Here is a 52,961-nt window from a genome sequence, read left to right on the forward strand (position 1 = left end):
AACAAGCCTTGCGCAGTGCCGAAGCCAGAACTTGGGAGGCGCTCTTGGCGGCCATCGCCGCCGCCTTGGCCTCAGTCACCCCACAAGACGCCGCTTCCTGGTTCGCACATTGCGGCTACAACTTTATTTAAAACGCTCTAAGAATCTCATGTGCCTAGAGCACAGTAAGAACCCCAGTCCGACAGATATTCGTTCATCCGCGAAAACAAAAAAGCCCGCTCGTTAGAGCGGGCTTTTGAATTTCGTTTGGCTAGCGCTGATTAGGCGGCAGCTTCGGTCTTCTTCTTGGTGGCCTTCTTCTTCGGCTTGGCCTCAGCGGCAGGAGCCTCAGGCGTGGCCGGAGCGGCTTCTGTCTTGGCTTCAGTCGGAGCCGGAGCAGTGTTCACGCCCTCGACGAACTCGAGGATGACCATCTGCGTGGCGTCACCTTGGCGCTGCCCCATCTTGATGATGCGGGTGTAGCCGCCAGCGCGATCCTTCTGCGCCGGAGCGATCTCGGTGAAGAGAATCTTCACAGCGTCTTCCTGATGCAAACGGGAAGAGGCCAGACGGCGGGAGTGAAGGGTGCCCTTCTTGCCCAGCGTCACCATCTTCTCCGCCACAGACTTGGCGGCGCGGGCCTTGGCCAGCGTGGTGGTGATGCGTTTGTGGATGATCAGGCTGCAAACCATGTTTGTGAGCATCGCATTACGATGCTCGCCTGTGCGGCCCAACTTGGCCGTGCGTTTACGATGTCGCATACAGCAATTTTCTTTAAGCTAAAGTCTTGTCTTCCTTGGGCGCTTCCAGCAAGGACGCGTCCAGGTTCATTCCGAGCATGAGGCCGAGGGCCTGCAGCTTGTCCTTGATTTCGTTCAGGGACTTCTTGCCGAAGTTGCGGTACTTCAGCATCTCCGCCTCGGTCTTCATGGCCAACTGGCCGACCGTGGTGATATTCGCGTTGTTCAAGCAGTTCGCCGCACGGACGCTCAGCTCGATCTCGTTGACGCTCATGTTGAGAAGCTTGCGCATCTTAGTCTTCTCCTCGTCCTGCTTGTCCACCACTTCTTCGAATTCAACGGCATTCTTGTCGTAGCCGACGAACACGTCGAGGTGATGTTGCAAGATGGCGGAGGACTGCGTCAGCGCGTCATCCGGAGTCAAACGGCCGTCCGTGTTGATCTCAATGACCAAGCGGTCATAGTCCGTGCGCTGGCCGACACGGGCTGCTTCCACATTATAACGCACGCGCGTCACGGGGGAGAACAGCGAGTCGATCGCGATCACGCCAATGGCTTGATCAGGCTTCTTGTTCTCGTCACCAGGGCAGAAACCACGGCCCACTTTGACTTCGAACTCCATCGCGAACTTGCGCTTCTTGTCGAGCGTGCAGATGATCTGCTTCGGGTTCACCAGCTCAATGTTCTGGTTCAGCTCGATATCCTCAGCGAGAACGGCGCCTTCCTTGTTCACATTCAGGAGCAAGGTCTGCGGTTCGCGGCTGTGGGCCTTGAACAAAATCTTCTTCAGGTTCAGCACGATGTCAGTGACGTCTTCCATGACGCCTTCGACAGTGGTGAACTCATGCATCGCGCCGTCAATCTTGACAGACGTGATGGCCGCACCTTCCAGAGAGGAGAGCAACACGCGACGGAGCGAGTTGCCAATCGTGTGACCGAAACCGGTTTCAAACGGTTCCGCCACGAACTTGGCATAGGTGGGCGTCGAGGTTGACTCATCTTTGGTCAACCGCTTGGGCATTTCGAAACGGCCTAGACGTACTGGCATAGTATTATTGGGAGCAATTTTAATCTGGTCTCCGACAGTTTATTCCCGCACTGCCGGAGACCCGTATAATTGCTTTCAGGGTTGCGCCCCTTGCGGGGCATCAGGGATTAGCGGGAATAAAATTCGACGACGGCCTGTTCGTTGGCAATCGGCTGGATGTCATCCCGGCTCGGGATGCGCATGATCTTGCCTTGGAAGGCATCCTTGCTGAGCTGGAGCCAATCCGGCACCAAACGGCTCGTGGAGGATTCCAGACCACGGGTGGCGAGCTGGCGGGACACCGTGTTGTCCTTGATCTCGATCACGTCATTCACCTTTAGGGCGGCAGACGGAACCGTGAGCTTGCGACCGTTCACCTTCACGTGGCCATGGGCCACCATCTGGCGGGCAGCAGGACGGGTCGCGGCAAAACCAAGGCTGTAAATCACGCTGTCCAGACGTGTTTCGAGGATCTGGAGCATGGTCTCACCGGTCACACCACGACGGCTCAGCGCCTTCTCATACACACCGCGGAACTGGCGTTCCAGCAGGCCGTAGTAGTAACGCAGCTTTTGCTTCTCGATCAGGCCGAGGCCGTATTCGGTGAATTTCCGGCGGGCCTTCGGGCCGTGCATGCCGGGCGGAAAATTGCGGCGCTCCAAGTACTTCGACGGACCAAAGATGGGCGTCGCGAAGCGGCGGCTGATGCGGGTGCGGGGTCCAGTATAACGAGCCATATGCTAAATCTTTTCCTGAGTTTACACGCGGCGCTTCTTGCGCGGACGGCAGCCGTTGTGCGGCACCGGGGTCACATCCTTGATCGTGCTGATCTCCAATCCGATAGCCTGCAAGGCGCGGATGGCGGATTCACGACCGGAGCCAGGACCCTTGACCTTGATCTCCACTTCACGGAGACCATGGGCCATCGCCTGACGGGCGGCGTCCTGGGCGACCTGCTGGGCGGCGAACGCCGTGCTCTTGCGGGAGCCGCGAAAACCAACCTTGCCGGCGCTGGACCAGCCGATCACGTGACCTTGCATGTCCGTGATGCTGACGAGCGTGTTGTTGAAAGTGGCCAAAATATTGGCGACACCGACGGCGATATTCTTGGAGCCCTTCGCCTTGACGATCTTCTTGGCGTTGACATCTTCACCGAGCAATTCGGCGGCAGTCGGGGCGCTGACAGCAGCCTGGATGGCTGGCGCTTCACCTGCGGGCTTGGCAGCAGGAGCAGCAGCTTCGTCAGTCTTTTCAGTCTTCTTGGAAGCCTTCGCGGGCTTGGCTTCAGCAGCTGGAGCACCGGCCTGTTCGGCAGCGGGCTTCGCTTCCTTCTTGGAAGCCTTCGGAGTTTTCGTTTCTTCGGCCATACGGTTAAATCTTTATTGGTTACGCCTTGGCAGCCGCGGCACGCTGCACACCCACCGTGCGGCGCGGTCCCTTGCGGGTGCGGGAGTTCGTCTTCGTGCGCTGACCACGGACTGGGAGCCCGCGGATGTGGCGGATGCCACGGTAGCACTTGATGCCTTGCAGGCGCTTCAGGTTCATGCCCAATTCGCGGCGCAGGTCACCTTCGATGACATACTTGCCCTCCTGGATCGCGTGCACGATCTGGGACATCTGCTGCTCGTTCAAGTCTTTCGCGCGGATTGACGGATCAATGTTCGCTGCGGAAAGGACTTCTTTCGCGTTCACCGGACCGATGCCGTAGATGTAACGGAGCGCGATATCAATGCGCTTGTTGGCCGGAATATCAACACCAAGAATGCGTGGCATAAAGCTTAACCCTGTTTCTGTTTGTGGCGCGAGTTGGAGCAAATCACGCGGATGATTCCCTTCCGCTTCACGATTTTGCAGTGCTCGCAAAGTTTTTTAACTGACGCACGTACTTTCATATCAAATCTAGTTCTTACTTTTTACCCGCCCTTTCGACATGTCGAAAGGCGTCATTTCTACCGTCAACCGGTCACCCGGTCCCGCTTCCTGCACCTGCTCCAGCAGGCGCCGAGGCGTGTGGGCCAGAATCGTATGGCCGTTGGGCAGTTTCAGATGAAACAACCCAGCGGCCAATCGTTCGGTCACGATGCCTTCAATTTCGATGGCATCTTCTCCGGCCACGTCAAAATTTCTGGTTCGCCGTCCGTCACCAACACCGTGTGCTCAAAATGAGCGGATGGCATTCCGTCTTGGGTGATTACTGTCCAACCGTCATTCAAACGTTTGGTCTTCGCCACACCGGCATTGACCATCGGCTCAATCGCCAACGTCATGCCCTTCTTCAATTTCACGTCACCAGCCCGGTCCACATAGTTCGGAATCTGCGGTTCTTCATGCAGCTTCCGCCCTACCCCATGGCCGACATATTCGCGGACGATGCTAAACCCGTTCGATTCGACATGCGTCTGAATCGCACGAGATATATCCACCACCCGGTTGCCCAGAATGGCGCGCGAAATTCCTTCATACAGGGCTTGCTCAGTGACATCAATCAATTTCTGTGACAAAATATCACAGCCCCCCACCGGCACGGTGCGGGCATTGTCACCAATATATCCCTCGTAAACGACACCGACATCCAGACTGATGATGTCACCGAACTGCACCCGGCGATCTCCTGCAATCCCGTGAACCACTTCTTCGTTCACCGAGATGCAAATTTGGCACGGATACCGTTGATAACCCAAAAAGGCACTTTTACCGCCGTAATGGAGGATTCGATTGCCAGCAAATTCATCGATTTGCCTGGTCGTCATCCCAGGGGCTATGAACCCCGCCACTTCGCTCAGGACCTGCGCTGCGACGCCGCCTGCGGCCCGCATGCCTGCCAGATCTTTTTCGCTGGTGGCTATCATCTTACTTTCAATCAGCGTTCCAAAGAACAACTGCGTCCCGCAACCGGGCCACGCAAACAAAAACTAGAACCGTCCACGGATACGGCCACCCTTTTTCAGAAAGCCATCGTAATGACGCATCAACAGATGCGATTCCACCTGCCGCATCGTGTCCAGCATCACGCCGACCAAGATGAGCATACCCGTGCCGCCAAAGAAGTTCGCCACTTCATGCGGCATGTTCATGAACTTGTTCATCAACAACGGAATGACCGCGATCGCCGTCAGGAACACGGCTCCCGCCAGCGTGATACGGCTCATCGTGTTATGCAAAAACTCAGTGGTCTTCGGCCCCGGACGCACACCCGGAATATAGCCGCCATTCTTCTTCAAATCGTCCGAGATCTGGATCTCGTTGAACTGGGTAGCCACCCAGAAGTAGGAGAAAAACAAAATCATCAGACCGAAGATGAACATGTAGCTGAAGGACATCGGATCGAACAAACGCGCCAAATCCATCCAGAACTTGGAATCAAACCGCTGGCCGATTTGCTGGAAAATCGTACCCGGAAACATCAAGATCGCCTGGGCGAAGATAACCGGCATCACCCCTGCGTAGTTGACACGCAACGGCATGAACGAACTCTGTCCAGCATACACTTTCCGGCCAACCGCACGTTGGGCATATTGGACCGGAATCTTCCGTTGAGCCTGCGTCACCGCGATGATACCCGCAACGACCAACAACAACACCAAGATCAACGCGATGGCACTGAAAATACCGAAACGGGCCGGGTCCTCGCCCACTGGGCTGAACATGAGCTGCAAATCCCGCACCGCCACTGGCAGACGCGCCAAGATTCCGATAGTGATCACCAATGAAACACCATTGCCGATGCCCCGCTCGGTAATCTGCTCACCGAACCACATCAACATCAGCGTACCGACCGTCAGCACCAATGTTGTCTGGACGCGGTACCACCAAAGATTCTCATAAAGCACCAAGCTCCCCTGAAAATTCGGAAGCACCTTTTCCGCGTTTTCCCAGCCCAAAGTCATGAAGATACCCTGCCCCAAACACAACAGCACAGTCAGATATCGGCCATACTGTACCACCTTGGCCCGGCCACCCTCTTCCCGCGCCAGCTTGCTGAGCTGCGGAATCACTGCCGTCAGGAGTTGAATGATGATCGTAGCGCTGATGTAGGGCATGATGCCCAGCGAACCGATGGCGCACTTCTCCAGTGCGCCACCCGTGAACATGCTATACATGCCCAAAAGACCACCACCAGCGTTCTGATTCTCGCTCATGTACTTCGTCAAGGCAGAACCATCAAGACCCGGGATGGGAATCATGGCCACCAAGCGGCACACAAGCAGCACCAGCAGCGTGAAAAAGATGCGGGATTTTAGCTCCGGCACCTTGAAGCTGTTGGCGAAGGTGTTGATGATGTTCTTCAGCATGAACGGCAGGCTGGCTTGGAATTATTACTTCTGAGCAGCCTTCTTGGCCACCACTTCGCAAGAGCCGCCCTTGGCCTCGATTTGAGCCTTGGCCGTCGCGCTGAAAGCACTCACACTGACCGTAAGTTTCTTGGTCAGCTCGCCGCGACCAAGAATCTTGATGCCAGCACTCTTGCCATTCGCAAGACCGGCAGCCTTGATGGCCTGCTCGTCGACGCGCGCACCGTCTTCAAACTGGTTCAAATCATCCAAGTTCACGCCAGCATAGCTGACCTTGAACGCCGCGTTGTTGAAGCCACGCTTCGGCAGACGGCGGATCAACGGCATCTGACCGCCTTCAAATCCAGGACGGATCGAGCTGCCGGAACGGGCCGACTGGCCTTTGCCACCGCGACCAGAGGTTTTGCCGTGACCGGAGGACTCACCCTGACCAAGACGCTTGCGGCGGTGCTTGGCTCCGGGACGGGGTTTCAAATCATGCAAACGCATAGTATCGTCAAAGAAAAAGATTAAACAGCTGCAGTTGTGGCCGCCTTCGCCTCACGGCCGCGGGAACGGTAGATCTCCTCGCGCAGACGGAGCTGGCGCAAGGCGGAGAGAGTGGCCTTCGCCACGTTCGCTGCGTTCTTGGATCCCAGCGACTTGCTGAGGATGTCCTTGATGCCAGCGGATTCCAGCACCGCACGCACCGTCTTACCCGCGATGATGCCGGTACCGGGAGAGGCCGGACGCAGCAACACTTTCGCGCCACCGAACGCCGAAAAAACCTCGTGCGGGATGGTCGTGCCATTAAGCGAGACACCTACCATCGCACCGCGGGAAACTTCCCCGCCCTTGCGGATGGCATCGGCAACCTCACCGGCCTTGCCCAACCCCAAGCCCACCTTGCCCTGCTTGTCACCCGTGACAACCAGTGCACTGAAGCTGAAGCGGCGACCGCCCTTCACGACTTTGGATGAGCGGTTGATGAAAATCACCTTCTCGCTCAATTCATTGGCGGGCTTCCCATCGATGATGGTGCCTTCGGCCGGCTGATCGGAATTCGGACGGGCACGGCGTGGACCGCGAGGTCCACGACCACCACCACCGCCACCGGGGCCCCTGTTATTACCTGGACGATTGAATTGTTCTGCCACAATAAAAATCAGTTAGACGTTAGAATTGCAGACCGGCTTCACGCGCGGCATCCGCCAGCGCCTTCACCTTGCCATGATACTGGGCACCGCTGCGGTCGAACACGACCGCCTTGATGCCTTTGGCGATGGCCGCTTCCGCAGCCAGCTTGCCGATGACCTTGGCGCTCTCCGTGTTGGCCGCGAGCTTCTCGCGGTCCGCCACACTCTTCGACATGGTCGTGACGGCAGCCAAGGTGTTGCCCACGCTGTCATCAATGAACTGGACGTGGATGTTCCGGCCCGTGAACCGCACGCTCATGCGCGGGCGCTCCGTCGTTCCGACCACTTTTTTACGAGTGCGCCAGCGGCGCAACTGCTCCAGCTTAAACTTCTTATCTGTCCTCATGTTTATTTTCCGGCCACGGTATTTGCCGTAACCATTTATTCACTTAACGAAATTATTGGACTGTCTTGCCTTCCTTGCGGATGACCTTCTCGTCCGAGTAACGGACACCCTTGCCCTTATACGGCTCCGGCGGGTAGAAGCTGCGCAGCTCGGCGGCCACGCGACCAACTGCGGCTTTGTCCGGCCCTTCGATCGTCAGCTTCGTGTTCTCCTCCACCGTCACCTTGATCTGGTCAGGGATGGAGTAGTTGATCGGGTGTGAATAGCCCAAGCTCATGTTAACGACCTTGCCTTGGACAGCGGCTTTGAAACCGACACCTTGGATCTCCAGCTTCTTCACGAAACCGGTGGCCACGCCCTGCAACATGTTGTTGACAAGGGAACGGCTCAGGCCATGCAGTGCCTTCGACTCGGCGGTGTCATCCTTGCGGCTGACCACGATCGTCTTTTCCTTGATGGCGGCGGAGGTGCGTTTCGGCAACTCCAAAGAGAGCTTGCCTTTCGGGCCTTCCGCAGAAATCTGTTGTCCCTTCACCTCGACCTTGACCTTGTCGGGGATGGAGACGGGTAGTTTGCCAATACGTGACATATCAGGGATATCGGTTAAGGTTACCAGATGAAGCAGAGCAGCTCGCCGCCCAAGTTTTGCTTCCGGGCTTCGCCGCCCGTCATCACGCCTTGCGACGTGGAGACGATGGCCACACCCATTCCGCCCAGCACGCGGGGAATCTCGCTGGAGCCGACATAGCGGCGCAAACCAGGCTTGCTCACACGCTGCAGGCCGACAATCACAGCCTTGCGGCCCTGGAACTTCAGCTTCAGCTTGAGGCGCTTCACCTTGTCGCCTTCCACGGTGCAATCCGTGATATAACCCTCGCGCTTCAAGATCTGCGCAATGTTCTCCTTCACCTTCGAGTGCGACAAATCCACGGAGGGCAGCAACGCCTGGTTGGCGTTGCGGATTTGCGTCAGCATGTCTGCAATTGGATCGCTCATGTTATACTCTCTCTCTTACCAGGAAGCTTTCGTCACGCCCGGGATCAGGCCGTTCAGCGCCGCTTCACGGAACGTGAGGCGGGAGCAGCGGAACTTGCGGATATATGCATGACGGCGTCCGCTCATTTCGCACCGGTTGACCAGACGCACAGGACTGGCGTTTTTCGGCAGCTTCTGCAGGCCGGCATAATCATGCTTCGCCTTCAGTTCTGCGCGCAGTGCGGCATACTTCTTAACGGCTGCCGCCTTTTTCTTATTACGTTCGAGCCAAGATGTCTTTGCCATATTAACGTCCTTCAGAGAACGGCATTCCCATCATTTTCAGCAGGTCCAGCGCTTCCTCGTCCGTCTTGGCCGTGGTCACGATGGTGATGTCCATGCCCTGCGTGCGTTTGATCTTGTCCATTTCGATCTCCGGGAAGATCGTCTGGTCCGCCACGCCCAGAGAATAGTTGCCGCGGCCGTCGAACTTGCGCGGAGAAATGCCGCGGAAGTCACGGATACGGGGCAGTGCAGCCGCCACCAGGCGGTCCAAAAACTCATACATCACTTCACGGCGCAGCGTCACACGGCAGCCGATCTGCTGGCCCTCGCGCAACTTGAAGTTCGCAATGCTCTTCTTGGCCTTGTTGATCACCGGCTTGCGGCCCGTGATCTGCGTCAAATCCTTCACAGCGTCTTCCACGGCGCCCTTTTCCAAGGATGCGCTCACGCCCATGTTGATGACGATCTTCTCGATGCGCGGAATCTGATGCACGTTCGCATACTTCCGCTTCTCAAGCAGCGCCGGCTTCACCGTCGCGTGATATTTCTCAAACAATCTCGGCTTCATGACTTCAAATGGGCTTAGGCTTTCGCGGCGCCTTTGCGGGCGTCATACGCTTCGGCTTTCACCACGTTGGACACGTGGATGGAACCTTCGATCTCAAGGATGGCACCCTGCGGATTCTGCTGGCTCTTGCGCAGGTGCTTCTTGACCATGTTAACACCTTCCACCACCACGCGGTTCTTCGTCTTCAAGATCGACTTGATCTTGCCGCGCTTGGTGCGGTGCGCACCGGCGATGACCACCACTTCATCACCCTTTTTAACGTGAAACTTGGACATAACTCAAATCACTTCAGGAGCGAGGGAGATGATCTTCATGAACTTCTTGTCACGGAGCTCACGGGCTACCGGACCGAAGATGCGCGTCCCACGCGGGTTGTTTTCTTTGTCGATGATGACAATCGCATTACTGTCAAAACGCAGGTAGGAACCGTCGTTGCGGCGCACCGCCTTGCGGGTGCGGACCACTACCGCGTTCACGACTTCGCCCTTTTTCACCGTGCCATCCGGGGCGGCTTCCTTGATGTGGGCCTTGATCACGTCACCCACGCGGGCGTAACGCTGGTTCTTGCCCAACACGCCGATCGTCGCGGCGCGCTTGGCACCGGTGTTGTCGGCCACATCTAAAATGGATCTTACTTGTAACATGCGTCAGGCTTTCACTTAGGCTGCCACCGGAGCGTCAGCGTTGCGTTCCACCACTTCCACCAGGCGCCAGCGCTTGGTCTTCGAGAGCGGACGGGTTTCTTCGATGCGGACGCGGTCACCCACCTTCGCCTCGGACTTCTCATCATGCGCCACAAACTTCTTGTAGCTCGTCACGACCTTCTTGAACTGAGGGTGCCGGAAACGGCGCTCCACACGGACAATGATCGTCTTGGTCATCTTGTCAGAGATGACTTCGCCAGTGCGCTCTTTGCGCTGGGTGCGGGCAGTGTTCTGTTCAGACATAGCAAATAATTCTTAGGCGGCCTTGTTGCGGCGGACCGAGAGCTGCGTCTCGATCCGGGCGATGTCGCGGCGCAGCGTCCGGATGCGCGAGGGCTTCTCCAGCTGGCTGCTCGCCTGCTGCAGGCGCAGGTTGAAAATCTCCTGGCGCAGTTCGCGGCCCTTTGCCGTCAGCTCCGCCACACTCAAATCTTTCAGTTCAGTCATCTTCATGTCGCCTCTAATCGTTAAGCAATCTTGTGACGGGAGATGAACCGCGTGCGAATCGGCAGCTTGGCTGCAGCCAGACGGAACGATTCACGCGCCACTGCCTCCGGCACACCATCCACCTCGAACAGAATCGCCGCCGGCTTGATCACCGCCACCCAGCCTTCGACACCTGCCTTACCGTGGCCCATTCGGGTTTCCAACGGCTTCTTGGTGAAGGACTTGTCCGGGAAAATCCGGATCCAGACCTTGCCACGGCGCTTCATGAAACGCGTGATCGCCACACGGCAGGCTTCAATCTGTTTTGCGTCCATCCAGCACCGCTCCATTGCCTGGAGGCCGTACTCACCGAACGCCACGGAAGCGCCGCGCGTCGCGAGACCCTTGCGGGATCCGCGCTGCATCTTGCGGTACTTCACTCTTGCGGGCATCATTGCCATATCAAAATCCTTCGCTAAAAATTACGTTATTCCTTCGCGGCAACCACTGGCGTCGGAGCGGCCTTTTCCTTCTTCAGCTCGCCCTTGCAAATCCAGCACTTGACACCCAGCTTGCCGTAAACCGTTTTGGCCTCGGCAAACCCATAATCGATGTTCGCACGGAGCGTGTGCAGTGGCACACTACCCTCGTGATATTTCTCAACGCGGGCGAGTTCCGCGCCGCCCAAACGGCCGGCGCAGCGGATCTTGATGCCGGAGGCACCGAAATCCATGGCAGTCTGGACCGCCTTCTTCATCGCACGGCGGAAGGAAACACGGCGCTCGAGCTGCAGGGCCACATTCTCGGCCACGAGCTGTGCATCAATCTCCGGGCTCTTCACTTCCTGGATGTCCACGTAGATTTCCTTGCCGGTCATCTTGCTCAGTTCTTCCTTGAGCTTGTCGATCTCCGAACCCTTGCGTCCGATCACCACACCCGGACGGGCGGTGAAGATCGTGATGCGGCAGCGGGTCGCGGCGCGCTCGATCTGGATTTTCGGCACGGAGGCTGATTCCAGACGCTTCTTCAAAAGATCACGGATGCTCCGGTCTTCGTTCAGCAGCTTGCCGAAATCTTTCTTGTCGGCATACCACTTCGAGCGCCAGTCACGGGTGAGCGGCAGACGCAGGCCGATAGGATTAGCTTTTTGGCCCATAACTATTTCTCGTCAGAAACTACAATCTTTACGTGGCAGCTCCGCTTCAGGGTCGGTCCGGCCGAACCGCGGGCTTTCGGGGTGAAACGCTTCAGCGTGCTGGCCGTCTGGGCCACTGCTTCGCGCACCATCAAATTTTCCGGCTTCGCGCCGTTGTTGTTCTCCGCGTTTGCGATCGCGGACTTCAAGGTCTTGGCCACCACACGGGCGGACTTGCGCGGCACCACCGCGAGCACAGCCTGCGCTTGCAAGGCGGGCAACCCTTGGATCTGGCGCACCACCTCACGCATCTTCTGCGCGGACATGCGGATATTCTTTGTAATCGCGTGGACTTGCATACTATTTCTCCGCTTTCGCCGTGTGAGCACCGTGCTTCTTGAACGTGCGGGTCGGCGAAAACTCGCCCAAACGATGACCCACCATGTTCTCCGTCACGAAGACAGGATTGAACACCTTGCCATTGTGAACATTGAATGTCAGCCCCACAAAATCAGGGGTGATCATGGAACGCCGCGACCAAGTCTTGATCGGCGCCTTCGATTTCGTTTCCTTCGCCTTCTGAATCTTCTTCAGAACATGCAGATCGACGAACGGACCCTTTTTAATTGAACGTCCCATATGCTAATTACTTGTTCTTCATCGGACGGCCATCCCGACGGACGAGAATGAACCGGTTGGACAGTTTGTACTTCTTGCGCGTGCGCTTGCCCTTTGCGAGCAGGCCCCAAGGCGACATCAGATGCTGGCGACCGCCACCACCCTTCGATTTACCCTGACCACCACCGTTCGGGTGATCATGCGGGTTACGGGCCATACCGCGGCTCATCGGGCGTTGGCCCAAGTGGCGGTTGCGACCGGCTTTGCCCAAGATGATGTTCTCATGCTCAGTGTTGCCGACCTGGCCGATCGTCGCATAGCAATCTTGATGAAAACGGCGGATTTCGCCGGAAGGCAGCTTGACTTGGGCATAGCCCTCATCAACCGCCATCACCACCGCACCAACACCGGCGGAACGCACCATCTGGGCACCCTTACCCGGGACGATCTCCAAGTTATGAATCGTCGTGGCCGGAGGGATGTTCTTCAACGGAAGCGCGTTGCCGATGTCCGGAGCCGCCATCGTGCCGCTCAGGAGCTTGGCACCGACTTGCAGACCGTTCGGAGCGAGGATGTAACTCTTCTCGCCATCCTTGTATTCCACCAAGGCGATACGGGCCGTGCGAATCGGATCATACTCAATCGCGACCACCGTGGCCGGCACACCATGACGGTTGCGACGGAAATCCACCTGGCGAATCTTCTGCTTATGACCACCGCCGCGGGCGCGGGCGGTCACACGGCCATACATGTTACGGCCACCGGTCTTCTTGCGGATCTTGACCAGGCTCTTTTCAGGCGTGGTCTTCGTGATCTCGTCAAACGACGCAATCGTCACGTAGCGTGAAGAAGGCGTCAACGGTCTAAAACTCTTTACTGCCATATGCTTCAGTCCTTATTAGGTGAGGCTGATCTTGTCGCCCTCTTTCAAGGTGACCAAGGCCTTCTTCCAGTCCGAGGTTTGGCCGGCTTGCTTGGTCGACTTGCGACGCGCTTTGCCGTTGACGTTCAGCGTGTTCACGTTGGTCACCTTGACCTTGAACAGCTCTTGCACCGCCTGACGGATCTGGACCTTGTTGGCCCGGCGATCAGCCACCACAGTGTACTGGTTCGCCTTCTCCGCCTGGATCGCGCCCTTTTCTGTCAGGCGCACACTCTTGATAACTTGAAATGCGTTCATGTTTCAGCCCTTTGCTTATTAGCCGAGACGCGCGGTGAACTTATCGAGCGCGCTCTTGGTGAACAGCACCTTGTCATTGCGCAGGAGCTGATACGTGTTCAACGTCGTTCCATCCGTCAGTTCCGCGTGCGGAACATTGCGGGTGGCCAGCGTCAGATTCTTGTCGATGTCGGAAACGACGAGCACCGTGCCGTCAATCTTCAACGTCGCGAGAACCGCGAGGAATTCCTTCGTCTTCGCCGAGGCGAGCTTCAGGTCATCCACCACCACGACGTCCTCTGCCTTCAAGCGTTCGCTGAACGCTTTGCGGAGCGCGAGAGCCTTCGTGCTGCGGGAGATCTTCTTGCGGAAGTCACGCGGCTTCGGGCCGAACACCACACCACCGCCGACCCACAGAGGGCTGGCGAAGGAACCGGCGCGGGCGCGACCTGTGCCCTTTTGGCGCCAAGGCTTCTTGCCGGTACCAGCCACCTCACCCATCGTCTTGGTGCAGGCAGTGCCGCTGCGTTGTGCGGCACGGAACGCGACCACCGCGTCGTGAACCGCTTGCGTTCCCCGACCGTCTTCGACGAGGGCAACGTTCACCTCGACTTCACCGAGGCTCTTACCTTTGATATCGTTAAGCGTAAGCTTCATGGATCAGGCTCCTGTTACTTCGCTGCCTTGGCAGCTGCCTTGCGTTTCTTCTTGGCTTCGCGGATGACGACGTAGTCGCCCTTCGATCCGGGAATCGCGCCACTGATGAGGAGCACACTGTCCTCTTCCAATACTTGAACCACTTTCAGGTTCTGAGTCGTCCGTTGCACCTGACCCATGTGACCAGGCATCTTCATCCCGCGCATAACAGTACCGGGGAAGAGACGCTGACCGATGGCGCCGCTGCGGCGCTTCCAGCCCTTGCAACCGTGGGTCATGTCACCGCCACGGAAACCATGGCGCTTCACGACACCTTCAAAACCGCGGCCTTTTGTGATGCCGATGGCATCAACAGCGTCACCGACGGCGAAAACTTTAGCACCCACCACGTCACCCGGCTTCACATCGAGCGGGAAATCGCGGAATTCGCGGAGCACTTTGACCGGTTGGGCCTTGTGCTTGCTGAAATGGCCAAGAGCAGGCTTGCTCACACGGCTTTCCTTCTGGTCTTCCATGCCCAGCTGGACTGCCTTGTAGCCATCCGTCTCCACCGTCTTGCACTGCACCACGCGGTTGCTACCGACGAGGACAACGGTGACGGCGACTGCATTGCCAGCGGCGTCATAGACGCGGGTCTGGCCCAATTTTTTACCAAGGATTCCGAGTGGCATACGCGTTATATCTTGATGGTGATGTCCACACCGGCAGGGAGGTTGAGCTTCTTCAGCTCGTCCACCGTCTTGGCGGTCGGTTCAATGATGTCCAGCAGGCGCTTGTGGGTGCGCTGCTCAAAAGTTTCTTGCGACTTCTTATCCACGTGCGGCGAGCGCTGCACTGTGAAGCGTTCAACGCGAGTCGGCAGCGGAATCGGTCCAGCTACCCGTGCGCCCGTGCGCTTCACCGTTTCCACGATGTCATGCGCCGACTGATCGATCACCCGGTGATCGTAGGCTTTCAGCCTTATGCGAATACGTTGTCCAGCCATACAAAGAACAATAGTTACAAGTTGTTTAACTGCGAGCAGCCGGCCGCTTGGCCGACGATTCCAAAATTTGTGTCGCCACCGAGTTCGGCACCTGTTCGAAAGCCAGCGGCTCCATGGAGTAGGAGGCACGGCCCTTCGAGAGGGACCGGATCGCGGTTGCATAACCGAACATTTCCGCCAGCGGCACGTGTGCGTTCAGCACCGTTTGACCGTTCTTGGCGTCCACGCCCTGAATCACGCCACGACGGCGGTTGATATCACCCAAAAGATCACCCTGATACTCATCAGGTGTCGTCACTTCAACCTTCATCAAAGGCTCAAGCAGGATCGGATTCGCGCGCTTGAAGGCGTCCTTCAAGGCGAAAATGCCAGCCATCTTAAACGCCAATTCGTTGGAGTCAACATCATGGAAGGATCCGTCAACAATATCCACCTTGATATCGATGACCTGATAGCCGGCGTAAACACCACTACGGATCGCTTCTTCGATACCCGCGATGACTGGCGGGATGAATTCCTTCGGAATGGCACCACCGACAATCTTGTTATTGATTTCGATGCCCTTGCCCTTCTCGTTCGGCTCCAGCTTGATGCAAGCATGACCATACTGACCACGACCACCGGACTGGCGGATGAACTTGCCTTCACCTTCAGCAGGTGCAGTGACAGTTTCACGATAAGCGATTTGCGGAGCGCCGGAATTCGCCTCGACCTTGAATTCGCGCTTCAATCGGTCGATGATGATTTCCAAGTGCAACTCACCCATGCCCGCGATGATGAGTTGGCTCGTCTCTTCGTTCGTGAAGCAGCGGAATGTCGGATCTTCTTCCGCCAGACGTTGCAGACCTTCCGCCATCTTGTCGCGGTCAGCCTTCGTCTTCGGCTCCACCGCCATGCTGATCACCGGTTCAGGGAATGTCGGCGGTTCGAGCATGATGTCGAAGTCTTCATTGCACAGCGTATCACCCGTGGTGATGTTGCGCAGACCCACGAGCGCCGCGATGTCACCGGAATACACCGATTCCACATCCTTACGCTCGCTGCCTTGAATGACCATCAGGCGGCTCACGCGCTCACGCTTGCGCGTGCGCGGGTTATAAATCGTATCACCCTTCTTCAGACTGCCGGAATAAACACGGAAGAATACCAGCTTGCCCGCGTAAGGATCCGTCCACAGTTTGAACGCCAAAGAGCAGAACTTGCCGTTATCATCGGAGATGATGTCAATCGGAGCTTCCACACCAGGCTCATGGCCCGTGGCCGGAGGAATGTCCAACGGGGACGGGAGGTAATCAATGACCGTATCGATCAGGAACTGCACGCCCTTTTTCTTGAAGGCAGAACCGCACAGCACCGGGATCAGCTCGATTTTGCAAGTCAGACGGCGGATGGCCGCTTTCAAGATGTCAGGCGTGATCGGCTTCTCTTCCAAGACCAATTCAGCGATCGCATCATCCTTGTTGGATACTGCGTCAATCAAGTCAGCCAGACCCGCTTTCGCCCGCTCCTGATGCTCAGCTGGAATCTCAGAAATTTCGTACTTTAGACCTTCCGTGGTGACATCACCTTCACCCCAGTTAATCATCTTCTGATTCACCAGATCAATGATACCAGCAAAAGTCTCACCCGCACCGATCGGCAGAGCGATCGGGAATGCATACGCCTTCAGCTTCGTGCGCATGTCATTCAAGGCATTCTCAAAGTTCGCGCCCGTACGGTCCATCTTGTTGACGAACGCGATACGCGGAACTTTATACTTCGTCGCCTGGCGCCAAACCGTTTCCGATTGCGGCTGCACACCAGCCACACCACAGAACACAGCCACCGCACCATCCAGCACCCGCATCGAACGCTCAACCTCAGCCGTGAAGTCCACGTGACCCGGAGTGTCGATGATATTGACGCGATGAGGAACCGCTTCAAAAGCCTTGTACAGACCCGTTTCTTTCTTCTGAGTCCAGAAGCACGTCACAGCAGCGGAGGTAATCGTGATACCACGCTCCTTTTCCTGCTCCATCCAGTCCGTCACGGTATTACCATCATCCACGTCACCGATCTTATGGATAAGACCCGTGTAGAACAGGATACGCTCCGTCGTCGTCGTCTTGCCCGCATCGATGTGCGCCGCAATACCGATATTGCGGGTGCGCTGCATCGTATACTCGCGGTTCGGCGAGTTCAGATTTTTTGCTTCGGCTGTCATCGGTTTTTTAGAGACTAAAACGCCCCGAATCATATCGGCTCGGGGCGTCATTTAAATTGTGACTATGTCTACCAGCGGAAATGTGCAAAGGCCTTGTTGGCCTGCGCCATCTTATGCACCTCGTCCCGCTTACGGATCGCATTACCCTGGCCCTGATAGGCTTCCAAGATTTCCACAGCCAGCGCCTTGCGCATCGGCAAACCCTTGCGGCCATCCGCAAAAGTCACCAACCAGCGCATCGCGAGAGCCGCCTGACGGTCAGCCGGAACTTCCAGCGGAACCTGATAGGTAGCACCACCAACACGGCGGGCCTTCACTTCCAAGCGAGGTTTGGCGTTATCCACTGCGCGCTGGAGAACTTCCAACGGCGAGATCTCCACCTGCTTCTCAGCCAGCTCATCAAAGGCACCGTAAACGATCTTCTGAGCGGTGCTCTTGTTACCACCACGCATGACCGTGTTCACCAGACGGGACACAAGAGCACTCTTGTATTTGCCATCCAGGCTCAACGGACGCTTAACTGCACGACGACGACGTGACATACAAAAATTCCTTAATTACTTGGCCGCAGGCTTCGCCGCCTTCGGACGTTTGACACCATACTTGGAACGGCTCACGCGGCGCTTCTCGACGCCAGCGGCGTCCAGCGTACCACGCACAATGTGATAGCGCACACCCGGCAAGTCCTTCACACGGCCACCACGCACCAGCACGATCGAGTGCTCTTGCAAGTTATGACCCTCATCCGGAATGTAGGCGATCACTTCATAACCGTTCGTCAGGCGGACTTTGGCCACCTTCCGCATCGCCGAGTTCGGCTTCTTGGGCGTGCGGGTCATCACCTGCAGGCAGACACCACGCCGAAACGGCGAGTTTTCCAAAGCCGGTGACTTCGACTTATACTTCAGCTTATTGCGTCCTTTACGGACCAGTTGGTTGATCGTCGGCATTCCGTTAGATCCTATCTATTGCATTTACCGTCACCTTTTGGGAAACGGAGTGCGGAGGTTAGCAAAACAGTTTTCGGTTGCAACTAGTATTTGAAAAATTTTTGAAGATTTTTCACTAATTTTAAATTTGAAGGGAAATCCCGGCCAAATACCGGGATTCCCCCTCCCATATTCTTAGCTCGCCAGAGGCTGTTCCTCTTCGATTGGAGCTTCTTCCATCGGAGGAAGTTCCACCAGCGGCGTCAATTTCACCTTGCGATGCAGGTCAAAGCCTGAACCAGCCGGGATGATGTGACCCATGATCACGTTTTCCTTGAAGCCACGCAGCGTGTCCTTCTTGCCCATCGTCGCAGCCTCAGTGAGGACACGCGTGGTGTCTTGGAAGGATGCAGCGCTCAGGAATGATTCCGTCTCCAGAGACGCCTTGGTGATGCCCAGCAGCACCGGCTGCGCCTCAGAGGGCTTGCCACCCATCTTCTCGACGCGCTCGTTCTCGGCTTCAAAGGCCAGACGGTCGATCTGTTCACCCCACAGGAACTGGGTATCACCCGGTTCCGTGATGCGGACCTTGCGCAACATCTGGCGCACGATGATCTCGATGTGCTTGTCGTTGATCGTCACACCTTGCAGACGATAAACTTCCTGCACTTCGCTCACCAAGTGCTCCTGCAGCTCCTGAGGTCCGCAGACCTCGAGAATTTCGTGCGGCACCACCGGACCTTCGGTCAATTGTTGACCCTTCTTCACGAAGTCGCCCTTGAACACGATGACGTGCTTGCCGATCGGGATGAGGTGTTCCTCTTCCAATGCGGTGACCGGGTCCTTGATCACGATGCAGCGTTTGCCGCGCACGCTCGGACCGAAGTCCACGATACCGTCGATCTTCGAGATCTCCGCAGCGTCCTTCGGGCGGCGTGCTTCGAAGAGTTCGGCCACACGCGGCAGACCGCCCGTGATGTCCTTCGTCTTCGAGGTCTTGCGCGGCGTCTTGGCGAGCAACGTACCGGCGACAATCGTGTCGCCTTCCGTGATCGCGATGTGCGCGCCGGACGGAATCGCGTATTGCGCGATCGGCTCGCCCTTCGTGTCCACCACGATGACTTGCGGGTGCAGGTCTTCCTTGTGATCGATGATCACCATGGATTCCTGGCCGGTCGTCTCGTCGACTTCCTGCTTCATCGTCACGCCCTCGATGATGTCGTGGAACTTCACAGCACCGGCCTTCTCCGAGAGAATCGGCACGTTGTGCGGGTCCCATTGCGCCAGCGTATCGCCCTTCTTGATCTGTTCGCCGTTCGCGAAGGAGATCACCGCACCGATCACGATGTTGTGGCTTTCCAGCTCACGGCCGTCTTCGGCCAAGATGGCCACGGAACCGTTCTTGTTCAGCACGATGTTGCTGCCATCCTCGAGCTGCACCGAACGGATGTCCTGATACTTCACCAGACCGTCATACTTGACCTTGATGATCGGCTGCTTGAACTGACCGGCAGCCACACCACCCGTATGGAACGTGCGCATCGTGAGCTGCGTACCGGGCTCACCGATGGATTGCGCAGCAACGATGCCGACTGCCTCGCCCAGCTTCACGAGCTGGCCGGTGGACAGGTTGCGGCCGTAGCAGTTGGCGCAGATGCCATGCTTCGCTTCGCAGGTCAGCACGGAGCGCACCTTGATGCGGTCCAGACCGGAGTTATCCAAAGCCTTCGCCTTGACCTCGTCGATTTCGTCGTTCGCCTTGACGAGGAACGTCTTCGGAGCCGAAGGATCGTTCACGTCTTCAGCGCTCACACGGCCCACGATACGGTCGCTCAGCTTCACGACGGTTTCTTCACCTTCGTAGACAGCCTGCACCCAGATACCGTTGGTCGTGCCGCAATCGATCTGCTGGATGATGACGTCCTGCGCCACATCCACCAGCTTGCGGGTCATGTAACCGGAGTCAGCGGTCTTCAGCGCCGTATCCGCCAGACCCTTACGGGCACCGTGCGTGGAAATGAAGTATTCCAACACCGACAGACCTTCGCGGAAGTTCGACAAAATCGGCTTCTCGATGATGTCACCGGAGGGCTTGGCCATAAGACCACGCACACCAGCGAGCTGACGCACCTGCGCCTTGTTACCACGAGCACCGGAGTCCACCATCAGGAACACAGGATTGTATTCCCGCTTGCCCTGGTTCTGTTCCAAGGTGCGGAGCATCACGTTCGAGATCTGGTCCGTGCAATGCGTCCAGATGTCGACGATCTTGTTGTAGCGCTCGCCCGGAGTGATGACACCCTTGCGATACTGCTTCTCGACTTCGCTGATCTGCTTCTGCGCCTCGTCGATCTCCTTGTTCTTCTCCTTCGGGATGATCATGTCATCGATACCGATGGAGGTGCCGGATTTCGCAGCTTCGCGGAAGCCCAATTCCTTGAGCTTGTCGAGCATCACGACCGTCTTGTCGTGGCCGCAGTTCTTGTAGCATTGCCAGATCAGGTCACCGATCTTGGACTTGCCCACCGCGAAGTTGGCAAAGCCCAATTCAGCAGGCCAGATCTCGCTGAAGATCACGCGGCCCACCGTCGTTTCGATCAGCTTGGAAGTCGCATCGCCGTAAACGGTCTTGCGGCCCTTGTCCGGATTCAAGATCTGGATGCGCTCGTGCGTGCGCACGGCACCATCCGCATGGGCGAAGAGCACTTCGTCCTTGGAACCGAACAACATCGGCTTGCGCTTGTTGTTGTCCTTGTGGACGCGCGGTTCCGCGGTGAGGTAATACACACCGAGCGTGATGTCCTGCGTCGGCGTCATGATCGGCTTGCCGCTGGACGGGCTGAAGATGTTCAACGGAGCCATCATGAGCAGGCGCGCTTCCATCTGTGCTTCCACAGACAGAGGAACGTGCACGGCCATCTGGTCGCCGTCGAAGTCCGCGTTGTAAGCGGTGCAGACCAGCGGGTGAATGCGGATCGCTTCGCCTTCGATCAATGTCGGTTCGAACGCCTGGATGGACAGACGGTGCAATGTTGGGGCGCGGTTCAGGAGAACCGGGTGGCCCTTCGTCACTTCGTCCAGGATGTCCCACACTTCGGGCGTCTGGCGCTCGATCATCTTCTTGGCCGAGCGGACCGTGTGCACATAGCCACGTTCCTTCAGCTTGCGGATGATGAACGGCTCGAACAGCACGAGCGCCATCTTCTTCGGCAGACCGCACTGGTTGAGCTTCAGTTCCGGACCGATCACGATCACAGAACGGCCGGAGTAGTCCACGCGCTTACCGAGCAAGTTCTGACGGAAGCGGCCGGACTTGCCTTTCAGCATGTCCGAGAGGGACTTCAACGGGCGGTTGCCCGCGCCGGTCACCGCACGGCCATGACGGCCGTTGTCGAACAGCGCGTCCACAGCTTCCTGCAGCATGCGCTTCTCGTTGCGGATGATGACCTCAGGCGTCTTGAGCTGCAGCAACGTCTTGAGACGGTTGTTGCGGTTGATGACGCGGCGGTAGAGATCGTTCAAGTCGGACGTCGCAAAGCGGCCACCTTCCAGCGGTACGAGCGGGCGCAAGTCCGGTGGGATCACCGGCAGCACCGTGAGGATCATCCATTCCGGACGGCTCTTGGAGGTCAGGAAGCCTTGGAACAGCTTGATGCGCTTGGCGAGCTTCTTGCGGATCTGCTTCGACTTCGTTTCCGTCATCGATTGTTGCAGACCTTCGATGCTCTGGGCGAGATCCGTGCGGGCCAGTGCGTCACGCACGGCTTCGGCACCCATCTTCGCCACGAACGCATCGGCACCGTAGGTCTCGCGGGCTTCGCGATATTCGTTCTCCGTCAAGAGCTGGTGGCCCTTGAGCGGCGTCGAGCCGGGGTCGATCACGAGGTAGTCCTCGTAATAGATCACGCGCTCAAGATTGCGCGCCGTCATGTCCAGCATCAGGCCGATGCGGGACGGCATGCACTTGAAGAACCAGATGTGCGAGACGGGCACGGCCAATTCGATATGGCCCATGCGCTCACGACGCACGCGGGACAACGTCACTTCCACACCGCAACGGTCGCAAACGACGCCGCGATGCTTGATGCGTTTATACTTGCCGCAAGAGCACTCCCAGTCCTTCACGGGACCGAAGATACGTTCGCAGAACAAGCCACCTTTTTCAGGCTTGAAGGTCCGGTAATTGATCGTCTCCGGATTCTTCACCTCGCCCTTGGACCACGCACGCACGTTTTCCGGGGAGGCCACGCTGATGGACACGTAATCGACAAGGTTAACCTTCTCGAGGCCGAGCAACTCACGGGCGGATTCTTTCGGATTCATCATACGCTCAATTCTTCAGTCAGGTTACAGGGTTGCCAGGTTAGCCGTCTGTTCCGGCTGGTCAGCGGGGTTCGTGTAGCCCACTTTGACGTCCAGACCCAAGGATTGCATTTCCTTGACCAAGACGTTGAACGATTCCGGCACGCCGGCTTCCAGCGCATTGTCACCCTTGACGATGCTCTCGTAGATACGTGTGCGGCCCTGCACGTCGTCCGACTTCACAGTCAGCAACTCTTGCAGCGTGTAGGCGGCGCCATAGGCTTCCATCGCCCACACTTCCATTTCGCCGAAGCGCTGGCCACCGTACTGCGCCTTGCCACCCAGCGGCTGCTGTGTGACGAGCGAGTAAGGTCCAACGGCGCGGGCATGGATCTTGTCCGCCACCAAGTGACCCAGCTTCATCATGTAGATGTAGCCCACGACCACTTCCTGGTCATACGCCTCACCCGTGCGTCCGTCATACAACGTCGCCTTGCCGTTTTCACCGACAAGCTGGGCATGGTCGCCAGACTTCTTCTTCAGGTCGATCGCGTCTTCCAGATAACCGCGGATCTCCTTCTCCTTGATGCCGTCGAACACCGGCGTGGCGTACTTCAGCCCGAGCAGCTTCGCCGCCCAGCCCAAGTGCGTTTCCAACACCTGTCCGACGTTCATGCGTGAAGGCACGCCCAGCGGGTTCAGCACGATGTCCACCGGAGTACCGTCCGCGAGGAACGGAATGTCTTCTTCCGGCACGATCTTCGCCACGACACCCTTGTTACCGTGACGACCGGCCATCTTGTCACCCACCGACAGCTTGCGCTTGGAGGCGATATAGACCTTCACGGACTTGATGATGCCAGGATCGACGTCGTCACCGGCTTCCACACGTTCCATCTCTTCGTCGTACTGCATCTGCAGATCGTCGAATTTCTTCTTAAACGTGCCGATGATCTCGTTGATCTTGTTACGGATCGGGGACGGATCGATCTCAATGCGATCATAGACCTGTGCGAGCTTGCGCAGCAGCGTCTTGGTGATCTTGCGGTTCGCCGGGATGATGATCTCACCGGTCTCGCTGTTCACCACGTCGAGCGGGATCTTCTCACCGAGCAGGATGTTCGAGAGGGCTTCCGTGAGCTGCTCGCGCAGTTCATCCGTCTTGGCCTTGTAATCGTCTTCCACCTGCTTCTGGTGCTTCTTGGCTTCGTTGCCCGTCAGGCGGCTCGCCGAGGAGGAAGAAGCGACTTTGTCCGCTTCCTTCTTCGAGGAGACCTTGACGTCCATCACGATGCCATAAGTGCCAGAGGGCACGCGCAGCGACGTGTCTTTCACGTCTGCGGCCTTCTCACCGAAGATGGCGCGGAGCAAGCGCTCTTCCGGCGCCAGTTCCGTCTCGCTCTTCGGCGTGATCTTGCCGACCAAAATGTCACCGGGCTTCACTTCCGCACCGATGCGGATGACGCCGTCCGGCCCGAGGTTCTTCAACGCTTCATCGCCGAGGTTCGGGATATCGCGCGTGATCTCTTCAGGTCCCAGCTTCGTATCGCGGGCGCCCACTTCGAACTCGTCGATGTGGATGGACGTGAAGATGTCTTCTTTCACGATGCGCTCGCTGATGAGGATGGCGTCCTCGAAGTTGTAACCGTTCCAAGGCATGAACGCCACAAGCACGTTCCGGCCGAGGGCCAGCTCGCCGCCCTGTGTGCAAGGACCGTCCGCCAGGACCTGGCCCTTTTTCACATTGTCACCCTTGCCCACCAGAATCTTCTGGTTGATGCAGGTGGCCGCGTTCGAGCGCATGAACTTGCGCACGTTGTAAACGTAAACACCGTTCGCCGGGTCCGTCTTGATCTTCTTCTTGCCCTCGGGGACCTTCCCGTCCTTCGAGATGATGATCTGATTGCCCACCACGGAGGCCACCTTGCCCGCTTCTTCAGCGATCAAGACAGCGCATGAGTCACGGGCCACGCGATCTTCCAAGCCGGTCGCCACAAACGGCGCCTCGGTAATCAACAACGGCACAGCCTGGCGTTGCATGTTGGAACCCATCAATGCGCGGTTCGCGTCATCGTGCTCCAAGAACGGGATCAGACCGGCAGCCACGGAAACGAGCTGCTTCGGCGACACGTCCATGTAATCCACCTTCGGCGGTTCCACGTCGATAAAGTCCCCGCGGCAGCGGCAGGTCACGCGAGCGGTCTGGAAATGACCCTTCTCGTCGATGACGGCATTCGCCTGCGCCACGATGTAATTCTCTTCACGATCACCCGTGAGGTAGTCGATCTGGCTGGTCACCCGGCCATTCTCCACCTTGCGGTACGGCGTCTCGATGAAGCCGAAGTCGTTCACCCGGGCAAAGGTCGCCAAAGAGGCGATCAGACCGATGTTCGGACCTTCAGGCGTTTCAATCGGGCAGATACGACCGTAGTGAGACGGATGCACGTCACGAACTTCGAAGCCAGCACGGTCACGGGAGAGACCCCCGGGCCCAAGTGCCGACAAGCGGCGTTTGTGCGTCAATTCCGCCAACGGATTGATCTGATCCATGAACTGGCTCAGCTGGCTGCGGCCGAAGAAGTCGCGGATGACCGCAGACAGTGCCTTCGGATTGATCAGCTTCGCCGGGGTCATGGACTCGAGCTCTTGATCAAACAGCGTCATACGCTCCTTGACCAGACGCTCGGTACGGGCCAGGCCCACGCGGCACTGGTTGGCGAGCAACTCACCAACAGTACGCACACGGCGGCTGCCCAAGTGATCGATATCATCCAAGGAACCCTCACCCTTCTTGAGCTTCAAGAGGTAGCGAGTGGCTTCCACGAGATCCTGTTTCGTCAGGATGCGGACGTCATCGTTGCCCTTGAGACCCAGCTTCTGCTGGATCTTGTAGCGACCGACGCGGCCGAGATCATAACGCTTCGGATCAAAGAACAGGCGCTTGAGCAACGCTTTCGCGTTGGCTGCAGTCGGCGGATCCCCAGGACGCAGACGGCGGTAAATATCTTTCAGCGCTTCGTCTTCGTTCTTCGTCGGGTCTTTCTTAAGGCACTTGATGATGATGCCGTCGTCCACGGACGTATCCACAACGCGCACCTTGTTGATGCCCAGCTCGGCGATCTGCTTGATCGTCGCCTTGGAGAGCGGCTCGAACGCGCGGGCCACCACGATGCCCTTGTCCTCGTCCACCGCGTCTTCCACCAAGACCTTGTTCTGGATCTCTTCCAGCGCTTCAGCTTCCTTGATGCTCAAGGTCTCGACCTTGTAGAACAGCTCCAGGATTTCCGCGTCGGAACCCGTCTTCTTCTCGTCCTTGTTGCCATCGATATTCGCGAGGGCGCGGAAGAACGTCGTCGTCAGGAACTTGCGGCGGCGCTTCTTACGATCGAGGTAGACATAGAGCATGTCGCTCGTGTCGAACTGCGCCTCATACCAGGAACCGCGGTCCGGGATGATGCGGAAGCTATACAGCATCTTGCCGTTCGCGTGCTGGCTGGCTTCGAAGGCCAGACCGGGCGAGCGGTGCAGCTGGCTGACGATCACGCGCTCGGCACCATTGATCACGAACGTGCCTTGCGGGGTCATCAGGGGCAGTTCGCCCATGAACACCTTCTCTTCTTTCGTGCCGCGCTCTTCCTGCAGGAGGAAGGTCACGTGCAACGGCGCGCCGAAGGTCACGCCTTCGCGCAAGCACTCGAGCCAGTCGAGCTTGGGCTCGCCGATCTCGTAACTATGAAAATCTAAAACTGTTTTGCCATCATAACTCTCAATCGGGAACACTTCCTTGAAGACGGCTTGCAATCCGAGGTTCTTGCGCTTGGACGGCGCACTCTCAGCCTGCAAAAACTCCCGGTACGAATTGCACTGCACCTCGATCAGATTCGGGGGTGCAATGACCTCTTTGATCTTGCCGAAATTGATACGTTCAGTCGCTTTCGATGGCATTTTTCGTTTTTGTTTGGCCGGTTTTACACTGTCCGGCCGTTGTTTATTCTTGAGACAACGGAAGGCAAGCCCTGGCATCCACTGCCAGGCTCGCCTGTCTCACCCAAATTCTACTGTCTACAGCCCCACCGGGTCATTTCACCGCGACCCGCCCTTGCGGACAAAAGGGGCGACAGGAACTGGGTCCTGTCGCCCGTGAACAAAAGGTTACTTGACCTCGACCTTCGCGCCGGCTTCTTCGAGCTTCTTCTTGGCGGCTTCGGCTTCTTCCTTCTTGCCACCTTCGATAATCGGCTTCGGAGCGCCTTCGACGAGAGCCTTGGCTTCCGCCAGACCCAAGCCAGCCTTCACTTCGCGAACGACCTTGATCACAGCGATCTTCTTGTCAGCCGGAACGGACACGAGGATCACGTCGAACTCAGTCTTCGCTTCGGCGGCGGGTGCAGCAGCACCACCGGCAGGAGCGCCAGCAGCGGCCACAGCCACAGGCGCGGCGGCGGTAACGCCCCACGCGGTCTCAAGTTGCTTCACCAAGTCTGCGGCCTCGATGACCGTCAGCTTGCCCAATTCTTCAACCAACTTTGCGATGTCTGCCATATACTGTTGTCTTTCAGTCTCGTCGCCACCGGCAGCCGCCGATGTTTTCTGTCCCAGGCCTGGGACCCGACGATTTACTATGTTGTAGGTTCATTGCTCACCCGGCTGACAACACCAGCAGCCGGGTGAAATTGTTTTTCAGGCTTATTCGCCTTTGTCTGCCTTCGCCTTGATGACACGAGCGAGCTGTGAGCCCGGCGTGTTGATAAGGGCGGCCAGCTTCTGCGCCGGGGCTTGCAGCACTCCGAGCAGCTTGCCACGCAACACATCGAGCGACGGCAGGTCGGCCAAAGCCACCACATCCTTCGCCTCGAGGCGCTGGTTGTTCAGATAACCGAACTTCAATTTCGGCTTGTCAAACTCGGCTTGGAAGCTCTTCACGACCTTCGCCGCTGCGGAGACGTCCTTCTGGCCCGTCACCACGGCGATCTGGCCGGCGAGGGAGCCATTCAATTCCGCCACACCCGCTTCCTTCGCGGCGATGCGGAAGATGGAGTTCTTGACGACGTGCACCTCGGCACCCGCGTTTTGCAAACGCTTGCGCAGCTCGGTGAACTGCAGAACGGTCATCTTCGTATAATCAACGACGATGAAGAACGGCGAAGCGTTCAAACGGAGGATGTATTCCTCACTGATAAATTTCTTTTCGGCACGCATGATATTCTCTTTGCCTCAGTTTGATGGTTAAGCGGCCACAGTGTTCAGATCACGCGTATCAATCGTGATGCCCGGGCTCATCGTGGCGGAGAGCGTCACGGAACGGACGAACACGCCCTTTACGCTGGACGGACGGGACTTCACCACGGCGTCGATGACGGCGCGCGCGTTTTCCTCGATCTGCTCGGCCTTGAACGAAGCCTTGCCTACGACCACATGCACATTCCCCGTCTTGTCGACCTTGTATTCGACGCGACCGGCCTTCACTTCGCGCACGGCCTTGGCCGTATCGTCCGTCACCGTACCCGTCTTCGGGTTCGGCATTAGACCGCGAGGTCCGAGGACCTTGCCCAGCTTACGGACTTCCACCATCGCTTCAGGCGTAGCCACCGCGACGTCGAAACCCGTCCAGCCGTCAGTGCATTGCTTGATCATATCCTCGAAACCGACGAACTCGGCACCAGCCGCTTTCGCTGCATCAGCGGAAGGTCCCGGCTTGGCGAAAACGAGCACCTTCACTACTTTACCGCTGCCGTGAGGCAGAGGAACTGTGCCACGAACCATCTGGTCAGACTGGCGCGGATCCACACCGAGGCGGAACGCGAGGTCCACAGTTTCATCGAACTTGGCTTTCGGGAACTTCACCAGAAGTTCCGCAGCCGCCTTGAGGGAGGTCGCCTTCTTGGGCACCGCCTCAAGCGCTTTCTTATAACGTTTGCTGGGCATTTTCTTTAGTGCGGTGCATGCGAAACCGGATTTACGGTTTCTCCCGCGTTAGTTGTTAGTCTTTGATCTCGATTCCCATGCTGCGGGCCGTACCGGCCACCACACGGAAAGCAGCTTCTTCATTGCGCGCATTCATGTCAGACAACTTCAGCTTGACGATGTCGAGCACCTGCTTGCGCGTCACTTTGCCGACCTTTTCCTTGTTCGGCGTCTTGGAACCGGAGGCGATGCCTGCGGCCTTCTTCAAAAGCACCGAAGCCGGGGGCGACTTGGTGATGAAAGTAAATGATTTGTCTTGGAACACCGTGATCACCACAGGGATGATCAAACCCGCTTGGTCTTTCGTGCGGGCATTGAACTCTTTGCAGAAGCCCATGATGTTCACACCATGCTGACCGAGGGCCGGCCCCACGGGAGGAGCCGGATTCGCCTGACCGGCAGGGATCTGCAACTTGATCTGACCAGTAACTTTCTTCGCCATAAAATCTGTTCGTTATTCTTGACTCTAAATCTCTCAGGCCTTCTCCACCTGCCAGTATTCCAATTCCACTGGCGTGTTCCGGCCGAAAATATTCACCGTCACCTTCAACTTGCCACGCTCCGGCTCGATCTCTTCGATCACGCCGCTGAAATTCAGGAACGGACCGTCGTTGATCTTCACCGTCTCGCCCACATCGAACTGCACCTTCGGACGTTCCGAATCTTCCGCGTCCGCGATCTGCGACTTGATCGACTCGATCTCATCCGCCGGCGTCGGAGACGGACGTTCGCCGCCCACGAAACCGATGATGCCCTGCGTGTCCCGGATGAAATACCACGGCTTCTCGATCGGGCGGCCGCTGTCATCCAGCAAAATCATATGCACGAACACATAACCGGGATACAACTTCCGGTTCGTGACCGTCTTCTTTCCATTGCGCACTTCCGCCACCTTCTCCATCGGCACGAGCACCTCATGGATATACTCGCCCATCTCTTCGGGCTTGATGCGCTTCTCGATGCTGTCCTTGACCTTCTGCTCCTGCCCGGACAGCGTATGAATCACAAACCACTGGCTTTTCATCGGCAAAATTCAGTTTTTATTGTTACAGGCTCATTAGCCACTTGACCAGCCACAGCACGACTGCATCCGCCATGACTGTGAAACCGCCCAACAGCACGATGGATACCAGCACCACCAGCGTGGAACCTTTCAGTTCCTCGACGGTCGGCCACGAGCACTTGCGCAACTCCTCCTGCGTCTCACCCACATACGCACCAAAACGCAGCAAGTACCCTTTGCTCCAGAGAACGCCGATGACGGCGATCAACAGGACCAACCCGATTATTGTTGGCAAATACTCTTTCACAATCACTTCACCTAACAGCTTTGGCGGAGAGGGAGGGATTCGAACCCCCGTTGGCGGTTAAGCCAAAGCGGTTTTCAAGACCGCCGCAATAGACCACTCTGCCACCTCTCCAGCTTAAGCTTTTGGCAGGGCGGGAGGGACTCGAACCCCCAACCGACGGTTTTGGAGACCGCTACTCTACCAATTGAGCTACCGCCCTAAAAACTTTGCCTGGAGTAGTTCTTCGCTCTCAGTTTTCCTGACGTTTTTGGAGACGAAACGAGAGTCAGGAGAGATGTTCCACTCCCCCGACCCCCGCATCCAAGTTTATTTGATTAAGCCACCGCGATCACTTCGCTCACGCGACCGGCGCCGATGGTGCGACCACCCTCGCGGATCGCGAAGCGTTGGCCCTTTTCCATAGCGACCGGAGCGAGCAACTCGATGTCCACGGAGACGTTATCACCAGGCATCACCATCTCCACGCCAGCGGCGAGGTGAACAGTGCCCGTGACGTCAGACGTGCGGAAGTAGAATTGCGGACGATAGTTGGTGAAGAACGGCGTATGACGGCCACCCTCTTCCTTCGTCAGCACGTACACTTCAGCCTTGAACTTCGTGTGCGGCTTGATGGAACCCGGCTTCGCGAGCACCATACCACGTTCGACCTCTTCCTTCTTCGTGCCACGCAGCAGAACGCCGACGTTGTCACCAGCAGAAGCCTTGTCGAGCAGCTTGCGGAACATTTCGATGTCCGTAGCCGTCGTCTTGCGAGTATCCTTCAAACCGACGATCTCAACTTCAGACATACGATCAAGGACACCACGCTCAACACGACCGGTCACCACAGTACCACGGCCTTCAATGTTGAACACGTCTTCGATGCACATCAAGAACGGCTTGTCGATTTCGCGTTCCGGCAACGGAATCGCGGTGTCGATCGCGTTCAGCAAGTTCTGGATGGCCGCTTCACCTTCCGGCTTGGCCGCCATGGCCGCCGTAGCGGAACCACGGATGATCGGGGTCGTGTCGCCCGGGAATTGATACTTGCTCAGGAGATCACGGATCTCCATCTCGACGAGGTCGAGGAGTTCCGTGTCGTCCACGAGGTCGACCTTGTTCAAGAACACCACGATAGCGGGCACACCAACCTGACGGGCGAGCAGGATGTGCTCACGGGTCTGAGGCATCGGGCCGTCAGCGGCGGAAACCACCAAGATTGCGCCATCCATCTGCGCAGCACCGGTGATCATGTTCTTGACGTAGTCAGCATGGCCCGGGCAGTCAACGTGCGCGTAGTGGCGCTTGTCGCTCTCGTATTCCACGTGAGAAGCAGCGATCGTCACCGTCTTGCTGTCATCACGCACCGTACCACCCTTGGTGATATCGGCGTAGCTGATCGGAGGAGCCATACCCTTACGGCTCTGCACAGCCACGAGGGCGGCGGTCAAAGTGGATTTGCCATGGTCAACGTGACCGATTGTGCCGACGTTAACGTGCGGTTTCGTTCTCTGGAATGATTCCTTAGCCATCGCGCTTATTTATTTAGTTGTTCTTACTTAAGTTTACAGACCAGTTATCAGTCAAAAACTGGAGCCCATGACCGGGTTTGAACCGGTGACCTCGTCCTTACCAAGGACGTGCTCTGCCAACTGAGCTACATGGGCAGCTATTCTGTCAATAGTCGCCCAAAGAGACGAAAAAAACGCCATCAACCTTAGCTTTCGCTCCGGTTTAGGTTAGATGACTGTTTCTTTATTTCTACTTTTTACGACCCAATATTCCGTGCAGAGTAAAAGACCGGCAAGCAAAGTCAAAATCTTTTTTCCACGAATTATTAACACCTCAGAATATCACACTCTTCCTCATCTGCATCTTTCCAGTTTCTTCATTCCAAGAGGCCGAACTTCGGCTTTATTCTTCATTCTGCGGCTTGTTACCCGGCTTCCGCCATTCCGTCTTCGGCGGCTCCGGCAGACCCAAAACCGTATAAGACGTCCGGAAATGCATCTTCGCCACCTGCCCCAGCTTCTCATCCCCGAACTTCTTCACATACTCCTTCCCCGCCTCGACCACCGCCGCCGAGGCACCTTTCGGAAACTTTAACCCGTAAAGCCGCTCCATCCCCGACAACCGCTTCACAAATTCATCCCGCGATAAGATCGACGCCGCCGCCACCGCGATATCCGCCTCCGCCTTATGCCGTTGCACCAGCTCGATCCCCTTGCCCAACTCCATCATCGCCTTCGCCACCGTGCTCTTCGTGGAAGCAAACTGATCACTGATCGCCCGCACCGGCGGCGGTACCAGCAAGTCCTTCTGCGCCAACAAGTTCTCCACCACCCGCGCATGCCCCCAAGCCAGCAAACTGTTCACACTCCCCATCTTCCGATGCAACCGGTTGTAAGCCTCATTCCCGATTGGCACCACGCTATAAATGCACCCCTTCGTGTTCTTGATCAAATCCGCCAACTCCGCCATCTTCTTATCACTCGAAACCGTCTTGGAATCCCGAATCCCAGAATCCGCCCACGCCTTAATTACTTTTTCGTTAACGTAAACCCCAGCCACACAGAGAGGCCCGAAGAAATCGCCCTTACCGCTTTCATCAATACCAATCCGCGCCGCATAAAACTCCGGGTCCAGATCCGCCTCATACCCGATTTTCGCCTCCCCAAGAATGTCTGGCTCCAAGATGAACTTCACCAAGTCATCCGTCCCCTTCCCCTGCACCACCAGCTTCCCGCTCTCGTAATACACCACGTTCACCGCATCATTCGCCGCCGCGAACCGCGCATACGGCACCGTTCGCTCCAAGTAACCGCGCTCATCTAGGATGCCGCGCAACTTGTCCGCCTGCTCCGTAGTGAGCTTGCAAGTATAGTTGGTCAATGCTTTCACGCGTGACCGAAGGTAAACAAATCCCCTCCCCTCTGTCGATACTGCCGCACCATTCCCCTTTCCTCCTTCTCCATCACGGGAGAAGGATTGAGGATGAGGGTGCCCCCGTTGAGCTCCGCCAGCCCAAACCTCGGCACATGCACACAAGTGCCGAGGAAATCTACCAAATCCCCCAACCCACCCTTGCCAGTCCCGTCAGGGACTTCTCGAGAATAGCCCACCGTTTCAACGGTGGGGCCTGCCCACCTCGAAACCCAGTCCCGCCCGGGACGAAAGTACCGCCGCCCCGCCCCTGCACTGATTCCCTCCCGTTCATTTCCGTTCGCGTATTTTCACCCGGCTCTTAGTCGGAGTCGAGCACGTCGCGGTTAATCCCCTTCTCCCTTTTGAAAACCTCTCAAACTAACCAATGCATCATCCCGTTTTCGATTTAGAGCTTCGTCATTGAAACGGGTGTGATTTTAAATAGGTGATGTCCGGGATGTTCGCCGTAGCACGGTGCCTCGTGCTGCCGGATTCCAGCCGGCAGTCCGCGACGTCCGCCGTAACCCACCAACTTTCCCTCACCCGTTTGAAATCACACCCCAAAATCTCCCCTCTCTTCCTTGCCACTTGCTTTCCTGTCATGAACGGGAATAACTTCGTCCCACAGGGATTAAACATATGCAGTCGAACCAAAACGCCTAATAACTGACCCTCGTCATCGTCGGTATGATACGACCAGTCGCGCTCAGTTTTCTGCTGCTTGCCTCCTTGCTGACCAGCTGCGTCCACGACCGGAAAGATGCCCGGCATCGACGCCTGGAGCCTGCCGCTCCCTTGCGCGTCATCATTACCCAAGATCAATGCGCTGTCCTGCGGTTATCCACCGGATATATCGCCTTATTTATCGTAAAAGATTCCCCTACCACCTATTATGGCGGATACTATTCCAAGACAGGCACCTTTGGCTGGCCCCGTCCTGCGGCTGATGGCATTGTCGAGGCTTCCGGCACCATTTCGATTCAAGGCGTCAAACTCCGTTTGCAAAGTGTCAGCGAGTTTGCCGTTGAAGTGGCCCTGACGGATTCAAATGCTGCCGTGACCGGCCTGGCGGTTGGTCCGTGGACCGGGGTGGGTGACGTCCGCGTTGATCAGCTCACTTACCTCACAGATCGGCGATGAAACCCTATTTCTGGCTATTGCTAAACCAACATCGATTCATGATGAGCATAAAGACTTCAACGGCAAAAACGTTCTCTCTGATCAGTTTGGGGCTCGGCCTTACGTTGATTTTGCTGGCTGGCTGCCAGACTCCAAAATCAGCCTCACAGAATGCGATCCTTGAGCAGGAGAATGAAGCCCACAGAATCGATACCGCTCGTTTATATGCACTCATGGGCATCAAAGCTCGCAGTTACAGTTTCGAGCTTAAACCGGATGAGGTGTTGGCGGTGCGTTTTCACGGCCAAAAAATGGCGTGGACGTAAAAGATGATACATTTACCCACGAGATTACTTACCCAGTGTTTGTGCAGATGAATAAAAACTATCCGACCTTCGAGCCTTTGTCCGGGAAGCGGTATTTAGATATCGAAATACTGGAACCCGGAACGTCTTGGAACCCCGACCAAAGAAAAATCTCCGTCCGGATGCCGGGTCTCATGAGATTCTTTTACTTTCCAGAGCCTTCGCAAGGCGCGACCACAGGCCTCACGCCCAAACTGTGGATAAAGCGTGACGAGAAGAATCACCGCCTGCTGGAAATCAAATACAGTTATAAAAATGGCGAGGCGCGCAAACTGACCATCGATGCCGAGATCAAGCAAAGCAAGCAACCTGAATGAGAAAACTCATGCGTAAGCAACGTCGCTTTGCCGCCATTTCTCTCTCAGCCATCGGCAATTTGCTATTTCCCTCCTGTTCCAAACCCCCTTCCATTCATTCTCTGTCTTCCGCCGTTAGAGCGGTTTAAAAAATGATGTAATGGAGTGGAGCTAGGATTTTCAGTTAAGGCGAGGCTTTGGTGAAGGAGCAGGTTGAGGTTTCCCTTAACCATTACTCATTCCTTCGTCATGAACCCCGCACCCTCAAGGTCGTGGTCGAACTTCGTCATTGGTCATTTTCTTCAACCTCCCCTTCCCCTCACTGCTCAAAAAATCCCTCTTCGCTCTCCGCCTCTCTACCGGCATTGCTTTCAAGAGCGCATACGTCGCCCAGCACGTTGCCGAATACGAAATGAACTGATCCTGCCCATAGGGAAATCCGCTCTCAAACATCGGCTGCTGGCTCCGCGTCCGCTTCTTCACATACCACGAGCCATCGCTCTTCTGCTCCCGCAATAAATACTCCACCCCGCGTTTGTATTCCGCTGATGCCACCGTGATGGCACCCGTATCCACCAATGCTGCCAGAGCAGTCCCCGTCGCATACGCATCGCTATCGAGAAACCCCATCTGCCCCCACCCACCATCCTTGCGTTGCTCACTCAACAACTTCTTCACCTCTACTTCCATCGCCTCTCGCTGCTCCAGCAAATGCAACGCCCTCAGCCGATACACCCGATCCTCCGTATCCTCCGCCGGAGTCTTCAACAGCCACTCCTCCGCTTTCACCAAGCTCTCGCGAATATCTTCCGCCTTTCCGTAATTCTTAAGCGCCCGCAATGCCAGAAACGTCACCGTGAAAGAACTTCCCACCGTCGGTGAACGCGCCGGTGAAGTCTCCCAATTGCCCGACCGTTGTTGCTGGCTCAGAAAAAACTCCACTGCTCCATCTGTGACCGCATCCCGCTCCCAGCCCGCCACCTGCAACATCCACAACGCATGCCCCGGCCCATCCGCCGTGTTGCTCACCGAGAATCCCTTTTTGAACCGCGGCTGCTCCGTCACCAATTCGTGATAAGCCCGCTCCAGCTGATCCTCCAAACTGTTTCTTTGCAGGCGAAACCCATGTACCCACGCCTCATTCAAAGCCATCGCCGCATGCGCCCCATGATGACACGTGAAACAATCCTTCGCCTTCAAAGTTTGCGCCGCACTCCGCTCGATCAATGGCAGAGCCCGTCCGATTGCCCTCCGCAATTCCACCTGCGAAATCGTTTCCGCTCCCTCCACCTCACCTAAACCTGCCCACCCCATCCAACCGACCAATACGGCCAGCAAGACGAAGCGGCTTAAACAGGCAGATGACATACTTCTATTTATCTCGCAACACGACACAACGCAACCGCGATTTACTCGTAGCGCACGCTTCCAGCGTGCGGGTTACAGCAGCATCCTGCTGCGTCTCCGAACGCAGCAGCCGAAGTAAGAAGGCTCTAACCTTCCCCTTTGGACGTTTCTTCCTCCTTCTCCCTCACGGGAGAAGGATTGAGGATGAGGGTGCCCCCGTTCGATGTTCATTCCCCCCGTCCTCGTTCTCGTCGTCGTCCTCGCCCCCTTCGCCACCTTCGCACCCTTCTGTTAAAACTCCGTGCCCTCCGTGTCTCCGTGGTTCAACCACCCGAAACCACAAATCCCCGCTCCCGCTCCTTCTCCTCCCGATGCATCCGCCGCCGCGCCGCCAATAAATCCGCCCGCCCCAGATATCCCACTACCTTTCTCGGATTCGCCCGCGAAACCACCGGCAACCGCCCCACATGATGCTCCAGCATGCGTGCCAACGCGTCATTCAGCACCTCATCCGGAAACGCCACCACCGTCTCGCGACGAATCAGCGCACTCACCAACCGATTCCCGCCTTCCCCCCTCTCCAATGCCCGCAGCAAGTCACCCCGCGTCACTATGCCCACCAGCAATCCCTCACCTTCCAACAATAGAATCGCCTGTCTCCGGCATACCGCCGCCTCACCGCGCTCCAGCCGATCCTGCAACTCCTCGATTGTCGTATGTGCTGGCACCTGCGCGAAGTCCTTCCCCATCACATCCTGCACCCGCAACAACGAGAACTGATCCACCTGATACTCCTGCGTGATGTGCTGCCCTCGACGAGCCAGTTTCTCTGTGAGAATGGAACGCTTCAAAAACATCACCGTCACAAAATACGCCGTCAGGCAACCCGCCATTAGCGCCGGCAACGCATTGAAATCATGCGTCAGCTCCAGCAGGAAGATCACACTCGTCAGCGGTGCCCGCATCGCCCCCGTCATCATTGCCGCCATGCCCACCATGGCCCACAAACCAGGATCATGCACCGGCAGCAAACCCGCCGTGATCATCCCCAACCCGCCCCCGATCATTAGTAACGGCGCCAACACACCACCCGACGTCCCCGAGCCCAACGCCACCGACCACACCAACGCCTTTAGCATGATCAAACTCACCACTGCCCCCATCACCATCTCACCACGCAACAAAGCATGAATGCTCTCGTAGCCGACACTCATCACGCGCGGATCAAAGTAACCCGCCACACCTACCACCACTGCACCGATCGCCGGCCACCACATCCAATGCACCTTCAATTTCCCAAACAGATCTTCAAACCGATACACGAGCGATGTCGCCAGAATCGCCCCCACGCCTACTACCGCCCCGATGAGCGCCGCCCAGCCCGTCCAGCTCGCCCCCAAGTCACTATGCTTCACCACCTCAAACACCGCGCCCTCGCCCAGCAAACCCTTCCGACACACGAACGCTACCAGAGCCGAAATCGTCACCGGGATCAAACTGCGCGGCCGCCACTCGAACAACAGCAACTCTACCGCCAGCAGAACTGCGGCTACCGGTGTCGCGAACACCGCGGACATCCCGCCAGCCGCACCCGCCACCAACAACGTCTTCCGCTCCACCGCCGTCAGATGAAAGAATTGCGCGAAAAGCGAACCGAACGCCCCACCCGTCATGATGATCGGCCCCTCGGCACCAAACGGTCCGCCCGTGCCGATGGAAATAGCCGAGGACAACGGCTTTAAAATCGCCACCTTCGGCTTGATCAAACTGCGCCCCAAAAGAATCGCCTCCAATGCCTCCGGAATCCCATGCCCCCGGATCTTCTCCGAGCCATACCGCGCCATCACCCCGATGATCAACGCCCCGATCACCGGCACCGCAATGACCCAAACACCCAAATGATGCTGCTCCAGCGCCGCCGGCTCCGTGGACCACCGTTGAAAAAACGCCAGATTCGTGAACAAAGCGATCAACCACAACAACACCTTCGCCAGCAAAGCACTCAACACCCCGATCGGCACCGCCAACGCGGCCAACAGCCACAACCGGTTATCCACCACAAAATCACCCAACGGTTCAGGCCCCTCATCCGCATCCGCAGCAATACGTAACGACATAGGTCACCATAAATATATCGTATTGCGATATATTTCAATAACAGCCTCAAAAATACCAAACCAGCCGGATAACCGAAAAATCACATACAGCCATTGGCCCAACGGGCCAAAAGACTCCAGCCCAGGGCAATGATCGTATCCAAACGATCATTGCCCTGGGTTACACACGCCAAAAATACAGTGCCCTGTAGGGGCACAAGAACCTCTCATCCGATGCCACCTGCACCCCAGAGGGCACACTATTTCTCTCCTCCCTCTGGATTTACTCCCTCCCTTTTGCCAAACTCCCCCCCATGGCCAGCACCTTGCGCACAGTCTCCACGGAAGATTACCAGCTCCTCGCCTCCTTCCGTTACGCCCTCCGCCGTTTCCTGCGCTTTAGCGAAGAAGCCGCGCTCTCCGCTGGCATCACACCTCAACAACATCAGGCTCTGCTCGCCATCAAAGGCTTTCCTGGACCTGGAATCATCACCATTGGAGAACTCGCCGAACGATTGCAGATCCAGCACCACAGCGTCGTCGGCCTTACCAACCGTCTTGCGTCCCTGAAACTCGCCCGTAAAGTCCGCAGCCAGGAAGACCGCCGCCTAGTCTGCCTCCAACTTACGCCCAAAGGAGAAGAAATCCTCGCCACCCTCTCCTCCGCCCACCGCGAACAACTCCGCCGCATGGGCCCCGAAATGAAAACCGTCATCTCCAAACTCGCCGAGTAGCTACTCGCAACGTCCTCGGCCTCGTCGTCGTCCTCGCACCCCAATCCAAAGCAGCCGACGTGAGGAGGCTCTTGCTCATAAGGAATGACTCATGCCCAATTGAGACATTGATTCATTGCTCATTCCTTGGTCATTCGGATTTCGTCATTAGCCATCCGAAAAGTATCCCATCACGATATATTTGCATTCCTCCCCCGCCCTGCTAGCTTCCCGCTCCTTTTTGATATGCTAGGTAAAACAGACAGGAAAACCAGCTTCGAACTCGGCCCCGGCGGTCACGCGGAGAAACTCATCTCCGGCATCGCCGCGTTCATCGGCATCCTCTGCGTGCTCGGCCTCTCCTCTTTATTTCTGAGCGATGCCGGACTGCCCCTCGTCGTCGCCTCCATGGGCGCATCCGCTGTACTGCTCTTCGCCGTCCCTCATGGTCCGCTTTCACAGCCTTGGCCACTCATCGGCAGCCACGCCATCTCCGCTTTCATCGGCGTCACCGTCACCCGCTTTTGCCACTATCCGCTTGTCGCCAGTGGACTCGCCGTAGGTCTGGCCATCATCGTCATGTATTATCTCGGCTGCATCCATCCCCCCGGTGGCGCGACCGCCCTCACCGCTGTTTTGGGCGGCAGCCAGATTCATGATCTCGGCTACCTCTTCGTCCTCCTCCCGGTATTGTTGAACACCAGCATCCTGCTCCTCACCGCCATCGCCCTGAACTGGTTTTTCCCCTGGCGGCGTTACCCCACTTTCCTGCAACCTCATCCCGTCACGAAACCCATCGATCCCGCCATCTCCCCGGAACATCTCTCCTACGCCCTGAAACAGATGGGCTCCTTCATCGACGTCACCGAGGAAGACCTTGCCGAGATCTACGAGCTCGCCCGCCAACACGCCCAAGGCTCCCACCTGCAACCCGAGCAGATCAAACTTGGTGGCTGCTACTCTAACGGCGCCACGGGCGCAGCCCTCTGCATCCGCCACGTCGTTGATGAATCACCCGATGGCCAAATCGTCATCTTCCGCACCGTAGCCGGTGAAAACCGCCGCCGCGCCGAAAGCTGCACCAAAGCCGCCTTCGCCCTCTGGGCCAAAGAAATCGTCCCCCCTCGCGAAAAAACCATCATCACTGAGAAACTCTGACACTCATAATCTTCCTCCACCCCTTCCCATATCTGTGTGATCCTGTTTCATCCGTGGCTAACTATTCCCCCGTTCGCTGTCCGCTGTTTCCGTTTTAATTATTGGCCCTTCCCGCTCCACTCACTACTTTGCAGCCGATGTCGTCACCGGCTTTCCCAGTCGCCAATCTGCTCGCATGGTTCCGCGCATACGCCCGCGACCTTCCCTGGCGCCGCACCACCGATCCCTACGCCATCTGGGTCTCCGAGATCATGCTCCAGCAGACGCAGGTGAAGACCGTCATTCCTTATTGGGAACGCTGGATGCGCGAACTCCCCACCATCCAATCACTCGCTGAAGCCCCCGAACAAAAGCTGCTGAAACTCTGGGAAGGCCTCGGCTACTACACCCGCGTCCGTAACCTCCAAAAAGGCGCACTCCAAATCATCGAGCGCCACGACGGCAAATTCCCTACGACACATGAAGACATTCTCGCCCTCTCCGGCATCGGCCGCTACACCGCCGGAGCCATCGGCAGCATCGCTTTCAACCAACCCGTTCCTTTGCTGGACGGCAACGTCATCCGCGTCCTCACCCGCTTCTATGGCATCAGTGAAAACGCGAAAGAAAAGGAAACCACGAACCGTCTGTGGGCAATAGCCGAGGAACTAGTCACCGAAGCTTTCAAACTCCCCGCAGCTCCCATCTCCCTCTCCTCCAATAGGGAGGCCGAACTTCGGCAGGAGAGGGCCGGGGAGAGGAGGCCTAATAAATCGGATGCCAAGCGCACCTCGAAAGAACATAGCGCGTCCAACCTCCTTCTCCCCTCGGAGGGGAGAAGGATTGAGGATGAGGGGTGCCAGTCTTCGGGAAAACCATCCTCCGGCACCAACTGTTCGCACCTCAACCAATCCCTGATGGAACTCGGTGCCACCATCTGCACCCCCATCGCGCCCGCCTGTCTCCTTTGCCCTCTGCAAAAAGCCTGTATCGCGAATCGCGACTCACGCCAGAGCGAACTCCCCAATCTCGGCGAACGCGCCGCCGCTACCCAGCGCCGCTTCTTCGCCTACGTCATCCAGCAAGGACCTAAAGTCCTCGTCCGCCAACGCCCCACTGGCGTCGTGAACGCTGGCCTCTGGGAATTCCCAAATATTGAAGTGGAACTGAAAACCAAAGACCCGCTAAACGCCGCGCAACAAGCCTGGAGCCAAGCCTTCACGACAACCGAACCCCTCTGCACCATCAAACACTCCATCACCCGCTACCGCATCACCCTCGAAGCTTTTCGTGCAGAAATAAAACCGCGCGCCGAACTCCCCGCCGAACTCGGTGAATGGTATCCTCTCGATAAACTCCACGACCTCCCCTTCACCAGCGCCCACGGCAAGATCCGCAAGAAGCTGCTGGGGTAAGTAAAACTGCAACTCGTCTTAGACGTCGCGATCGATTTCAGACTAATAAAAAACCGGCCAGAGGATCTCTCCCATGACCGGTTCTGAAAATCGGTTTCCGCTTACCTCTTCGGCATCGTGGTCGTCTTTTTCTTCGCCGCCTTCGGCTCCGTCTCAGGTGAACCATTCACGCCGAAATCGAAGATTTTCCCGCCATTATCATTCGCCACCATGAAGGGTCCGATGCTAGTGGTACCGCCATAAAAGAATCCATACTCACCATTAGCCAAATCTTCACGGGGCGTGACCTTGTATACGCCCGAAGCCAGCTTCTCCAAATCAAATGAACGCACCGCCTTTTCATCCGGTCCGGACTTGGAACCACCATAGATGTTGAACGATCCCACGATCAGTTTCCGCACATTCTGCTTCGCATCCACCTTGAACTGCGCCAGTGTGAATTCGTTTGCACTCGTCACCGAGTTGTTGTCGCTCAATCCGCCCTGGGTCTTCTCAAAATAAAAGTAAAACACCGGCTTGCGATTAGTCGTCTGAGTATTCGCCTTCGCACTGCGGATCACCGCTTCGCGATTCGCCGATTGCCCATACGCAGCGAAAAACGCCACCCCCGACCGCACTTGATTATAGACGGATGGCTCAAGCATCGTCATCTTCGGTTTGCCGTCCACCTCTTCGTAAATCCAGATGCCCGCCTCATGCGGTGAACTGGGGTTGTTCACGTCACCCGACGCCATCTGGCCGCCAGCCACCTGCCCGGCCGACGTCATCGCGATCATCGCCTGGATCACATTGTCTGTGACACCTGCGCTCTTGAGTTCTCCCAATCCTTTGATGCTGACGTCATAAGTGCCTTTGGAACTGCGTATCTTCTCCAGCAACACACCCTCACCCAGCCCCAACTTCTGCATCTCGATTACAGCAGCGTTGTTCAACGCCTCCGCGGCACGAGCCACCACGGGGTTGAAAATAATTGCGGCAGCAACCGCCATCAGGCACCAAAATTTCCGTAGCATCTTCTATAACTCCTTAATGATTGAATGTTAAAACCTTAGGATACCGGTTATAAAACCGCCAAACCAGCAAAAAAATCAGCCCGGCTGGCTTATACCACCCCCAGCTCCAAAACCGTACTGCATCGCAGACAATTCATCCGCTGTCGCCCCGTCTCATATCGGACATCTTCGGATGCCACTTGGGCTGGTGTCCCCCCTTTCGTCAGCCCATAACTCCAGCATGCATCAAACGCCTCCTCATGCTTCTCCCCACACTGTTTGCAAGTCCACATAACGAAACATTTACCGATTCCCCCTCAACAAGACTTACCATTCGAGATGTAAAACGTAACGTCCTCCTCAAACCGCCATGGAAAACTGCGAGGCGTCCATCGTTCATCCCTCTCTTCTAATGAGGCTGAGCATTACCCATAAGTGGTCACCAGCGTCCAACCAACGGGAACTCCCTTATCAAGGTGGGGCAAAGGCGGCTTGTCCCGATTCTTTGTCGGAACCTCTTTGCCCTAACTTTGGTCTTCACCGCCGTATCCTCAAATGGAACCGGCCTTCGCAAAACCCAACCCTCTCTGTCCCTAGTCTGATCATTCCACACTTTATAGACTTGTGGGTAATGCTCAGCAACGAGGAGAGGGATCGAGGGTGAGGAGTGAGCACGCCGAGCGCTTAACAAGCACTACAATATCACGCCATCTCCAATCCCCGCATCGTTCCCGTGCTCGTCGCAAATTTGTCCGTCTCCAACCCCATCCGTTGCAACATGCTCACGAACAGGTTCGGCAACGGATAATTGTGCACCGTATCAAACGCCAGATGCTGACCGTGCTTGAACCCGCCACCCGCGAAGAGCACCGGCAGATTCGTCGTCACATGCGTGTTCGCATTGCCGAGATTCGAACCGTACAAAATCATTGAGCGATCCAGCAGCGTCTCGCCCTGTTCCTTGATGCCCTTCAGCTTGCCGAACAATTCCGCCAGCAACTTCATGTGCCATTCATCGATCGCCTTCAACTGTGCCAGCTTCTTGTCGTTCTTACCATGATGCGACAGACTGTGATAACCATCCGTGATGTGCATGTCGTCCAGATCCAGCACCGGTGAATTCACGCTATCCAGCAGCAACGTCACCGCCCGTGAGGAATCCGTTTCAAACGCCAGCCGCGCCATCTCATACATCAGACGCACCTTCTCCATATATTCCGCCGGGCTGGCCGGATCGAGCGGTGCCGCCACCGGCGCTTTCGGCTTCGGCCGATTCTCCCACTCGCGCGACATCACCATCCGCTGCTCCAATTCGCGCACACCCGTGAGGTATTGGTCCAAGCGATCCTTGTCCCGCACCCCGAGATCGCGTTGCAGCGACTTCGTCTGGTCCGCCACCGCGTCCATGATGCTCTCGCCCAGTTGCAATTTCCGCACCTGCTGCGCCACCTGCTCCTTCGAGCCTTGCAGGAACAGCTTCTTGTAAACACTCACTGCGCTCTCTTCACACGGAATGAGCACGCCGCCACCCGTCCATGAAAGACTGCGAGAACCCTGTTGCACGTTCACGCCGAGCGTCATCGTCGGGAACCGCGTCAGATGCCCGATGCGCTCACCAATGTATTGATCCAGCGAGATCGTGTTGCGGAAACCGCCACTGCCCGGATGCGGTGCCGCCGTGAGGAAGCAGTTATCCGCCGGATGCCCGCCATCCACATCCGGATGCCACACCCCGCTGAACACCGTGAAATCTTTCCGATACGCCTGCAACAACTCGAGATACGTCGAAGCCTTGTAATCCTTGCCCGCGCCGGTCGGGAAGAAATTCTCCGGCAACAGACCCAGGTTATTGCACACGCCCAGCATACGACGCGGCGCTTGCTTGGCCGCCGCACTCTCCGCCGCGTTCAGAAACGCCGGCGTCATCGCCTCGAGCATCGGCAAACCCAGCAACACACCCGCCGCCTTCAGGAACTGGCGACGCGGCAAAGCCCGTTTCGTGGAGATGAACGAGCCGAACATATCGGATTGCTTGCTATTCATGTGCTTCTAAATATTTATGCCACGTTTTTCCATCCACTGCCAACGCTCAATTACTTATTCCGGAACAAATCACTCTGCACGATCGATTGAATCACCGAGCGCACGCCGTAATGGCTCGAGCTCGCGCGATCCAATATCTCCTCCACCTCGGCGCGATCACCAAATCGCACCGCCGCACCCGTTCCGTAAACCACCAATTGCCGCGTCAGGTTCCGCGCGATCTGCCGGTCATCCTTCAGCAACAATTCCTTCAAGCTCTGGATGTCTTGGAACTTCCCGCCATTGTTCGGCAATTCCCCGCTCGCATCCACCACCGGCCCCGGATGGAACGTGAACGGCTGCCCGTTCTTGCCATAGCCCGGCACCACATTATTCGTGCTGCCCAGCGCGCGATACTCCGTCCGCCAGCCGCCCATCACATCGAAGTTCTCCAGCGCGAAACCCGCCGGATCGATCTTCGTATGGCAGCCCGCGCACGTCGCCAGCTCGCGATGTTTCTCCAGCTGTTGACGGATCGTCACCGCTCCGCGCGTGTCTGGCTCAATCGCTGGCACACTCGGCGGCGGAGGCGGTGGCGGCTTACCGATGATCCGCTCCATGATCCACACGCCGCGCAAGACCGGCGAGGTCGTCGTGCCATTCGCCGTCACCTTCAGCACACTCGCCTGCGTCATCAATCCGCCGCGCACACTGCCCTTCGGCAACGGCACGCGCCGCAGATGAATCCCCTCCACCGGCGGCAGGTCGTAATGCTTTGCCAACCGCTCGTTCAACATCGTGAAGTCGGACTTGATCAGGTTCCGCGACGGCAGATCGCTCTTCAACAATTCCGCGAAGAACATCTGCGTCTCATCCACCGCGTCTTCCACCAATGCATCATCGAGGTAATAGTCAGGATACAACGTCGCATCCGGCGAGGTCGCGCTCGCATGCCGCAGATCCAACCAGTAATCCAGGAACGAGTTCACGAACTTCTGCGCCTTAGGATCTTTCAAAAGCCGGTCGGTTTGTGCCCGTAACATATCTGGATGCCCCAGCTTGCCCTTCGCTGCCAGCGAACGCAGTTCCGCATCCGGCGCCGAGTTCCAGAGAAAATACGAGAGCCTAGAGGCGAGCGCGTAATCATCCAGCTTGCCCGGCTTCTCCTCCAGCGTCACAAATCCCGGCGAGCACAATACACCCGAGTAACCAGCGATCATCGCCTCCATGAACTTGCTCCCCGAACCCATCGCCGTATGGATGACCTTCAGGAACCGCTGCACATCCACCTCCTCCACGGGCCGTCGATACGCTTGCGCCATGAAATTCCTCAGCAACCGCTCCGCATCCGTCTTCGGATTCTTCGATTCCACCGTAATCTGCTTCTTCGCATCCACCTTCAGCGGCAGATCGCCGAAGAGCAACTTCTGCGTCTTCGTAAGCTTGTCATCATAGATCGGCCCCTCGACCTCCAGCCAGCGATACGCCACACCCGGTTGCCCTTCCTTCGTCGCCAGCGGATTCTTCCAAGCGGGCGGACGTGACCGGAACAAACGCACGGGGTCCGGCCTCACCGTCTCACCTTCCAGCAACCACGCTTGCAATTCATGCACACCCGGCTCGATCTGTGCATCGAAACCACCCAGCTTGCGCAAGAGTCGCGGCGGCGTCTCCGCATAGACCTCCACCGGTTCCGCGCGACGCCCGATCGAGGTGTTCGTGCGATCCGGCGTCCACCACCGCGCCTGGCTTATCGGTGCCGCCCAGAACGTGTAAGCCGAGATGCGCAGCTTGTAGAAACCCGCTGCGGGCGCTTTGAAATTCGTGAACTTGATCTCCAGCGGCTCATACGCGCTCGCCACCACACCGATCCCCTCCTGTTCGCGGATCGCCGGATTCTTATCCCCCACCGTCACCGGAGCCGTCCCCTCCAGCACATCCTTCTGCGCCGTGTAATTCAGCATCGGAAACGTCGCGCGTTCGGGACTGCGATTGAACTCGCTGAACTTCAGCTTACCCGTAAAAGACCGCTGATCCCGCGCGTAGTAACGATTCGTCGTCGTTGGCACCTTCAACGCCTGCGCCTTCACCACTTCTTGCAGCGCATAATCCGCCGCCTGCAAATACCGCGCGAGCTGAACATGCGAGACATCCAGCGCCTCACCCACCTTGTTGAAGCGATGCGATTCTCCATCCTCTGGCAACATCTCCTTCACTTGAAGCCACGGCGCACCCAACAGATCCCGCAGTGAATTCTCATACTCATACCGGTTCAGCCGACGCCACACCGAGCGCCCCACCGTCTTCGCGCGCTCCTCATCTGCCGCCACCATCGTCTCCGTCAGCGCCTCGATGAACGCCCCGCGCTGCTTTTTGGATGGCTGATCCTTCTTCGGCGGCGGCATCTCGCCGGACTCCACCGCATCATGCACCTTCACCCAAGTCCCAAAAGCCTTCGCATCAGAGAGATCGAACTTCAACGCCGTCAGATCGATCCCGCCCTTCTTCGTCTCCCCATCATGACAATCCGTGCAAAACTTCTGGATCACCGGACTGATATCCTTCGTGAACCGCCCCAAAGCCGCCGCTGAAGACGAAGCCGTCTCCGCCGCCTGCAACGCCAGAGCCGATCCCATCATCAAAACCAAATAAATGTACACACGAATACGCATGAGTCAGTCACTCATAGTATGAGACGCTGAAACAGGTAGCAACCATTCAAACAACTTGGCGGAGCGCCGGCCTCCGGCCCGGCTCGAAAATGGAGCGCGGGTCTCCGACCCGCAGCAACTCCCATAAGCAAAGTCAGCTCCCAAAACGCCATATACCTAAACGAACACCTCATCCTCCGCCCACAACGGGGTCACGTCCCAAAGCCCAACGTTGCCCGCGACTCCGCGAGCGGGCTACGTTGGGAAAGCCCCCTTAAATCCCCAACCCCAAAGCGGGTTCCCCCTCTTAAAGTAGCAGCCGAGGTAACGAGGCTCTACCCCTGATAATACTCCCGTCCTTGTCAAACTCCCTCAATCCCGCCTTAATCAACCACCAGATACGCCGCGTTACACCTCACCCGCATTAATCACCATGGCTCAACTTTCACCAGATCAGATCGCGGACATCATCCTCTCTCGAAGGTCAGTTTACGGTTTGGATACCGACAGCCGCATCCGTCAGGTCGCCAACCAACTGACCGCCCGCGCACTCTTTGAACTTCTCGCGCAACTGGACGATCAGGCTTCGGACTTCCCTCTTCAGTTATCCACCCTGCTCTTAGAACTCGGAGATGATTTGCATTTGAAAGATAAATACCTCATCAGCTTCGACACCGGCAATCTCCCGGCTGACGCCCCTGAAGTCACCCCGCCTCCTGCACCTGAAGAACCATCCGTGCACTACCTCAAACTCATTTTCCAAAACGAAGACGCCGCCTATTATCAGTTCCACTTTTTCCCTGACCTTGAGACGGGTTACATACTTGGTGCCGCGCGGAAGCGCACTGGAGACGCGCAACATATCCGGCTTGAACTCACCCACCCCTCCGCACTCCAGACCTTCATTGAATCCTGCCGAAGCAATCCCCATTTCCTCCGGGTAGAAGAGTCAACTGCTGAACAATTTCGCCAAGCCCCATCCCACGGGACATAGAAGCACCCTTTCAGGCTCAACGGGCCGCCCTGCTAAAGCCCAATGTTTTCCCCTCCTCTTTGTGCCTTCTGTGCCTTTTTGCGGCCATACTGTTTCCCCCTTTCCCTCCCCATCTGAATACCCTACCCTCCTCCCACGTCACCTTTACGTATCTATGAAACGCATCCTGAGCCTTTTGCTCCTGGCCCTCTTGGCCACGTCGCTTACCGCCACCGCTGCGGACCAGAACCGCAAACTCGTCATCATCGCGGGCAAGCCCAGCCATCCGCCCCTCATGCACGAGTTTCGCGCGGGCTCTCTGCTCCTGCAGAAATGCCTGCAAGGCTATCCCGGCCTCACCGTGGAGGTGCACACCAACGGCTGGGTCAGCGATGAAAAGACCTTCGACACCGCCGACGCCATCTTCATCTACGCCGATGGCGGTGGCGGCCATCCCGCCGTCCAAGGCAACCATCTGGAAACCCTGAAAAAACACATCGCCCGTGGCGTCGGTTTCGGCTGCGGCCATTACGGCGTGGAAATCGTGCCCGCCCAAGCTGGCAAAGAATTCAAAGAATGGATGGGCGGTCACTATGAAAACGCCTTCTCCGTGAACCCCATCTGGGAACCGGACTATAAGAGCTTTCCAAAACACCCTATCGCCAACGGTGTGAAACCTTTCAGCACCAAAGACGAATGGTATTTCAACATGCGCTTCCGCGATGACATCAAAGGCATCACCCCGCTCCTCGTCGCCAAGCCCAGCGACGCCGTCCGCGATGGCCCCTACGTCCATCCGAAAGGCCCCTATCCGCACATCCAGGAAGCCAAAGGCCGCGATGAAATCATGATGTGGGCCACCGAACGCCCCGATGGCGGTCGCGCCTTCGGCTTCACCGGCGGTCACTTTCATATGAACTGGGGTAACGACAATCAGCGTAAGATCGTGCTGAACGCCCTCGTCTGGCTCACCAAAGCCCCAGTCCCTGACGACGGCGTGAAATCTCAAGTCACCCAGGAAGAACTCATGCAAAACCTCGACGTGAAAAACGTCCCGAAACCCGCCGCTGCGCCAGCCCCCAAGCCCGCAGAAAAGAAGTAAGCAAAATCTACCAGCCGCCCTCGGCTGCCAGCTCAACGGTAGTGGGGCAGTCGCCCCCGGCTGCCATAGTCGGACAGGCGCCCTCGCCTGTCCCCTCTTCGAATCTCAACGCCGCCGCCAGAAATGGTCGCGGCGTTTCACTTTCTGTGCATCCAAACGCCCACGACAATGTGCTGCCCGGCATCTTGCCGGCAGTAAGGGCGCGCCCGAATGAAACTACGCACATCCAATTTACCCGCATAGAACTTTCACCCGCCAGGCGGACGCTTCCGCCCCTCCCTCACCCGCCTCACAAATTCCTCATGTATCATCGGTGCGACCTTCCCATTCTCCATCTCCGCATCCCTTCTCAAAATCTCCTCATCCGATAACAGATCCCACCTCATCACCGTCACCCCCGCCCCCAGATACTCCGTCCGCTCCACCACCTCCCAACCCAACCGCGCATAATATTCCTCCGTGCTAAACGTGAACAAATACAACCACGGAAACCCCAGCGCCTTCGCCTCCTCAATCACCCGTTCCACCAACGCCGCACCAATCCCCTTCCCGCGCTCCGCCGCCTCCACAAACACCCCCGCCACCCACGGCGACAGCTCCTTCCGCGACTCCATATCACACGCCACCAACATCGCCGAACCCAATATCCTGTCCCCCTCATACGCGACAATCACCGTCGGCACCGCCCGTCGATTCGCCGCCTCCGTCAACCGCCCGATCCTCCGCTCCACCGAATCCCCCGCCCGATACTTCCCCCACTCCCGAAAATACCACTCCGCAATCACCGGAATGAACTCAGGATGATCCGCCAAATACCCGATCCGCAACATACCCCGCCATCTAACGCCGAACCCTTAACAAGTCACTGAAATTCCAAATCGTAATCGTCCTCGTTCTCGTCGTCGTCCTCGCTCTTCAATCTGTAGCAGTCCCGCATGCGGGATAAGGAGGCTCTAACTTCCATTCTCTCGATGTTCGGAGTTCGATGTTTCCCCATATCATTGGTCATTGCTGGCCTCCGGTGCAACCGGTTCCTTCGTCATTCGTGCTTGGTCATTCGTCATTAAAACGACTCCTCACTTGAGCCCTCTCTCTTCATCGCCTACCATCCTCCCACCGATGAAAACACCGTTCCTCACGACCTTCCTCTGCCTCTCGGTCGTCACGTCCACTTTTGCCGCCGAAGCCCCCAAGCCTGCCACCACCATCGCCGCTTCCGGCCCGCTCTATAAGAGCGCCATCATCGGCAAGGGCCTCGTCGATATCGACATCGACGTCACGAAAGCCAACTCCCTCTGGCTCGTCGTCACCCCCGGTGAAGACGGTGTCGGCTGCGATTGGGCCGACTGGGTCGAGCCCCGCCTCATCGGTCCCAAGGGCGAAACCAAACTCACCGACCTCAAATGGCGCAACTCCACGCAAGGCTTCGGTCAGGCCCGCGTGAACGCCAACGTCGATGGCAAGCCCCTCAAAGTCGGCGGCCAATCCATTGCCTACGGCATCGGCACCCACGCTCCCTCTGTCATTGAATTCGATCTCACCGGCCAAGGCTTTACTCGCTTCAAATCCAAGGCCGGTCTCGATAACGGCGGCACCGATCAAGGCTGCGGCTCCACCGTCCAGTTCATGGTCTTCACGAATCAGCCGCCCGCCGGTTACCTGAACACCGCCGCCGACACCGGCAGTAAACCACGCGGTTCTGGCCCGGAAGCCGCCGCCTTGGACGCTTCCAAACTCATCGTCCCCGCCGGTCTCGAAGCCACCGTGTTCGCCTCCGAACCCGACATCGTGAACCCCACCGATCTCGACATCGATGCGAAAGGCCGCGTGTGGGTCACCGAAGGCGCGAACTACCGCGTCTCCGCCCACATGAACAAGCAATGGGGCGTGCAACGCAAAGACGGTGACCGCATCGTCATCCTCGAAGACACCAATGGCGACGGCAAAGCCGACAAAACGAAAGTCTTCTACCAAGACCCCAGCATCAACGCCGCCCTCGGCATCTGCGTACTCGGTAATAAAGTCATCGTCTCCGCTTCGCCCTACGCCTTCATCCTCACCGATACGAACGGCGATGACGTGGCCGACACTCGCGAAGTCCTCTTCCACGACGGCTCCAAAGGCGATCACGATCACGCCATGCACGCCTTCGTCTTCGGCCCGGATGGCAAACTCTATTTCAACTGCGGCAATGAATTCCAAAAACTCAGCCGCCCGAAAGGCAACGCCACCGTCGCGCTGAAGGGCCCCATCACGAATCTCGAACTGGAACCCGTCACGGATAAGGCGGGCAACCTCGTGAACAACAGCCGCAAGCCCTATCAGGAAGGCGTCATCTTCCGTTGCAATCCCGATGGCAGCGAACTCGAAACCCTCGCGTGGGATTTCCGCAACAACTACGAAACCGCCATCGACTCCTTCGGCACCCTCTGGCAATCGGACAACGATGACGACGGCAACAAAGGCGTGCGCATCAATTACGTCATGGAGTTCGGCAACTACGGTTACCGCCACGAACTCACCGGTGCAGGCTGGCGCACCAAACGCACAAACATGGAGAAGGAAGTGCCCAATCAACATTGGTATCAGAACGATCCTGGTGTGATGCCGAATCTTCTCGTCACCGGTTCCGGTTCACCCACCGGCATCATGATCTATGAAGGCACGCTCCTGCCGAAAGAATTTCAGGGCCAGATGATCCATTGCGATGCCGGTCCGCGCACCGTCCGCGCTTATCCCGTGCAGAATGACGGCGCCGGTTACAAAGCCACCACGCTCGATCTCCTCACCAGTGGTGATTCCTGGTATCGCCCCGCCGATGTCTGCACCGCGCCAGATGGCTCCGTGTATATCGCCGATTGGAACGACGCCGGCGTGGGCGGTCATAACATGGCCGATCGCGAACTCGCCACCATGCGCGGCCGCATCTACCGTGTCGCCCCCACCGGCCACAAACCGAACGTGCCCAAGCTGAATCTCGACACCGCCGCCGGTGCCGTCGCCGCCTTGCAATCGCCCAACCTCGCCACGCGCTATCTTGCTTGGGAAAAACTCCGCGCCCTCGGAGCTCAAGCCGAGGCTGACCTCGTGAAAGTCTGGCGCGGCACTGATGCCCGCCAACGCGCTCGCGCTCTGAACGCCCTCGCCCGCATCCCCGGCAAGGAACGCACCTACGTCGTAGAAGCCCTGCGCGATAACGACGCGAACATCCGCATCACCGGCCTGCGCATCGCCCGCCAGTTCGATTGGGCGCGCATCAACGAAGCCGCTGCGAACGATAAAAAGCAGCTCAAGAGCGCCGCCACGAAAGCCGCCGTGAACACCCTCTTCAACGCCCTCGGCGGCAAGAAGCAGACCGTCGGCGATGTCGCCGCCAATGTCGGCAGCGAACTCACCTACGACCTCATCACCGCCATCAGCACGCTCGCGAGCGATACCAATCCACAAGTCCGCCGCGAATGCGCCATCGCCCTGCGCGGCAGCCAATCGCCCGAAGCCGCCGCCCTCTGGGTGAAGCTCGCGCAACAACACGATGGCAAAGACCGCTGGTATCTCGAAGCCCTCGGCATCGGCGCCGATAAACAATGGGACGCTTTCCTCGGTGCCTGGCTCACCGCCGTAGGCGATAATTGGAACACGCCCGCTGGCCGCGACCTCATCTGGCGCTCCCGCGCCACGCAAACGCCCGCCCTGCTCGGCAAACTCATCATCAACCGTCAGGCGGAAAAAGACGAATGGCCCCGCTACTTCCGCGCGCTGGATTACTTCGAAGGCGCCGAAAAAGAAAAAGCCCTCGTCCAAGTCCTGACCACCATCAAGTAAAAGACTGGTTCAACCACAGATGGACACAGATAAACCCAGATGGGGAATAAAAACGTCCGAACGCTCAACCTCTTCTCCCTCTCCTCTCTGTATGGACTGGGTACAAGGTGGACAGGTGTGCGGGGACATGGTGGACACATGGGAGAGGTATGGGAGTGTGTCGTAATTATGCCATGGCCTGTGAAAGACCTGATGAGTGTACGACTTGAGTTCGTGAGTTTAGCCCGC

At 57.3% G+C, this 52,961-nt stretch carries 58 protein-coding genes and 3 tRNA genes; 9 read left to right on the forward strand and 52 right to left on the reverse strand.

Annotated elements, in window-relative coordinates; genetic code table 11:
* Positions 1-260: 260 nt before the first annotated feature.
* From rplQ to VGH19_15295, 46 genes are all read right to left on the reverse strand, one after another.
* Positions 261-740 (reverse strand): 50S ribosomal protein L17, encoded by a 480-nt coding sequence (gene rplQ, locus VGH19_15070; GenBank protein HEY1172689.1) that lies wholly within the window; start codon positions 738-740, stop codon positions 261-263.
* Between the two features lie 13 nt (positions 741-753).
* Positions 754-1,767, reverse strand: coding sequence for a DNA-directed RNA polymerase subunit alpha (locus tag VGH19_15075; GenBank protein ID HEY1172690.1), 1,014 nt, complete (start codon positions 1,765-1,767; stop codon positions 754-756).
* 107 nt (positions 1,768-1,874) lie between these two features.
* A complete protein-coding gene (rpsD, locus tag VGH19_15080) occupies positions 1,875-2,483 on the reverse strand; it encodes a 30S ribosomal protein S4 (GenBank protein ID HEY1172691.1) in 609 nt (202 codons plus the stop codon).
* A gap of 21 nt (positions 2,484-2,504) precedes the next feature.
* Complete coding sequence (rpsK, locus tag VGH19_15085) at positions 2,505-3,113, reverse strand: 30S ribosomal protein S11 (protein HEY1172692.1); 609 nt, start codon at positions 3,111-3,113, stop codon at positions 2,505-2,507.
* A 19-nt stretch (positions 3,114-3,132) separates the two neighbouring features.
* Complete coding sequence (gene rpsM / locus VGH19_15090) at positions 3,133-3,519, reverse strand: 30S ribosomal protein S13 (GenBank protein ID HEY1172693.1); 387 nt, start codon at positions 3,517-3,519, stop codon at positions 3,133-3,135.
* 5 nt (positions 3,520-3,524) lie between these two features.
* The gene (gene rpmJ / locus VGH19_15095; GenBank protein ID HEY1172694.1) at positions 3,525-3,638 is read right to left on the reverse strand and encodes a 50S ribosomal protein L36; all 114 of its coding nucleotides are present in this window, start codon (positions 3,636-3,638) and stop codon (positions 3,525-3,527) included.
* A gap of 7 nt (positions 3,639-3,645) precedes the next feature.
* The gene (locus tag VGH19_15100; protein HEY1172695.1) at positions 3,646-3,825 is read right to left on the reverse strand and encodes a translation initiation factor IF-1; all 180 of its coding nucleotides are present in this window, start codon (positions 3,823-3,825) and stop codon (positions 3,646-3,648) included.
* A complete protein-coding gene (map, locus tag VGH19_15105; GenBank protein HEY1172696.1) occupies positions 3,822-4,595 on the reverse strand; it encodes a type I methionyl aminopeptidase in 774 nt (257 codons plus the stop codon). The genes VGH19_15100 and map overlap by 4 nt, the downstream gene beginning before the upstream one ends.
* A 63-nt stretch (positions 4,596-4,658) precedes the next feature.
* Positions 4,659-6,038: a preprotein translocase subunit SecY gene (gene secY, locus VGH19_15110; protein HEY1172697.1), complete on the reverse strand. Its 1,380-nt coding sequence runs from the start codon at positions 6,036-6,038 to the stop codon at positions 4,659-4,661.
* A gap of 24 nt (positions 6,039-6,062) precedes the next feature.
* Positions 6,063-6,527 (reverse strand): 50S ribosomal protein L15, encoded by a 465-nt coding sequence (gene rplO, locus VGH19_15115; protein ID HEY1172698.1) that lies wholly within the window; start codon positions 6,525-6,527, stop codon positions 6,063-6,065.
* A gap of 20 nt (positions 6,528-6,547) precedes the next feature.
* A complete protein-coding gene (gene rpsE / locus VGH19_15120) occupies positions 6,548-7,174 on the reverse strand; it encodes a 30S ribosomal protein S5 (GenBank protein HEY1172699.1) in 627 nt (208 codons plus the stop codon).
* Positions 7,175-7,193: 19 nt separating this feature from the next.
* Positions 7,194-7,559 (reverse strand): 50S ribosomal protein L18, encoded by a 366-nt coding sequence (gene rplR, locus VGH19_15125; protein ID HEY1172700.1) that lies wholly within the window; start codon positions 7,557-7,559, stop codon positions 7,194-7,196.
* A gap of 52 nt (positions 7,560-7,611) precedes the next feature.
* The gene (gene rplF / locus VGH19_15130; GenBank protein ID HEY1172701.1) at positions 7,612-8,148 is read right to left on the reverse strand and encodes a 50S ribosomal protein L6; all 537 of its coding nucleotides are present in this window, start codon (positions 8,146-8,148) and stop codon (positions 7,612-7,614) included.
* Between the two features lie 20 nt (positions 8,149-8,168).
* Positions 8,169-8,555, reverse strand: a complete 387-nt coding sequence (gene rpsH, locus VGH19_15135; protein HEY1172702.1) for a 30S ribosomal protein S8 — start codon at positions 8,553-8,555, stop codon at positions 8,169-8,171.
* A 15-nt stretch (positions 8,556-8,570) separates the two neighbouring features.
* On the reverse strand, positions 8,571-8,840 hold the full coding sequence (gene rpsN, locus VGH19_15140; GenBank protein ID HEY1172703.1) for a 30S ribosomal protein S14: 270 nt from the start codon (positions 8,838-8,840) through the stop codon (positions 8,571-8,573).
* Position 8,841: 1 nt separating this feature from the next.
* The gene (gene rplE / locus VGH19_15145) at positions 8,842-9,387 is read right to left on the reverse strand and encodes a 50S ribosomal protein L5 (GenBank protein ID HEY1172704.1); all 546 of its coding nucleotides are present in this window, start codon (positions 9,385-9,387) and stop codon (positions 8,842-8,844) included.
* A 14-nt stretch (positions 9,388-9,401) separates the two neighbouring features.
* Positions 9,402-9,662: a 50S ribosomal protein L24 gene (gene rplX, locus VGH19_15150; protein ID HEY1172705.1), complete on the reverse strand. Its 261-nt coding sequence runs from the start codon at positions 9,660-9,662 to the stop codon at positions 9,402-9,404.
* Positions 9,663-9,665: 3 nt separating this feature from the next.
* Positions 9,666-10,031: a 50S ribosomal protein L14 gene (gene rplN / locus VGH19_15155; GenBank protein ID HEY1172706.1), complete on the reverse strand. Its 366-nt coding sequence runs from the start codon at positions 10,029-10,031 to the stop codon at positions 9,666-9,668.
* 15 nt (positions 10,032-10,046) lie between these two features.
* Positions 10,047-10,334 (reverse strand): 30S ribosomal protein S17, encoded by a 288-nt coding sequence (gene rpsQ, locus VGH19_15160; protein ID HEY1172707.1) that lies wholly within the window; start codon positions 10,332-10,334, stop codon positions 10,047-10,049.
* 12 nt (positions 10,335-10,346) lie between these two features.
* Complete coding sequence (gene rpmC, locus VGH19_15165; GenBank protein HEY1172708.1) at positions 10,347-10,544, reverse strand: 50S ribosomal protein L29; 198 nt, start codon at positions 10,542-10,544, stop codon at positions 10,347-10,349.
* Between the two features lie 14 nt (positions 10,545-10,558).
* Positions 10,559-10,978 (reverse strand): 50S ribosomal protein L16, encoded by a 420-nt coding sequence (rplP, locus tag VGH19_15170; protein ID HEY1172709.1) that lies wholly within the window; start codon positions 10,976-10,978, stop codon positions 10,559-10,561.
* A 26-nt stretch (positions 10,979-11,004) separates the two neighbouring features.
* Positions 11,005-11,673 (reverse strand): 30S ribosomal protein S3, encoded by a 669-nt coding sequence (gene rpsC, locus VGH19_15175; GenBank protein HEY1172710.1) that lies wholly within the window; start codon positions 11,671-11,673, stop codon positions 11,005-11,007.
* Between the two features lie 2 nt (positions 11,674-11,675).
* Positions 11,676-12,011 (reverse strand): 50S ribosomal protein L22, encoded by a 336-nt coding sequence (gene rplV / locus VGH19_15180; protein ID HEY1172711.1) that lies wholly within the window; start codon positions 12,009-12,011, stop codon positions 11,676-11,678.
* 1 nt (position 12,012) lies between these two features.
* Complete coding sequence (gene rpsS, locus VGH19_15185; protein ID HEY1172712.1) at positions 12,013-12,291, reverse strand: 30S ribosomal protein S19; 279 nt, start codon at positions 12,289-12,291, stop codon at positions 12,013-12,015.
* A gap of 7 nt (positions 12,292-12,298) precedes the next feature.
* Positions 12,299-13,153 (reverse strand): 50S ribosomal protein L2, encoded by an 855-nt coding sequence (gene rplB, locus VGH19_15190; GenBank protein HEY1172713.1) that lies wholly within the window; start codon positions 13,151-13,153, stop codon positions 12,299-12,301.
* Positions 13,154-13,168: 15 nt separating this feature from the next.
* Entirely contained in the window at positions 13,169-13,450 is a 282-nt protein-coding gene (gene rplW, locus VGH19_15195) for a 50S ribosomal protein L23 (GenBank protein ID HEY1172714.1), read from the reverse strand.
* Positions 13,451-13,468: 18 nt separating this feature from the next.
* Positions 13,469-14,086, reverse strand: coding sequence for a 50S ribosomal protein L4 (gene rplD, locus VGH19_15200; GenBank protein ID HEY1172715.1), 618 nt, complete (start codon positions 14,084-14,086; stop codon positions 13,469-13,471).
* Positions 14,087-14,100: 14 nt separating this feature from the next.
* On the reverse strand, positions 14,101-14,757 hold the full coding sequence (gene rplC / locus VGH19_15205; protein ID HEY1172716.1) for a 50S ribosomal protein L3: 657 nt from the start codon (positions 14,755-14,757) through the stop codon (positions 14,101-14,103).
* 5 nt (positions 14,758-14,762) lie between these two features.
* Positions 14,763-15,071, reverse strand: coding sequence for a 30S ribosomal protein S10 (gene rpsJ / locus VGH19_15210; GenBank protein HEY1172717.1), 309 nt, complete (start codon positions 15,069-15,071; stop codon positions 14,763-14,765).
* A 25-nt stretch (positions 15,072-15,096) separates the two neighbouring features.
* On the reverse strand, positions 15,097-17,274 hold the full coding sequence (gene fusA / locus VGH19_15215) for an elongation factor G (protein ID HEY1172718.1): 2,178 nt from the start codon (positions 17,272-17,274) through the stop codon (positions 15,097-15,099).
* A 68-nt stretch (positions 17,275-17,342) separates the two neighbouring features.
* On the reverse strand, positions 17,343-17,816 hold the full coding sequence (gene rpsG, locus VGH19_15220) for a 30S ribosomal protein S7 (GenBank protein ID HEY1172719.1): 474 nt from the start codon (positions 17,814-17,816) through the stop codon (positions 17,343-17,345).
* A gap of 15 nt (positions 17,817-17,831) precedes the next feature.
* Positions 17,832-18,224 carry a 30S ribosomal protein S12 gene (rpsL, locus tag VGH19_15225; protein ID HEY1172720.1) on the reverse strand — a complete coding sequence of 131 codons (393 nt, stop codon included), beginning with the start codon at positions 18,222-18,224 and terminating at the stop codon, positions 17,832-17,834.
* Positions 18,225-18,398: 174 nt separating this feature from the next.
* Entirely contained in the window at positions 18,399-22,529 is a 4,131-nt protein-coding gene (gene rpoC, locus VGH19_15230) for a DNA-directed RNA polymerase subunit beta' (protein HEY1172721.1), read from the reverse strand.
* Positions 22,530-22,550: 21 nt separating this feature from the next.
* Entirely contained in the window at positions 22,551-26,450 is a 3,900-nt protein-coding gene (gene rpoB, locus VGH19_15235; protein ID HEY1172722.1) for a DNA-directed RNA polymerase subunit beta, read from the reverse strand.
* Between the two features lie 207 nt (positions 26,451-26,657).
* Positions 26,658-27,047 (reverse strand): 50S ribosomal protein L7/L12, encoded by a 390-nt coding sequence (rplL, locus tag VGH19_15240; protein HEY1172723.1) that lies wholly within the window; start codon positions 27,045-27,047, stop codon positions 26,658-26,660.
* A gap of 144 nt (positions 27,048-27,191) precedes the next feature.
* The gene (gene rplJ / locus VGH19_15245; GenBank protein ID HEY1172724.1) at positions 27,192-27,704 is read right to left on the reverse strand and encodes a 50S ribosomal protein L10; all 513 of its coding nucleotides are present in this window, start codon (positions 27,702-27,704) and stop codon (positions 27,192-27,194) included.
* Positions 27,705-27,731: 27 nt separating this feature from the next.
* Complete coding sequence (gene rplA, locus VGH19_15250) at positions 27,732-28,430, reverse strand: 50S ribosomal protein L1 (protein HEY1172725.1); 699 nt, start codon at positions 28,428-28,430, stop codon at positions 27,732-27,734.
* A 55-nt stretch (positions 28,431-28,485) separates the two neighbouring features.
* Positions 28,486-28,911: a 50S ribosomal protein L11 gene (gene rplK, locus VGH19_15255; GenBank protein HEY1172726.1), complete on the reverse strand. Its 426-nt coding sequence runs from the start codon at positions 28,909-28,911 to the stop codon at positions 28,486-28,488.
* 33 nt (positions 28,912-28,944) lie between these two features.
* Entirely contained in the window at positions 28,945-29,493 is a 549-nt protein-coding gene (gene nusG / locus VGH19_15260) for a transcription termination/antitermination protein NusG (GenBank protein ID HEY1172727.1), read from the reverse strand.
* Between the two features lie 22 nt (positions 29,494-29,515).
* Positions 29,516-29,779 (reverse strand): preprotein translocase subunit SecE, encoded by a 264-nt coding sequence (gene secE, locus VGH19_15265; protein HEY1172728.1) that lies wholly within the window; start codon positions 29,777-29,779, stop codon positions 29,516-29,518.
* A gap of 21 nt (positions 29,780-29,800) precedes the next feature.
* Positions 29,801-29,890 (reverse strand) — tRNA-Ser (locus VGH19_15270).
* 12 nt (positions 29,891-29,902) lie between these two features.
* Positions 29,903-29,978 (reverse strand) — tRNA-Trp (locus tag VGH19_15275).
* A 115-nt stretch (positions 29,979-30,093) separates the two neighbouring features.
* Positions 30,094-31,290, reverse strand: a complete 1,197-nt coding sequence (gene tuf / locus VGH19_15280; protein ID HEY1172729.1) for an elongation factor Tu — start codon at positions 31,288-31,290, stop codon at positions 30,094-30,096.
* A 59-nt stretch (positions 31,291-31,349) separates the two neighbouring features.
* Positions 31,350-31,425: transfer RNA gene (locus VGH19_15285), tRNA-Thr, on the reverse strand.
* 247 nt (positions 31,426-31,672) lie between these two features.
* Positions 31,673-32,659: a ribonuclease HIII gene (gene rnhC, locus VGH19_15290; protein HEY1172730.1), complete on the reverse strand. Its 987-nt coding sequence runs from the start codon at positions 32,657-32,659 to the stop codon at positions 31,673-31,675.
* The gene (locus tag VGH19_15295; protein HEY1172731.1) at positions 32,656-32,880 is read right to left on the reverse strand and encodes a hypothetical protein; all 225 of its coding nucleotides are present in this window, start codon (positions 32,878-32,880) and stop codon (positions 32,656-32,658) included. The genes rnhC and VGH19_15295 overlap by 4 nt, the downstream gene beginning before the upstream one ends.
* A gap of 490 nt (positions 32,881-33,370) precedes the next feature.
* Here VGH19_15295 and VGH19_15300 point away from each other — a divergent pair, with 490 nt between their 5' ends.
* Genes VGH19_15300 through VGH19_15310 form a run of 3 tightly spaced genes read left to right on the forward strand, consistent with a single transcriptional unit; the run spans position 33,371 to position 34,484 of the window.
* Entirely contained in the window at positions 33,371-33,823 is a 453-nt protein-coding gene (locus VGH19_15300) for a hypothetical protein (protein HEY1172732.1), read from the forward strand.
* Complete coding sequence (locus VGH19_15305) at positions 33,820-34,128, forward strand: hypothetical protein (protein HEY1172733.1); 309 nt, start codon at positions 33,820-33,822, stop codon at positions 34,126-34,128. The genes VGH19_15300 and VGH19_15305 overlap by 4 nt, the downstream gene beginning before the upstream one ends.
* Entirely contained in the window at positions 34,119-34,484 is a 366-nt protein-coding gene (locus VGH19_15310) for a hypothetical protein (GenBank protein HEY1172734.1), read from the forward strand. The genes VGH19_15305 and VGH19_15310 overlap by 10 nt, the downstream gene beginning before the upstream one ends.
* A 243-nt stretch (positions 34,485-34,727) precedes the next feature.
* On the opposite strand, the gene VGH19_15315 is transcribed toward VGH19_15310, so the two are convergent.
* Both VGH19_15315 and VGH19_15320 read right to left on the reverse strand, forming a co-directional pair.
* Positions 34,728-35,831, reverse strand: coding sequence for a prenyltransferase/squalene oxidase repeat-containing protein (locus VGH19_15315; GenBank protein ID HEY1172735.1), 1,104 nt, complete (start codon positions 35,829-35,831; stop codon positions 34,728-34,730).
* A 302-nt stretch (positions 35,832-36,133) separates the two neighbouring features.
* The gene (locus tag VGH19_15320; protein ID HEY1172736.1) at positions 36,134-37,927 is read right to left on the reverse strand and encodes a chloride channel protein; all 1,794 of its coding nucleotides are present in this window, start codon (positions 37,925-37,927) and stop codon (positions 36,134-36,136) included.
* Between the two features lie 293 nt (positions 37,928-38,220).
* Between VGH19_15320 and VGH19_15325 the strand changes: the two genes are divergently transcribed.
* The 3 genes from VGH19_15325 (at position 38,221) to VGH19_15335 (ending at position 41,171) form a co-directional block, all read left to right on the forward strand.
* Positions 38,221-38,640 (forward strand): MarR family transcriptional regulator, encoded by a 420-nt coding sequence (locus VGH19_15325; GenBank protein ID HEY1172737.1) that lies wholly within the window; start codon positions 38,221-38,223, stop codon positions 38,638-38,640.
* Positions 38,641-38,865: 225 nt separating this feature from the next.
* Entirely contained in the window at positions 38,866-39,777 is a 912-nt protein-coding gene (locus VGH19_15330; GenBank protein HEY1172738.1) for an HPP family protein, read from the forward strand.
* A 137-nt stretch (positions 39,778-39,914) separates the two neighbouring features.
* Entirely contained in the window at positions 39,915-41,171 is a 1,257-nt protein-coding gene (locus tag VGH19_15335; GenBank protein ID HEY1172739.1) for an A/G-specific adenine glycosylase, read from the forward strand.
* Positions 41,172-41,272: 101 nt separating this feature from the next.
* Here VGH19_15335 and VGH19_15340 read toward each other — a convergent pair whose 3' ends face one another.
* The 3 genes from VGH19_15340 to VGH19_15350 all read right to left on the reverse strand — a co-directional run bounded on the left by VGH19_15340 (position 41,273) and on the right by VGH19_15350 (position 46,857).
* Complete coding sequence (locus tag VGH19_15340; GenBank protein HEY1172740.1) at positions 41,273-42,184, reverse strand: hypothetical protein; 912 nt, start codon at positions 42,182-42,184, stop codon at positions 41,273-41,275.
* Positions 42,185-42,865: 681 nt separating this feature from the next.
* On the reverse strand, positions 42,866-44,206 hold the full coding sequence (locus VGH19_15345) for a DUF1552 domain-containing protein (GenBank protein ID HEY1172741.1): 1,341 nt from the start codon (positions 44,204-44,206) through the stop codon (positions 42,866-42,868).
* A 50-nt stretch (positions 44,207-44,256) separates the two neighbouring features.
* Positions 44,257-46,857, reverse strand: coding sequence for a DUF1592 domain-containing protein (locus tag VGH19_15350; GenBank protein ID HEY1172742.1), 2,601 nt, complete (start codon positions 46,855-46,857; stop codon positions 44,257-44,259).
* A 412-nt stretch (positions 46,858-47,269) separates the two neighbouring features.
* Here VGH19_15350 and VGH19_15355 point away from each other — a divergent pair, with 412 nt between their 5' ends.
* Entirely contained in the window at positions 47,270-47,830 is a 561-nt protein-coding gene (locus VGH19_15355) for a hypothetical protein (GenBank protein ID HEY1172743.1), read from the forward strand.
* A 154-nt stretch (positions 47,831-47,984) separates the two neighbouring features.
* On the forward strand, positions 47,985-48,911 hold the full coding sequence (locus VGH19_15360; GenBank protein ID HEY1172744.1) for a ThuA domain-containing protein: 927 nt from the start codon (positions 47,985-47,987) through the stop codon (positions 48,909-48,911).
* A gap of 248 nt (positions 48,912-49,159) precedes the next feature.
* On the opposite strand, the gene VGH19_15365 is transcribed toward VGH19_15360, so the two are convergent.
* The gene (locus VGH19_15365) at positions 49,160-49,741 is read right to left on the reverse strand and encodes a GNAT family N-acetyltransferase (protein ID HEY1172745.1); all 582 of its coding nucleotides are present in this window, start codon (positions 49,739-49,741) and stop codon (positions 49,160-49,162) included.
* A gap of 289 nt (positions 49,742-50,030) precedes the next feature.
* Here VGH19_15365 and VGH19_15370 point away from each other — a divergent pair, with 289 nt between their 5' ends.
* A complete protein-coding gene (locus tag VGH19_15370) occupies positions 50,031-52,733 on the forward strand; it encodes a PVC-type heme-binding CxxCH protein (protein ID HEY1172746.1) in 2,703 nt (900 codons plus the stop codon).
* Positions 52,734-52,961: the final 228 nt, after the last annotated feature.

It is taken from the genome of Verrucomicrobiia bacterium, from assembly GCA_036405135.1.
Lineage (GTDB): Bacteria > Verrucomicrobiota > Verrucomicrobiia > Limisphaerales > JAEYXS01 > JAEYXS01.

Excerpts from the sequence above, each read along its gene's own strand:
- rpoB (HEY1172722.1), bottom strand. The coding sequence starts at position 26,450 with ATGCCATCGAAAGCGACTGAACGTATCAATTTCGGCAAGATCAAAGAG.
- rpsH (HEY1172702.1), bottom strand. The coding sequence starts at position 8,555 with ATGAGCGATCCAATTGCAGACATGCTGACGCAAATCCGCAACGCCAAC.
- VGH19_15325 (HEY1172737.1), top strand. The coding sequence starts at position 38,221 with ATGGCCAGCACCTTGCGCACAGTCTCCACGGAAGATTACCAGCTCCTC.
- rplJ (HEY1172724.1), bottom strand. The coding sequence starts at position 27,704 with ATGCGTGCCGAAAAGAAATTTATCAGTGAGGAATACATCCTCCGTTTG.
- rpsJ (HEY1172717.1), bottom strand. The coding sequence starts at position 15,071 with ATGGCTGGACAACGTATTCGCATAAGGCTGAAAGCCTACGATCACCGG.
- rplK (HEY1172726.1), bottom strand. The coding sequence starts at position 28,911 with ATGGCGAAGAAAGTTACTGGTCAGATCAAGTTGCAGATCCCTGCCGGT.
- rplW (HEY1172714.1), bottom strand. The coding sequence starts at position 13,450 with ATGAACGCATTTCAAGTTATCAAGAGTGTGCGCCTGACAGAAAAGGGC.
- rpsM (HEY1172693.1), bottom strand. The coding sequence starts at position 3,519 with ATGCCACGCATTCTTGGTGTTGATATTCCGGCCAACAAGCGCATTGAT.
- rplQ (HEY1172689.1), bottom strand. The coding sequence starts at position 740 with ATGCGACATCGTAAACGCACGGCCAAGTTGGGCCGCACAGGCGAGCAT.
- rpoC (HEY1172721.1), bottom strand. The coding sequence starts at position 22,529 with ATGATGAATCCGAAAGAATCCGCCCGTGAGTTGCTCGGCCTCGAGAAG.
- rplN (HEY1172706.1), bottom strand. The coding sequence starts at position 10,031 with ATGTTACAAGTAAGATCCATTTTAGATGTGGCCGACAACACCGGTGCC.
- rpsK (HEY1172692.1), bottom strand. The coding sequence starts at position 3,113 with ATGGCCGAAGAAACGAAAACTCCGAAGGCTTCCAAGAAGGAAGCGAAG.
- rplF (HEY1172701.1), bottom strand. The coding sequence starts at position 8,148 with ATGTCACGTATTGGCAAACTACCCGTCTCCATCCCCGACAAGGTCAAG.
- rpsS (HEY1172712.1), bottom strand. The coding sequence starts at position 12,291 with ATGGGACGTTCAATTAAAAAGGGTCCGTTCGTCGATCTGCATGTTCTG.
- rplC (HEY1172716.1), bottom strand. The coding sequence starts at position 14,757 with ATGCCACTCGGAATCCTTGGTAAAAAATTGGGCCAGACCCGCGTCTAT.
- rplA (HEY1172725.1), bottom strand. The coding sequence starts at position 28,430 with ATGCCCAGCAAACGTTATAAGAAAGCGCTTGAGGCGGTGCCCAAGAAG.
- fusA (HEY1172718.1), bottom strand. The coding sequence starts at position 17,274 with ATGACAGCCGAAGCAAAAAATCTGAACTCGCCGAACCGCGAGTATACG.
- rpmJ (HEY1172694.1), bottom strand. The coding sequence starts at position 3,638 with ATGAAAGTACGTGCGTCAGTTAAAAAACTTTGCGAGCACTGCAAAATC.
- VGH19_15350 (HEY1172742.1), bottom strand. The coding sequence starts at position 46,857 with ATGCGTATTCGTGTGTACATTTATTTGGTTTTGATGATGGGATCGGCT.
- VGH19_15075 (HEY1172690.1), bottom strand. The coding sequence starts at position 1,767 with ATGCCAGTACGTCTAGGCCGTTTCGAAATGCCCAAGCGGTTGACCAAA.
- rpsL (HEY1172720.1), bottom strand. The coding sequence starts at position 18,224 with ATGCCGACGATCAACCAACTGGTCCGTAAAGGACGCAATAAGCTGAAG.
- rplL (HEY1172723.1), bottom strand. The coding sequence starts at position 27,047 with ATGGCAGACATCGCAAAGTTGGTTGAAGAATTGGGCAAGCTGACGGTC.
- rplR (HEY1172700.1), bottom strand. The coding sequence starts at position 7,559 with ATGAGGACAGATAAGAAGTTTAAGCTGGAGCAGTTGCGCCGCTGGCGC.
- rpsG (HEY1172719.1), bottom strand. The coding sequence starts at position 17,816 with ATGTCACGTCGTCGTCGTGCAGTTAAGCGTCCGTTGAGCCTGGATGGC.
- VGH19_15300 (HEY1172732.1), top strand. The coding sequence starts at position 33,371 with ATGATACGACCAGTCGCGCTCAGTTTTCTGCTGCTTGCCTCCTTGCTG.
- VGH19_15305 (HEY1172733.1), top strand. The coding sequence starts at position 33,820 with ATGAAACCCTATTTCTGGCTATTGCTAAACCAACATCGATTCATGATG.
- VGH19_15370 (HEY1172746.1), top strand. The coding sequence starts at position 50,031 with ATGAAAACACCGTTCCTCACGACCTTCCTCTGCCTCTCGGTCGTCACG.
- rplV (HEY1172711.1), bottom strand. The coding sequence starts at position 12,011 with ATGCAAGTCCACGCGATTACAAAGAATATCCGCATGTCCGCGCAGAAG.
- map (HEY1172696.1), bottom strand. The coding sequence starts at position 4,595 with ATGATAGCCACCAGCGAAAAAGATCTGGCAGGCATGCGGGCCGCAGGC.
- rpsD (HEY1172691.1), bottom strand. The coding sequence starts at position 2,483 with ATGGCTCGTTATACTGGACCCCGCACCCGCATCAGCCGCCGCTTCGCG.
- VGH19_15355 (HEY1172743.1), top strand. The coding sequence starts at position 47,270 with ATGGCTCAACTTTCACCAGATCAGATCGCGGACATCATCCTCTCTCGA.
- VGH19_15365 (HEY1172745.1), bottom strand. The coding sequence starts at position 49,741 with ATGTTGCGGATCGGGTATTTGGCGGATCATCCTGAGTTCATTCCGGTG.
- VGH19_15320 (HEY1172736.1), bottom strand. The coding sequence starts at position 37,927 with ATGTCGTTACGTATTGCTGCGGATGCGGATGAGGGGCCTGAACCGTTG.
- rpmC (HEY1172708.1), bottom strand. The coding sequence starts at position 10,544 with ATGAAGATGACTGAACTGAAAGATTTGAGTGTGGCGGAGCTGACGGCA.
- VGH19_15345 (HEY1172741.1), bottom strand. The coding sequence starts at position 44,206 with ATGAATAGCAAGCAATCCGATATGTTCGGCTCGTTCATCTCCACGAAA.
- secY (HEY1172697.1), bottom strand. The coding sequence starts at position 6,038 with ATGCTGAAGAACATCATCAACACCTTCGCCAACAGCTTCAAGGTGCCG.
- rplE (HEY1172704.1), bottom strand. The coding sequence starts at position 9,387 with ATGAAGCCGAGATTGTTTGAGAAATATCACGCGACGGTGAAGCCGGCG.
- rplO (HEY1172698.1), bottom strand. The coding sequence starts at position 6,527 with ATGCGTTTGCATGATTTGAAACCCCGTCCCGGAGCCAAGCACCGCCGC.
- VGH19_15360 (HEY1172744.1), top strand. The coding sequence starts at position 47,985 with ATGAAACGCATCCTGAGCCTTTTGCTCCTGGCCCTCTTGGCCACGTCG.
- VGH19_15315 (HEY1172735.1), bottom strand. The coding sequence starts at position 35,831 with ATGTCATCTGCCTGTTTAAGCCGCTTCGTCTTGCTGGCCGTATTGGTC.
- nusG (HEY1172727.1), bottom strand. The coding sequence starts at position 29,493 with ATGAAAAGCCAGTGGTTTGTGATTCATACGCTGTCCGGGCAGGAGCAG.
- rplX (HEY1172705.1), bottom strand. The coding sequence starts at position 9,662 with ATGTCCAAGTTTCACGTTAAAAAGGGTGATGAAGTGGTGGTCATCGCC.
- VGH19_15330 (HEY1172738.1), top strand. The coding sequence starts at position 38,866 with ATGCTAGGTAAAACAGACAGGAAAACCAGCTTCGAACTCGGCCCCGGC.
- rpsQ (HEY1172707.1), bottom strand. The coding sequence starts at position 10,334 with ATGTCTGAACAGAACACTGCCCGCACCCAGCGCAAAGAGCGCACTGGC.
- VGH19_15335 (HEY1172739.1), top strand. The coding sequence starts at position 39,915 with ATGTCGTCACCGGCTTTCCCAGTCGCCAATCTGCTCGCATGGTTCCGC.
- rplB (HEY1172713.1), bottom strand. The coding sequence starts at position 13,153 with ATGGCAGTAAAGAGTTTTAGACCGTTGACGCCTTCTTCACGCTACGTG.
- tuf (HEY1172729.1), bottom strand. The coding sequence starts at position 31,290 with ATGGCTAAGGAATCATTCCAGAGAACGAAACCGCACGTTAACGTCGGC.
- rplD (HEY1172715.1), bottom strand. The coding sequence starts at position 14,086 with ATGAAGCTTACGCTTAACGATATCAAAGGTAAGAGCCTCGGTGAAGTC.
- rplP (HEY1172709.1), bottom strand. The coding sequence starts at position 10,978 with ATGGCAATGATGCCCGCAAGAGTGAAGTACCGCAAGATGCAGCGCGGA.
- rpsN (HEY1172703.1), bottom strand. The coding sequence starts at position 8,840 with ATGGCAAAGACATCTTGGCTCGAACGTAATAAGAAAAAGGCGGCAGCC.
- VGH19_15340 (HEY1172740.1), bottom strand. The coding sequence starts at position 42,184 with ATGCTACGGAAATTTTGGTGCCTGATGGCGGTTGCTGCCGCAATTATT.
- rpsC (HEY1172710.1), bottom strand. The coding sequence starts at position 11,673 with ATGGGCCAAAAAGCTAATCCTATCGGCCTGCGTCTGCCGCTCACCCGT.